The organism is Actinoplanes sp. NPDC051861 (assembly GCF_040681145.1).
Lineage (GTDB): Bacteria > Actinomycetota > Actinomycetes > Mycobacteriales > Micromonosporaceae > Actinoplanes.
Map to the genome: position 1 here is coordinate 643,033 of NZ_JBFAYE010000003.1, position 57,254 is coordinate 700,286.

At 71.4% G+C, this 57,254-nt stretch carries 53 protein-coding genes (2 of these 53 only partly in view); 31 read left to right on the top strand and 22 right to left on the bottom strand.

The genetic code is table 11. The features are described 5' to 3' along the window. From AB0M02_RS13795 to AB0M02_RS13810, 4 genes are all read right to left on the bottom strand, one after another. A protein-coding gene (locus AB0M02_RS13795; RefSeq protein WP_364225831.1) for a hypothetical protein crosses the window boundary here: on the bottom strand, positions 1 to 1,169 show its 5' portion. 13 nt of this gene lie to the left of the window's left edge; the window shows 1,169 of its 1,182 coding nt (coding positions 1–1,169); it begins with the start codon at positions 1,167 to 1,169; its stop codon lies beyond the left edge, outside the window. Then, positions 1,166 to 2,110 (bottom strand): glutamate ABC transporter substrate-binding protein, encoded by a 945-nt coding sequence (locus AB0M02_RS13800; RefSeq protein ID WP_364225834.1) that lies wholly within the window; start codon positions 2,108 to 2,110, stop codon positions 1,166 to 1,168. Before AB0M02_RS13800 ends, AB0M02_RS13795 begins: the two co-directional genes overlap by 4 nt. Then, positions 2,107 to 3,291 (bottom strand): hypothetical protein, encoded by a 1,185-nt coding sequence (locus AB0M02_RS13805; RefSeq protein ID WP_364225836.1) that lies wholly within the window; start codon positions 3,289 to 3,291, stop codon positions 2,107 to 2,109. Before AB0M02_RS13805 ends, AB0M02_RS13800 begins: the two co-directional genes overlap by 4 nt. Positions 3,292 to 3,509: 218 nt before the next feature. Beyond that, positions 3,510 to 5,066, bottom strand: coding sequence for a long-chain fatty acid--CoA ligase (locus AB0M02_RS13810; protein ID WP_364225838.1), 1,557 nt, complete (start codon positions 5,064 to 5,066; stop codon positions 3,510 to 3,512). A gap of 178 nt (positions 5,067 to 5,244) precedes the next feature. Between AB0M02_RS13810 and AB0M02_RS13815 the strand changes: the two genes are divergently transcribed. Then, complete coding sequence (locus AB0M02_RS13815) at positions 5,245 to 6,474, top strand: HDOD domain-containing protein (RefSeq protein ID WP_364225841.1); 1,230 nt, start codon at positions 5,245 to 5,247, stop codon at positions 6,472 to 6,474. 294 nt (positions 6,475 to 6,768) lie between these two features. On the opposite strand, the gene AB0M02_RS13820 is transcribed toward AB0M02_RS13815, so the two are convergent. From AB0M02_RS13820 to fxsT, 4 genes are all read right to left on the bottom strand, one after another. Further along, on the bottom strand, positions 6,769 to 7,059 hold the full coding sequence (locus AB0M02_RS13820) for a hypothetical protein (protein ID WP_364225843.1): 291 nt from the start codon (positions 7,057 to 7,059) through the stop codon (positions 6,769 to 6,771). Positions 7,060 to 7,126: 67 nt separating this feature from the next. Next, positions 7,127 to 9,613: an FtsX-like permease family protein gene (locus AB0M02_RS13825; RefSeq protein ID WP_364225846.1), complete on the bottom strand. Its 2,487-nt coding sequence runs from the start codon at positions 9,611 to 9,613 to the stop codon at positions 7,127 to 7,129. After that, the gene (locus tag AB0M02_RS13830) at positions 9,610 to 10,380 is read right to left on the bottom strand and encodes an ABC transporter ATP-binding protein (RefSeq protein WP_364225849.1); all 771 of its coding nucleotides are present in this window, start codon (positions 10,378 to 10,380) and stop codon (positions 9,610 to 9,612) included. Before AB0M02_RS13830 ends, AB0M02_RS13825 begins: the two co-directional genes overlap by 4 nt. Before the next feature lie 71 nt (positions 10,381 to 10,451). Further along, a complete protein-coding gene (gene fxsT, locus AB0M02_RS13835) occupies positions 10,452 to 12,545 on the bottom strand; it encodes an FxSxx-COOH system tetratricopeptide repeat protein (RefSeq protein ID WP_364225852.1) in 2,094 nt (697 codons plus the stop codon). 85 nt (positions 12,546 to 12,630) lie between these two features. On the opposite strand from fxsT, the gene AB0M02_RS13840 reads away from it, so the two are divergent. Further along, positions 12,631 to 13,854, top strand: coding sequence for a sensor domain-containing protein (locus AB0M02_RS13840; RefSeq protein ID WP_364225855.1), 1,224 nt, complete (start codon positions 12,631 to 12,633; stop codon positions 13,852 to 13,854). Further along, positions 13,851 to 14,504 carry a response regulator transcription factor gene (locus AB0M02_RS13845; protein WP_364225858.1) on the top strand — a complete coding sequence of 218 codons (654 nt, stop codon included), beginning with the start codon at positions 13,851 to 13,853 and terminating at the stop codon, positions 14,502 to 14,504. The genes AB0M02_RS13840 and AB0M02_RS13845 overlap by 4 nt, the downstream gene beginning before the upstream one ends. Before the next feature lie 106 nt (positions 14,505 to 14,610). On the opposite strand, the gene AB0M02_RS13850 is transcribed toward AB0M02_RS13845, so the two are convergent. Then, entirely contained in the window at positions 14,611 to 15,501 is an 891-nt protein-coding gene (locus AB0M02_RS13850; RefSeq protein WP_364225861.1) for a GGDEF domain-containing protein, read from the bottom strand. A 50-nt stretch (positions 15,502 to 15,551) separates the two neighbouring features. Next, complete coding sequence (locus AB0M02_RS13855) at positions 15,552 to 16,169, bottom strand: hypothetical protein (RefSeq protein ID WP_364225864.1); 618 nt, start codon at positions 16,167 to 16,169, stop codon at positions 15,552 to 15,554. 300 nt (positions 16,170 to 16,469) lie between these two features. On the opposite strand from AB0M02_RS13855, the gene AB0M02_RS13860 reads away from it, so the two are divergent. From AB0M02_RS13860 to AB0M02_RS13875, 4 genes are all read left to right on the top strand, one after another. Further along, positions 16,470 to 17,102: a hypothetical protein gene (locus AB0M02_RS13860; protein ID WP_364225867.1), complete on the top strand. Its 633-nt coding sequence runs from the start codon at positions 16,470 to 16,472 to the stop codon at positions 17,100 to 17,102. Continuing rightward, positions 17,099 to 18,259, top strand: coding sequence for a PrsW family intramembrane metalloprotease (locus AB0M02_RS13865; RefSeq protein WP_364225870.1), 1,161 nt, complete (start codon positions 17,099 to 17,101; stop codon positions 18,257 to 18,259). The genes AB0M02_RS13860 and AB0M02_RS13865 overlap by 4 nt, the downstream gene beginning before the upstream one ends. Before the next feature lie 67 nt (positions 18,260 to 18,326). After that, the gene (locus AB0M02_RS13870; RefSeq protein ID WP_364225873.1) at positions 18,327 to 19,307 is read left to right on the top strand and encodes an ATP-binding cassette domain-containing protein; all 981 of its coding nucleotides are present in this window, start codon (positions 18,327 to 18,329) and stop codon (positions 19,305 to 19,307) included. Further along, positions 19,304 to 20,149: an ABC transporter permease gene (locus AB0M02_RS13875; RefSeq protein ID WP_364225875.1), complete on the top strand. Its 846-nt coding sequence runs from the start codon at positions 19,304 to 19,306 to the stop codon at positions 20,147 to 20,149. The genes AB0M02_RS13870 and AB0M02_RS13875 overlap by 4 nt, the downstream gene beginning before the upstream one ends. A gap of 141 nt (positions 20,150 to 20,290) precedes the next feature. On the opposite strand, the gene AB0M02_RS13880 is transcribed toward AB0M02_RS13875, so the two are convergent. From AB0M02_RS13880 to AB0M02_RS13915, 8 genes are all read right to left on the bottom strand, one after another. Then, on the bottom strand, positions 20,291 to 23,401 hold the full coding sequence (locus AB0M02_RS13880; RefSeq protein WP_364225878.1) for a BTAD domain-containing putative transcriptional regulator: 3,111 nt from the start codon (positions 23,399 to 23,401) through the stop codon (positions 20,291 to 20,293). A 27-nt stretch (positions 23,402 to 23,428) separates the two neighbouring features. Beyond that, positions 23,429 to 24,904, bottom strand: a complete 1,476-nt coding sequence (locus tag AB0M02_RS13885; protein ID WP_364225880.1) for a GGDEF domain-containing protein — start codon at positions 24,902 to 24,904, stop codon at positions 23,429 to 23,431. A 207-nt stretch (positions 24,905 to 25,111) separates the two neighbouring features. Continuing rightward, a complete protein-coding gene (locus tag AB0M02_RS13890; RefSeq protein WP_364225882.1) occupies positions 25,112 to 26,560 on the bottom strand; it encodes a GGDEF domain-containing protein in 1,449 nt (482 codons plus the stop codon). A gap of 103 nt (positions 26,561 to 26,663) precedes the next feature. After that, a complete protein-coding gene (locus tag AB0M02_RS13895) occupies positions 26,664 to 28,058 on the bottom strand; it encodes a HAMP domain-containing sensor histidine kinase (protein ID WP_364225885.1) in 1,395 nt (464 codons plus the stop codon). Further along, complete coding sequence (locus tag AB0M02_RS13900; protein ID WP_364225888.1) at positions 28,055 to 28,741, bottom strand: response regulator transcription factor; 687 nt, start codon at positions 28,739 to 28,741, stop codon at positions 28,055 to 28,057. Before AB0M02_RS13900 ends, AB0M02_RS13895 begins: the two co-directional genes overlap by 4 nt. A gap of 29 nt (positions 28,742 to 28,770) precedes the next feature. Continuing rightward, on the bottom strand, positions 28,771 to 29,169 hold the full coding sequence (locus AB0M02_RS13905; RefSeq protein WP_364225890.1) for an FMN-binding protein: 399 nt from the start codon (positions 29,167 to 29,169) through the stop codon (positions 28,771 to 28,773). Continuing rightward, complete coding sequence (locus AB0M02_RS13910) at positions 29,166 to 30,245, bottom strand: oxidoreductase (RefSeq protein WP_364225893.1); 1,080 nt, start codon at positions 30,243 to 30,245, stop codon at positions 29,166 to 29,168. Before AB0M02_RS13910 ends, AB0M02_RS13905 begins: the two co-directional genes overlap by 4 nt. Before the next feature lie 33 nt (positions 30,246 to 30,278). Then, positions 30,279 to 30,542 (bottom strand): hypothetical protein, encoded by a 264-nt coding sequence (locus AB0M02_RS13915; RefSeq protein WP_364225895.1) that lies wholly within the window; start codon positions 30,540 to 30,542, stop codon positions 30,279 to 30,281. A gap of 160 nt (positions 30,543 to 30,702) precedes the next feature. Here AB0M02_RS13915 and AB0M02_RS13920 point away from each other — a divergent pair, with 160 nt between their 5' ends. From AB0M02_RS13920 to AB0M02_RS13945, 6 genes are all read left to right on the top strand, one after another. Next, complete coding sequence (locus AB0M02_RS13920; RefSeq protein ID WP_364225898.1) at positions 30,703 to 31,305, top strand: DUF4956 domain-containing protein; 603 nt, start codon at positions 30,703 to 30,705, stop codon at positions 31,303 to 31,305. After that, entirely contained in the window at positions 31,302 to 32,060 is a 759-nt protein-coding gene (locus tag AB0M02_RS13925; protein WP_364225901.1) for a polyphosphate polymerase domain-containing protein, read from the top strand. The genes AB0M02_RS13920 and AB0M02_RS13925 overlap by 4 nt, the downstream gene beginning before the upstream one ends. After that, a complete protein-coding gene (locus AB0M02_RS13930; RefSeq protein ID WP_364225904.1) occupies positions 32,047 to 33,870 on the top strand; it encodes a carbohydrate-binding domain-containing protein in 1,824 nt (607 codons plus the stop codon). Before AB0M02_RS13925 ends, AB0M02_RS13930 begins: the two co-directional genes overlap by 14 nt. 272 nt (positions 33,871 to 34,142) lie before the next feature. Continuing rightward, a complete protein-coding gene (locus AB0M02_RS13935) occupies positions 34,143 to 35,009 on the top strand; it encodes a helix-turn-helix transcriptional regulator (protein ID WP_364225907.1) in 867 nt (288 codons plus the stop codon). 69 nt (positions 35,010 to 35,078) lie between these two features. Next, complete coding sequence (locus AB0M02_RS13940) at positions 35,079 to 36,035, top strand: phosphodiester glycosidase family protein (protein ID WP_364225909.1); 957 nt, start codon at positions 35,079 to 35,081, stop codon at positions 36,033 to 36,035. Between the two features lie 6 nt (positions 36,036 to 36,041). Further along, positions 36,042 to 37,100, top strand: coding sequence for a glycosyltransferase (locus AB0M02_RS13945; protein WP_364225911.1), 1,059 nt, complete (start codon positions 36,042 to 36,044; stop codon positions 37,098 to 37,100). Here the strand turns inward: AB0M02_RS13945 and AB0M02_RS13950 are convergent. Beyond that, the gene (locus tag AB0M02_RS13950) at positions 37,082 to 37,753 is read right to left on the bottom strand and encodes a GntR family transcriptional regulator (RefSeq protein ID WP_364225914.1); all 672 of its coding nucleotides are present in this window, start codon (positions 37,751 to 37,753) and stop codon (positions 37,082 to 37,084) included. The two genes, AB0M02_RS13945 and AB0M02_RS13950, sit on opposite strands and share 19 nt — an antisense overlap. Positions 37,754 to 37,866: 113 nt before the next feature. Between AB0M02_RS13950 and AB0M02_RS13955 the strand changes: the two genes are divergently transcribed. Beyond that, positions 37,867 to 38,871 (top strand): PrpF domain-containing protein, encoded by a 1,005-nt coding sequence (locus AB0M02_RS13955; RefSeq protein WP_364225917.1) that lies wholly within the window; start codon positions 37,867 to 37,869, stop codon positions 38,869 to 38,871. A gap of 42 nt (positions 38,872 to 38,913) precedes the next feature. Here AB0M02_RS13955 and AB0M02_RS13960 read toward each other — a convergent pair whose 3' ends face one another. Continuing rightward, positions 38,914 to 39,324, bottom strand: a complete 411-nt coding sequence (locus tag AB0M02_RS13960) for a cupin domain-containing protein (protein WP_364225920.1) — start codon at positions 39,322 to 39,324, stop codon at positions 38,914 to 38,916. Positions 39,325 to 39,467: 143 nt separating this feature from the next. Between AB0M02_RS13960 and AB0M02_RS13965 the strand changes: the two genes are divergently transcribed. From AB0M02_RS13965 to AB0M02_RS14020, 12 genes are all read left to right on the top strand, one after another. Continuing rightward, positions 39,468 to 40,040 (top strand): carboxymuconolactone decarboxylase family protein, encoded by a 573-nt coding sequence (locus tag AB0M02_RS13965; protein WP_364225923.1) that lies wholly within the window; start codon positions 39,468 to 39,470, stop codon positions 40,038 to 40,040. Beyond that, positions 40,037 to 41,524, top strand: a complete 1,488-nt coding sequence (locus AB0M02_RS13970) for a sugar ABC transporter ATP-binding protein (protein ID WP_364225926.1) — start codon at positions 40,037 to 40,039, stop codon at positions 41,522 to 41,524. Before AB0M02_RS13965 ends, AB0M02_RS13970 begins: the two co-directional genes overlap by 4 nt. After that, a complete protein-coding gene (locus AB0M02_RS13975; RefSeq protein ID WP_364225929.1) occupies positions 41,521 to 42,495 on the top strand; it encodes an ABC transporter permease in 975 nt (324 codons plus the stop codon). The genes AB0M02_RS13970 and AB0M02_RS13975 overlap by 4 nt, the downstream gene beginning before the upstream one ends. Positions 42,496 to 42,530: 35 nt before the next feature. Continuing rightward, positions 42,531 to 43,466 carry a sugar ABC transporter substrate-binding protein gene (locus AB0M02_RS13980; protein WP_364225932.1) on the top strand — a complete coding sequence of 312 codons (936 nt, stop codon included), beginning with the start codon at positions 42,531 to 42,533 and terminating at the stop codon, positions 43,464 to 43,466. A 25-nt stretch (positions 43,467 to 43,491) separates the two neighbouring features. Next, positions 43,492 to 44,412: a LysR family transcriptional regulator gene (locus AB0M02_RS13985; protein WP_364225935.1), complete on the top strand. Its 921-nt coding sequence runs from the start codon at positions 43,492 to 43,494 to the stop codon at positions 44,410 to 44,412. Positions 44,413 to 44,538: 126 nt separating this feature from the next. Further along, positions 44,539 to 45,420, top strand: coding sequence for a VOC family protein (locus AB0M02_RS13990; protein WP_364225938.1), 882 nt, complete (start codon positions 44,539 to 44,541; stop codon positions 45,418 to 45,420). Beyond that, entirely contained in the window at positions 45,417 to 46,847 is a 1,431-nt protein-coding gene (locus tag AB0M02_RS13995) for an NAD-dependent succinate-semialdehyde dehydrogenase (protein WP_364225941.1), read from the top strand. The genes AB0M02_RS13990 and AB0M02_RS13995 overlap by 4 nt, the downstream gene beginning before the upstream one ends. Position 46,848: 1 nt before the next feature. Further along, on the top strand, positions 46,849 to 47,613 hold the full coding sequence (locus AB0M02_RS14000; RefSeq protein WP_364225944.1) for a fumarylacetoacetate hydrolase family protein: 765 nt from the start codon (positions 46,849 to 46,851) through the stop codon (positions 47,611 to 47,613). Next, entirely contained in the window at positions 47,610 to 47,984 is a 375-nt protein-coding gene (locus AB0M02_RS14005; protein ID WP_364225947.1) for a VOC family protein, read from the top strand. Before AB0M02_RS14000 ends, AB0M02_RS14005 begins: the two co-directional genes overlap by 4 nt. After that, positions 47,984 to 48,763: an alpha/beta hydrolase gene (locus AB0M02_RS14010; protein ID WP_364225950.1), complete on the top strand. Its 780-nt coding sequence runs from the start codon at positions 47,984 to 47,986 to the stop codon at positions 48,761 to 48,763. Before AB0M02_RS14005 ends, AB0M02_RS14010 begins: the two co-directional genes overlap by 1 nt. Then, entirely contained in the window at positions 48,751 to 49,197 is a 447-nt protein-coding gene (locus AB0M02_RS14015; RefSeq protein WP_364225953.1) for a heme-binding protein, read from the top strand. The genes AB0M02_RS14010 and AB0M02_RS14015 overlap by 13 nt, the downstream gene beginning before the upstream one ends. After that, on the top strand, positions 49,190 to 50,164 hold the full coding sequence (locus AB0M02_RS14020; RefSeq protein WP_364225956.1) for a hypothetical protein: 975 nt from the start codon (positions 49,190 to 49,192) through the stop codon (positions 50,162 to 50,164). The genes AB0M02_RS14015 and AB0M02_RS14020 overlap by 8 nt, the downstream gene beginning before the upstream one ends. A 117-nt stretch (positions 50,165 to 50,281) precedes the next feature. On the opposite strand, the gene AB0M02_RS14025 is transcribed toward AB0M02_RS14020, so the two are convergent. Beyond that, positions 50,282 to 50,569, bottom strand: a complete 288-nt coding sequence (locus tag AB0M02_RS14025; RefSeq protein ID WP_364225959.1) for a putative quinol monooxygenase — start codon at positions 50,567 to 50,569, stop codon at positions 50,282 to 50,284. 104 nt (positions 50,570 to 50,673) lie between these two features. Between AB0M02_RS14025 and AB0M02_RS14030 the strand changes: the two genes are divergently transcribed. The 5 genes from AB0M02_RS14030 (at position 50,674) to AB0M02_RS14050 (ending at position 57,123) form a co-directional block, all read left to right on the top strand. Then, positions 50,674 to 52,113, top strand: a complete 1,440-nt coding sequence (locus tag AB0M02_RS14030) for an aldehyde dehydrogenase family protein (RefSeq protein WP_364225962.1) — start codon at positions 50,674 to 50,676, stop codon at positions 52,111 to 52,113. Positions 52,114 to 52,131: 18 nt separating this feature from the next. Next, positions 52,132 to 53,334, top strand: a complete 1,203-nt coding sequence (gene lhgO, locus AB0M02_RS14035; RefSeq protein ID WP_364225965.1) for an L-2-hydroxyglutarate oxidase — start codon at positions 52,132 to 52,134, stop codon at positions 53,332 to 53,334. 120 nt (positions 53,335 to 53,454) lie between these two features. Continuing rightward, the gene (locus tag AB0M02_RS14040) at positions 53,455 to 54,312 is read left to right on the top strand and encodes an amidohydrolase family protein (protein ID WP_364225968.1); all 858 of its coding nucleotides are present in this window, start codon (positions 53,455 to 53,457) and stop codon (positions 54,310 to 54,312) included. Then, positions 54,309 to 55,985 carry a thiamine pyrophosphate-dependent enzyme gene (locus AB0M02_RS14045; RefSeq protein WP_364225971.1) on the top strand — a complete coding sequence of 559 codons (1,677 nt, stop codon included), beginning with the start codon at positions 54,309 to 54,311 and terminating at the stop codon, positions 55,983 to 55,985. The genes AB0M02_RS14040 and AB0M02_RS14045 overlap by 4 nt, the downstream gene beginning before the upstream one ends. A gap of 91 nt (positions 55,986 to 56,076) precedes the next feature. After that, positions 56,077 to 57,123 carry an Ldh family oxidoreductase gene (locus AB0M02_RS14050; RefSeq protein WP_364225974.1) on the top strand — a complete coding sequence of 349 codons (1,047 nt, stop codon included), beginning with the start codon at positions 56,077 to 56,079 and terminating at the stop codon, positions 57,121 to 57,123. Positions 57,124 to 57,157: 34 nt separating this feature from the next. On the opposite strand, the gene AB0M02_RS14055 is transcribed toward AB0M02_RS14050, so the two are convergent. Then, positions 57,158 to 57,254: the end of a pyridoxamine 5'-phosphate oxidase family protein gene (locus tag AB0M02_RS14055; RefSeq protein ID WP_364225977.1), read on the bottom strand. It continues 341 nt past the right edge of the window; 97 of the gene's 438 nt are visible here — the last part of the coding sequence; the start codon falls outside the window, past its right edge; it ends in the stop codon at positions 57,158 to 57,160.

Below are 57,254 nucleotides of genomic sequence, written 5' to 3' on the forward strand. Positions count from 1 at the left end.
CTGGCGGCGATCGTCGCGGACAGAGCATCCTGGTACGTGTTCACGGCGGACCGGGCGGCGGCCAGGTCGCACGGCGCCTCGTAGAGGGCGGCCCGCGCCGCGGCGGCGAGGGGTGTCAGCGCCGGATCCTCGCCGAGGCCACGGCTCAGTGCCTTCGCCCGGTACGCGTCGAGCCGCCCGCGCAGCTCGTTGCGCTCGGCGAGCATCCCGGTGTTGCGGGCGGCCGCGTCCCGCAGCGCGGCCAGGGTCTGCTGGGACTGCCGCTTCCACGCGGACAGGCGCGGGCTGATCAGCGACCAGTGCCCGGCCGCGGCGAGCGCCTCGATCGCGGCGAGATCGGCGTCGGCGTCGTTTGCCCGTACATCTGCGATCTTGTGATTGTGGAAACGCCCGGCCGCCGCCTCGCGTGCTGCCTCAGCGGCACGCCTGGCCGTCGCGATCTCCGCAGCGAGCGTGCGTGCGTCGCGCAGCCTCTGCTCCAGGGAGGCCCGCAGCTCGGCGGCCGAGGTCCGCTCGGCGTCCGCCCGCTCGACCAGCGCGCGCACCCGGGCCAGGACCGACTCGTCGGCGCCGAGCGGATCACCGGCGAGGGTCCCGGTGAACGAGTCCAGCAGACGGTCGGCCTCGTCGAGAAGAGGATCACGCCCGGACGTCATCGTGCGCGCGTGGGCGAGAACGGTCACCGCGTCCGCGGCGGCCGGCAGCAGGCGGCGCCACCGCTCGCCGGCGCGGGTCACCACGTCGACCGCGGTTGCGAACGCGGACTCCATCGCGGCGAGCAACTGGGCGGGGGAGCAGGTGGTGACGACCTGGCCGGCGCCGAGCAGGCCGCGCTGGGCGAGCGGCACGGTGCTGGTGGAGAGCGTGATCGAGGAACCCAGGACCTGGTGCGCGAACTGGGCCCGGTCGTCGTCGCTGAGCCGGCGCCGGTCACGCAGCGCCCGTGCCCGGGCGATCACCTCGCCCAGCTGGCGGTGACCCTGCCAGAGCCGGCTCAGCGCGTCCTCGGCCGCGGTCCACTCGGCGGCGGTGCGGCCGGTGAGCCGTGCGGTGCCGAGTTCCTTGCGATCCGGGTTCTCGTCGAGTTCGACCAGGTTTGTCGCCATTGCGGCGACGGCGCTCTCCAGGCGCGCGAGTTCCGCGTCGGCGGAGGCCAGGGGAACGGTCATCGGTACTGAGCCGCCGGAGGTGTGGGCGGTTTGCCGGCGAGCCACTTGTAGTAGATGGCGGCCCACGTGCCGTCGGCGCGGGCCCGGTCGAGGACCTGGTTGACGAAACGGGTCAGGTCGGGGTGCTTCTTGGAGATCGCGATGGCGTACGGCTCCACGGTGAAGGGCGGGCCGACCACCTTGGCGTACGGGTCCTGCGCGGCCAGGCCGGCCAGGATCGTGTCGTCGGTGGAGACCGCGACGACCTCGTTCTGCTGGAACGCGACCAGGCACTCGCCGAACGTCGGCTTGGCCACCGCGATCGGCTTGCCGGGCTGCTTGGCGATGTTGTCCAGCGAGGTGGAGCCGGCCGCCGCGCACACCGTCTGCCGGTCCAGGTCGTCGATGCTCTTGACGATCGAGTCCTTGGCGACCAGGACCCGCTGGCCGGACACGTAGTAGGTGGTGGAGAAGTCGACCTCCTTCCACCGGGCGCAGTTCGCTGTCATCGTGCTGATCACCAGGTCGACCTTGCCGTCGCGGACCCAGTTGGCGCGCTCGGAGCGCGGGACGACCTTGATCTGCAGCTTCTCCGGGTCGCCGAAGATCGCCTTGGCGATCTCGCGGCCCATGTCCACGTCGAAGCCCTCGATCCGGCCGGTGAGCGGGTTGCGCGAGCTGAAGAGCACGGCGTCCTGGCTGGTGCCGAGCACGAGATGGCCGCTCCTGCGTATCTCGGCCATCCGGCTGCCGGCCGGCAGCGCGCCGGGCGCGGGCAGGGCACCGGACGGGCGCAGGCTGGCCCGCGGGTTGCACGAGGTGTCCGGCGCGGCGGGCGCGGGCGCCGAGGTGGCGCCGTCCGGAAGCACCGGCACGGGTGCCTCCCGCCGCGGTGAGGCGGCGCTGCACGCCGCGGTGCCGAGCAAGGCCAGGACGGCCGTCGCGGCGAGAACGATCCTCATCGGTACTCCTCCAGCCGGGGCCGCAGGCCGATCGCCGCCAGCGCCGCGATGGCCAGGGCCAGCAGCGGCCCCAGGACGGTCAGCGCGGTGAGACCCCACCCGGCGGAGCGGATGTCGGTCTCGAAGACCGCCTTCCGGTCCTTCATGGCGTCGTCCACGGTGGTGGTGAGGACCTGGAACGCCGACGCGGTGTCGGCGCGCACGGCCAGCTCGACCGCGGCGTCGTAGTCGCCGCCGTCGTCCAGCGCGCGGATCTCCCGGTGCCGGTCGACGAACAGCCCGTGCTGGTCGCGCGCCTGCTCCATCAGCCCCTCGACGTCGTCGAGCGCGGGGTCGGCGAAGGAGATCGACTGGCTGATCCGGTCGAAGTCCTCCTCGTACGGCCCGCGGCCGGCGCGGGCGACCAGGGTGAGGGCCTCGTCGGCGCGCTCGCGCAGGATCGTGCCCCGGATGCCGGCGAGCGCGGCGATCGGCGCGGACCCGTCGGCCTCGGCGGACGACAGGTGCCCGCGCTGGTTGGTGAAGACCAGCCAGCCGGCGACCACCAGGACGGCGGTGAGCCCGGTGGCGGCGACGAGCGGGACGTTGAAGGTGCGGCGGGTGGTGCGGCTCAGGTAACGCTGGGCGGCGATCAGCGCGAACACCAGGGCGGTGATCAGGACCAGCAGCAGCATCAGCCACCAGGGGCTGCGCGCGTCCTGGTAGCCGCCGGTGACCTCGCGCTGCGCGAACTGGAGCAGATCCTTGGCCTGCGGCTGCAGGGTCTCCCGGTTGAGCTGCGACGCGGAGGCCATGTACGACGCGCCGACCGGCAAGCCCTGACGGTTGACGGCTCGGGCGGTGGCGACCAGTGCCGCGTACCGCGCGGTGCCGCGGGCCAGCTCCTCGACCGCCTTCGCGGCGTCACTGCCCTCCGGGGTGCGCCGGGCGGCCGAGGTGAGCGCGGTGGTGGCCTGGGCGATCCGCGACTCGTACTGCTGGGTCAGCCGGGCCGGCTCCAGCCCGCCGGCGAGGAACGCCTGCGCGGCCGTGGTGTCCGCGTCGGTCAGGGCCGTGTAGATCGTCTCCGCCTCGATGAGCAGCGGCTGCGCACGGTCGCGCAGGTCGCCGGTGCCGCTCGCGGCCGAGCTCGTGGTCAGCCCGGCGACCAGGCCGGTCAGGATGCTGAGCACGAGCAACATCACCAGAATGATCTGCAGGCGGCCCGGGGAGGTCTGGCGAAGCTGCCCCCATCGGTGCAAGGCGGACATCCGCGGCGGTACGCCCGTCGCGGACCGCTGGGCCATCGCAGTGGTCAAACTTCGCCTCCGTGTCGCGCTCCCGTTGCCCTCCACTGTGCGTCACGCGCGCAAGTGATCAAGCGCCCGGCGGGAGCCGCCGGGCGCCTGCGGGCCGGTCGTCAGCTGAGCTCGCGCTTGAGCAGCTTGCCGGTGGCGGTCATCGGCAGCGACTCCACGACACTCACGATCCGCGGGTACTTGTATCCCGCCATCTGCTCCCTGCCCCACGCCACCAGCTCCTCCTCGGTGGCGGTGGTGCCCGGCTTCAGGATCACGAACGCCTTGATCTCCTCGCCGTGGCTCGGGTGCGGCACGCCGATCACCGCGGCCAGCGAGACCGCCTCGTGGGTCATCAGGACCTCCTCGATCTCCCGCGGGTAGACGTTGAAGCCACCCCGGATGATCATGTCCTTGGCCCGGTCGACGATGTAGTAGAAGCCGTCCTTGTCACGGCGGGCCAGGTCACCGGTACGGAACCAGCCGTCGCGCATCACCTCGGCCGTCGCCTCCGGCCGGTTGTAGTAGCCGCGCATGATGTTGTGCCCGCGGATCGCGATCTCGCCGATCTCGTCGGAGCCCTCGACGGTGTTCCACTCCGGGCCGATCAGCTTCACCTCGACGCCCCAGATCGGGATGCCGATCGAGCCGGGTCGCGGCTCGGCGTCCGGGTCGCTGAACGTGGCCACCGGCGACGTCTCGGACAGGCCGTAGCCCTCCAGGATGGTGACGCCGAAGCGTTCCTTGACCGCCTTGATGATCTCCACCGGGAGGCTGGAGCCGCCGGAGACGGCGACTCGCATGTTGCGGGCGATCCGCTCGACGTCGACCTCGTCCGCCTTCTCCGCGAGCGCGTTCAGTAGTCCCCAGTACATCGTCGGCACGCCGGCGAAGAACGTCACGTTCTCGCTCTGCAGCAGCTGGACCGCGGCGGCGGCGTCGAAGCGGGGCAGCAGCACCAGCGTGGCGGCGGTGGAGAAGCCCGCGTTCATGTTGACCGTGGAGCCGAACGAGTGGAACAGCGGCAGCACGAGCAGGTGGGTGTCGGTGGCCGGCAGCGTACGGAAGAGCCGGTTGCAGGTGAGCGCGTTGAGCACCAGGTTCGAGTGCGACAGCTCGGCGCCCTTGGCCTGGCCGGTCGTGCCGCTGGTGTAGAGGATCACGGCCGGGTCGGTCTCGGCGCGCAGCACGGTCTCGAAGGCCGGAGTCTTGCCGGCGAGGGCGGCGCCCATCGTCTCGGCGCCCTCGATCGGCGACGCGGCGGCCGGGTCCGCGGTGATCAGGAAGAAGTGCTCGGCGTCCGCGGCGTCGTTGAACCCCGCGAACCCCTCGGTGCCCATCGGCAACTCGGGCGTGCCCTCGAAACAGAAGTACGCCTTCGCCTCGGAGTCCTTCAGGTGGTACGCGATCTCGCGGCCCTTGAGCAGCACGTTCAGCGGCACGACGACGGCGCCGGCCTTGAGGATGCCGTAGTAGACGACCGGGAAGTAGGGCAGGTTGGGGCAGGAGAGCGCCACCCTGTCACCGGGCCGGATGCCGCGCGACACGAGCAGGTTCGCCACCTGGTTTGCCGCGGCGTTCACCTGCGCGTACGTGAGCCGCCGCGGGCCGAACACCACGGCGTCGCGCTCCGGGTAGTGGCGGGCGCTGTCCTCCAGCAGTACGGAGAGGTTGAGCATCCGGTGGATCCCCTTCTTGTCTTCGGCTTTTTGTGACGGCCGTCTCATCCCAACATGGCCGGCCGCGACCCGGAACCCTCTGTTCCGGCTTTGTTGCGATGCGGTTTTTTCTCGGCTGATTCGCCGGATTCGTCAAGTCGGCCGCCGGACTGCCGATGGCTGCGACGTGGGAATCCCGGTGTTGGATGCGGTACACGTGGGCCGTCAGCCGATCTTCGACGTGAGCGGAGCGGTCGTGGCGTACGAGCTGCTGTTCCGCGGCCGTATGGACGACGTCGCCTCAGGGCGGCAGGACACGTATGCCACCAGCACCGTGATGGTGAACGCGTTCACCGAGTTCGGTATCGCCGAGGTGGCCGGTAACCGTCCGTGCTTCATCAACCTGACCAGGGAGTTCGTGACCGGCCGCCTGCCGCTGCCGTTCGGGCCCGAGCAGGTCGTGCTGGAGATCCTGGAGACGGTGCACGTCGACGACGAGGTGATCGACGGGATCACCGCGCTGGCCGACGCCGGTTACAAGATCGCCCTGGACGACTTCGTCTGGGGCTCCGGACACGAGCGCCTGCTCGGCCTCGCGTCCTACGTGAAGCTCGACCTGCTCGACGGCGACCTGAGCCGGCTCGACGACATCGTCCGGGCCTGCCGGGAGTATCCCGGCATCGAGCTGGTGGCCGAGCGCCTGGAGACCGCTGAGCAGGTGGCCATCGCCGACCGTTACGGCATGGAACTGCGCCAGGGGTACGCGCTGAGCCGCCCCCAGGTCCTCAGCACGCCCAGCCTCTCGCCGTCCCGCCTGCGCCGCCTCGAACTGGTGGCCGCGCTGATGCACCCGGACGTGCGCCTCGACAAGATCACGACCATCATCGCCAGTGACCCGGCGCTCGCCCTGCGCGTGCTGCGGGTCAGCAACTCGGTGGCCGCCGGCGTGGTCAGCCGGATCTCCTCGGTCCGCCAGGCGATCATGCTGATCGGCCTGAACCACATCCGCCGCTGGGCGACCCTCATGGTGGTCGACGACGTGGCCGAGGCTCCGGAGGAGCAGCTGCTCACGGCGCTGACGCACGCCCGGCTCTGCGAGAACCTGGCGCACCGGTTCAACGCCGACCCCGGTGCCGCCTTCGTGGCCGGCCTGGTCACCGGCATGGCCCGGCTGATGGGCACGACGCCGTCGGTGATGGCGGAGCAGTTGCCGCTGTCGGCGGACGTCGCCGACGCGGTCAATCACGGGACCGGGCGGCTCGGGCGGCTGCTGGAGGCGGTCCGGGCGTACGAGGACGGCGACTGGGGCTCGGGCGATCTGGCCGGGCCGGCACTGGACGCGATGCGCTGGTCGACCCGGACGCTGACCGCCGCACACCGCTTCTCACCGGCGACCACCCGCCCCCGCTTCGGCGCCGCCCGAGCCTGACCCCCCTTGCGTGTGGAGTTGGGGTGCGGAGCGGGGCGCAATTTCACACGTCACGGTGGTGTGGCGTTGCGTGTGGAGTTGGGGTGCGGAGGGGGGCGCAATTTCACACGTCGCGGTGGTGTGGCGTTGCGTGTGGAGTTGGGGTGCGGAGCGGGGCGCAATTTCACACGGTTCGGTGGTGTGGCGTTGCGTGTGGAGTTGGGGTGCGGAGCGGGGCGCAACTTCACACGGCGCGGTGGTGTGGCGTTGCGTGTGGAAATGGGGTGTGGAGCGGGGCGCAACTTCACACGGTGGTTAGAGAAGGTGTTCGCTGTCTGGTTCGTCGACCAGGTGGCGGCCGGACCACCACAGGAGGCCGGTGGTCAGGGCGAGGTTGAGCAGGGCCGCGCCGGCGATCAGCAGGTGGCGGTCGTCGACCAGCACGGCGATCAGTGACCAGGGCAGGCCGAACAGCGCCAGGTAGAGGTCGAGCGGGGCCGGCTCGGACTGAGCCGGCCCCAGCCAGACGAAGACCACCGGTAGGACGAGGATCGCCTGCACGGCGACCAGCGCCCCGAGCCATTTGCGGCGCGCGCTGTTCCCCATGCGACCCCTAAGACCGAGCGATCGCGTCAGCCTAAAGGTTACGAGCAGATAAAGATGCCCCCAGTTTTCAGGGGCGCCGGACCACCGGCAGGGCGGCGGCGAGCACCGCCAGAATCGCGCACGCCGCGGTCACGGCGGTGCCCGCGCCCCACGGGATCACCAGGGCGACCGGCTGCCCGAGCTCGTTCTCCACGGCGGCCCGCATCCCGAACAGGGACCCGCCGGCCACGACCGCGCCGAGCAGCGCGCCGGCCCCGGTCGCGAGCAGCGACTCCGCCGAGACGACCCGCAGCACCTGGCCGGTGCCGGCGCCGGCCAGCCGCATCGCCCGGAACTCCGGCCGGCGCGCGGCGGTGGCCATCAGCAGGGTGTTGGCCACCGCGATGCCGGTGTACCCGGCGGTCAGCCCGATCAGCGCCCACAGGAACAGGTCGACGAGCCGGCCCTCCTCGTCGATCTCGCGCTGCACGAAGTCGCGCACCGCGACGGCCTCGGCGCCGGGGCCGGGCGCGGGGTCGCCGGAGAGGACCACCAGCGAGGTCAGCGCGTCCGGGTCGTGCGCGCGGACCAGGTCGCGGGGCAGCGTGATCGGTGCCTTCGCGTCCGGCTCCACGGCGAGTACCGGCATGTCGGCGGTGGTGCCGTCGGGCCAGCGGAGGGCGATCGTGCCACCGGCCCGCACGCCCAGCTCGTCGGCCGTCTCGGTGTGCAGAACGGCACCCTCCGCGGGGGCGGCGTCGTCGTCGGCGGGCGGGGCCGCGTCGTCGGCGGGCGGGGCCGCGGCGTCGGACGGCGGGACGGCAGCGTCGGAGGGCGGGACGGCGGCGTCGGAGGGTGCGGCGGCGGCGTCGGAGGGCGGAGCGGGGATGTCGGAGGGTGGGGCGGCGCCCTCTGGTGCGCCCGTGACCCCGGCAGCGTGGTAGCCGGTGATTCCGCCGGGATGGCTGACCAGGACGCGGGTGGGGAGTTCGGCGTCGCCGCGCTGGGCGGTGGTGACCTTCTCGCTGAGTCCGGGCGTGCCGTCCGGCACGAGGAGGGTGGTGGCCGGGTACTCGGCGGACTCCTCGATGCCGACCGCGCCCTCGATCGTCGCGATCGTGCCGGTGAGGAGCACGGTCAGGCCCACGGTGGCGAGCACGGGGGCGGCGGTGGCGGCTACCCGGCGTACCCCGGTCAGGGTGCCCTCGCGGACCAGCATCCCGGCCGCGGTGCCGCGCGCCGGCCACGCGATCACCCGGACCAGCGGGATGATCAGAATCGGCGCGAGCAGGGCGGCGGCGCCGATCAGCAGCATCGCGGCGCCCATGCCGGCGGTCGTCTGCGTCTCGAGCGGCATGGCCGGCATGGTGGCGAGCAGGACCACCCCGCCGGCGGTGCCGAGCAGGCCGCCGATCCAGCGGGAAGCGGTCATCGGGCGCGGGTCGGCGGCGGCCTCGCGCAGGGCGTCCAGCGGCGGGACCCGGCTGGCGCGGCGGGCGGCCACGGCGACGCCGCACAGGGCTACGATCACACCGAGTAACGCTGCTCCGACCAGGGCGGCGGGTTGCCAGGTGGCCGTGAACCCGGCCGGCTCCAGACCGGCGCCGACCATCGGTGCGGCCAGCAACGGGGCGGCCGCGGCACCGAGCGGAGCGCCGACCAGCCCGGCTAGCAGGGAAATCAGCGCGGTTTCGGCGTACATTTGCAGTCTCACCTGGCTCGGGGTGGCACCCACCGCGCGCAGAAGTCCCAGCTCGCGCCGTCTCTGCGCCGCGCTCAGCGCGCAGGTCGAGGAGACCACGAAGACGGTGGCGAAGGCACCCAGAGTGACCAACGCGATGAGCAGTTGCGCGCCGATCCAGCGGATGCGGGTCACCCCTTCGGGCTCCAGGCGATTTCGGTCAGCGCCCGCCACGACGTCGCCGGCCGGCCCGGTCAGTGCGCGCGCCGCGTCCGCCACCAGCGCTTCGTCGGCGGTCGAGGTCAATCCGATGATGCGTACGCCGGACGCGCGCTGCATCGCGTCGGCGTCCGCGAGGTAGAACCCGGGACCATCGGCAGTTCCGGTCACCGTCCAGGTCTCGGGTCCTCGCGCGGTGAGGACGTCCAGCCGCTGACCGGGCGCGGCGTTCGCCACCACGACCTCGCCCGCCCTCGCCGGAGCCCGGCCGGCGGTGAGCCGATAGCCGCCCAGCGCCGCCGACGACCAGGCGTGCCCGTCGATCCGCGCCGCCGTCGCATCGCCCGTCGCCCGGCCCCGCTCCAGCCGCTGCACGTAGAACGACGGGTCGGCAACCGCCGCGGTGACGCCCGGGAGCGCGGCCAGGCGCTGGGCGAGATCGGTTGCCTCCGCGGTGGTCCAGGCCCGCCGCTCGTCCTCGCCGTAGTCGTTCGTGCCCACCCGCGGCGACTGGATCAGCACCGGCGCATGGTCGTAGCGGGCCGGCGCCTGCGGCTGTGAACTCAGGTAGAGGGTCGCGGAGACGGCCAGTACGGCCACGCCGAGCGCGACCGCGACGAACGTGCCGGCGAAGCTCGCGAACCGGTGCCGGACCATCGCGTAGGCGGCGCTCATCGGAACGCCGCCCCGGTGCGCGGCGCGACCTGCTCGGTCTGCGCGGTGTGCAGGGCGATGCGCTCGGCGCCGGGGCGGCCGGTCAGCTCGTCGACGACCCGGCCGTCGGCCAGGAACAGGACGCGGTCGGCGTGCGCAGCGGCTATCGGGTCGTGGGTGACCATGACGATGGTCTGGCCGTGGCGGTCCACGGCGGTGCGCAGCAGGCGCAGCACTTCCGCGCCGGACCGCGCGTCCAGTGCACCGGTCGGTTCGTCGGCGAAGAGCACGGCGGGGCGGGTGACGAGGGCGCGGGCGATCGCGACCCGTTGCTGCTGGCCGCCGGACAATTCGGACGGGCGGTGTGCGGCGCGCCCCTCCAGTCCCACCTCGGCCAGCATCGCCTCCACCTGCCCCGGGGCCGGGCGGCGGCGGGCGAGGCGCATCGGCAGGGCTACGTTCTGGGCGGCGGTCAGGGCCGGGACGAGGTTGAACGCCTGGAAGACGAAACCCACGCGGGCGCGGCGCAGCTTTGTCAGGTTGCGCTCGCTCAGCCCGTCCAGGGGTGTGCCGTCGATGATGATCTGGCCGTCGTCGGCCCGGTCGAGGCCGGCGGCGCAGTGCAACAGCGTGGACTTGCCGGATCCGGACGGTCCCATCACGGCGGTGAACGTGCCGGGCTCGAAGCGGGCGTCCACCCGGTCCAGGGCGGTCACGGCGCGCTCGCCGGTGCCATAGCGCCTGGTTACCGCGCGCAGCTCGACGGCGGCCGTCTCTCGATTGGTCATGCCCGCTATTCGTTCATCTCCGCTTTCCGGGCACAGTCACGCGGAGTCGAGGATCGGGGGTATACCCAGCACTACCTCTCTCCGGGCTCCCGCCCCGCCGCCCGGTGGACAGCGGCGAGATTGCGCTGCGTGGTCAGGGTGTTGGGGTGGTCGTCGCCGAACAGCCGCCGCGCGTCGGCCAGCACGCTCTCGAGTGAGGTGATTGCCTCGTCCAGCCGCCCTGCCTCTCGGTAGGCGATCGCAAGGTTGTGTCGCGTGGTCAGGGTGCTCGGGTGGTCGTCGCCGAGCACTCGCTGCGCGTCGGTCAGCACGCTCTCGAGTGCGGTGGTTGCCTCGTCGAGTCGCCCCGCCCTCTGGTAGGCCACAGCAAGTTGGCCTCGCGTGGTCAGCGTGTCGGGGTGGTCCTCGCCGATCAGCCGCCGCCGATCAGCCAGCACACTCTCGAACTCGGCGATCGCCTCGTCCAGCCGACCGGCCTCCCGGTAGACAGCCGCGAGATTGTGTCGTGAATTGAGGGTGCTCGGGTGTTCCCGGCCGAGCAGCCCGCTACGGTCGGCCAGCACACTCTCGGCCTCGGTGATTGCCTCGTCCCGTCGCCCCGCCGCCTCGTAGGCCAAAGCAAGTTGGTTGCGCGTGGTCAGTGTTTCCGGGTGGCCGTCGCCGAGCAGTCGCCGGCGGTCGGCCAGCACACCTTCGAATGCGGCGATTGCCTCGTCCAGCCGCCCCATGTCCCGATAGGCGATCGCAAGATTGTGCCGCGTGATCTGCGTGTCCGGGTGGTCCTTGCCGAACAGCCGCAGGGAGTCGGCCAGGATGCGCTCGCGCTGTTCGATCGCGGCTCTGGTCTGGCCCTGGAACTGTCGGTAGGTGACAGCCCGATTCCCTAACCAAAGGATCTCCGCGATCCGGTGATCGGCCGGCAGGACCGCGGTGAATGCGTCGATGTGGGGCAGCAACGCAGCCCACCGGGGCCACCCCCGCACATTGTTCATCGGATCGGCCGGAATTGCGGCGAGCAGCAGCTTGACCACTCTGTCCTGTGTGGCTTCAGCGGTGCTGGCGTCCTGCTGGCCGTGCCGCGTCGTAGCCTGAACCAGGCGGTGCATGCTCAAGGTTTGTCCGCTGCGGCTGATCATGCTGTAGGAGGCCAGCAGTGCTAACGCCTCATCGAGGTCTACCTGGTCGTCGGCCAATGGGACCAGGACGTCGTGGGGAAGGTCGTCGGGAGCCAGCCAGGCCAGCACGTCCATCACCTGGGCAGCGAGCGCACTCGTCCCGGCTATAGCGGTCATGGTCAGTGTCCATACCGACGCGACAGCCCGGTCGTCCTTTCCGCCGAAGCCGCTTTTGCCCGCCACCCTGGCGAACTGCTCGGACAGCAGGGTGCGGTAGTCGTCGAAACTCAGCCGCTCGTGCTGGCTCACATAGGCGGCGGCCTGCTCCAGCGCCAGCGGCAGGTCTCCCAGATCAGCGGCCAGCCGATCGGCGCCCTCACCATCGGCGGACCTGCCGGTCAACCGGGTCAGCAGCTCCACCGACGCCTCCCGAGGCAGCACACCCAACCGGAACGGCGTCAGACCGAGCATCGCCCACCGGGCCGCACCCAGATCCCGCCGAGTGGTCACCAGGATCTGGCCGTTGCCGCCGACCACGCCGACGAGATCAGCGATGTGGTTGACGTCCTCGACGTTGTCGAGCACCAGCAACCAGCCGGTGTTGGCCTGCAGCCAGCCCATCGCCCAGGCCTGCGCGTCCGCCAGCGTCGCCACCGGATGCAACCGGCCGGTCAGCGCGGCCAGCCCCAACCCCAGATTCTGGGCACTGTCGGCGGTGATCCACCAGACCAGCGAATAGCGCGACAGGAACGTCCGGGCGTAGTGGTTGACCAGCTCACTCTTACCGATCCCGCCGAGTCCGTGAACCGCGCCGGCCTGGCCGACCACGACACCCGCGTCGTCGCCGCCCAGCTGATCCGCCAGCACCCGCAGGTCACGGCCCAGGAACACCGCCGACGCCTGCGGCAGGTTGTGCACCACCGCACCCGCGCCCACGGTCTGCGGCGCCGGTGGGTCCACACCGACGATGTTCTGGACGTTGCCCGATCCGACCTGGACACCCCGCCCACCGGCGGCATCGACCTGATAGCTGTCACCAGAATCAGTCACGGTGATCAACTCCTTGCGCAGCGTCACTGAAGGGTATATCCACCACTACCGACAGCCGTCCCGGCGTCCCGGTAGCGTGCCCGTCATGCCGGTCCGCAACGCCCTGGAGGCGCTCAGCCTGCGGCCGACCGTGTTCCTGCGCTCGGCCTGGCCGTGGCGCTCCCTCGCCTACCTGCTGGGCGGGGTGCTGCTCGGCTCGGCCACCATCCTCGCCGTCGTCGGGCTGCTGCTCGCCGGAACCGTGCTGTCGGTGCTGGTGATCGGATTCGCCGGTTACGTGGCGACCGTCCTCTCCGGCATCGTGGTGGCCCGCGTCGAGCGCCGCCGGCTGCGCCTGGTCGACGAGGAGGAACTGTCCGACCCGCACCAGCCCGTGCCCGGGAAAGGGCTGCGCGCCTGGCTGATGTTCCGGCTGCGGGAGCAGGCGACCTGGCGCGAGCTCGGGTACGCCATGGTCTCGGCCGGCGTGCTGTGCTGGATGGACGCGCTCGTGGTCTTCGGCACGGGATACACCGTGCTGGGCACACTCCTCGCGCCCTTGATCATCGACGACGAGCCGCTGTCGAACACGATCTGGTTCACGCTGGCGGGCATCCCGCTGACCGTCATCCTGGCGTACCCGATCACCGCCTGGGCCGGTGCGCGCGCCGCGATGGCCCGGGCGATCCTGGCGCCCCGCGACGACCGCCTCGTCGAGGTGACCCGGTCGCGGGCCCGGCTCGTCGACGCGTTCGAGGTGGAACGGCGGCGCATCGAGCGCGACCTGCACGACGGCGCGCAGCAACGGCTCGTGGCGCTCAGCATGCAACTCGGGATGGCCCGCCTCGAACTGCCGGCCGGCTCGGCCGCCGCGTCGTCGGTCGCGGCCGCGCACGACCTCGCCAAGCAGGCACTCACCGACCTTCGTGAGCTGATCCGCGGCGTACATCCGAAGGTCTTGACCGACCGCGGCCTGGCGGCGGCCATCGGGGAGGCCGCGTCGACGGCGCCGGTGCCGGTCGACCTGGATCTGCGGCTGCCGGGGCGGCTGTCACCGGCCGTCGAGGTGACGGCGTACTTCGTGGTGACCGAGGCGCTGACCAACGTGGCCAAGCACTCGGGAGCGGACCGGGCGGCGGTCACCGCGTGGACCACGGACCGCGGACGGCTGATCGTGGAAATCCACGACGACGGGATCGGTGGTGCCGATCCGGCGGAGGGGTCGGGGCTGGTCGGGCTCGCGGACCGGGTCGCGGTGCTGGACGGGACGGTGACGCTGTCCAGCCCGGAGGACGGGCCTACGCTCGTGCACGTGGAGATCCCGTTGTGAGTACCTCGCTCCGTGTCGTCATCGCCGAGGACGGTGTGATCGTCCGCGAGGGCGTCGCCGGCATGCTGCGCAAGTTCGGGCACGACGTGGTGGCGGCGGTCGGTGACGCCGACGAGCTCCGGGTGGCCGTGGCGCACTTCAGGCCCGACGTGGTGGTCACCGACGTGCGGATGCCGCCCGGCTTCAGCGACGAGGGCCTGCAGGCCGCGATCGCCCTGCGCGCCGCCGACCCGTCGCTGCCGGTGCTGGTGCTCAGTCAGTACGTCGAGCAGACGTACGCGTCCGAACTGCTCGACTCCGGGCAGGGCGCGGGCGTCGGCTACCTCCTCAAGGACCGGATCGGCGAGGTGACCGAGTTCGTCGACGCGCTGCAGGCGGTCGCCGCGGGCCGGACCGTCGTCGACCCGGAGGTGGTCCGCCAGCTGCTCGGCCGGCGCCGCGATCCGCTGCACCGGCTCACCGCGCGGGAACGGGAGGTGCTCGGGCTGATGGCGGAGGGACGCTCGAACGCGGCCATCGCCCGGGAACTGGTGGTGACCGAGGCGGCGGTCGCCAAGCACATCGGCAGCCTGCTCGCGAAGCTCGACCTGCCACCGGACGCCGACGACCACCGCCGGGTGCGCGCCGTGCTCGCCTATCTCCGCGGCTAACTTGGCACTTTCTGCTGTGAACTCCGCTCGGTTCCGGGGGAGTACTACCTCATGCCGCGGCGTGTGGCGGTCATGATGCCCGGAGCCGTCATGCGCCGCGGCGCCGCTATGCCGCCGTCTCGGCCCGGATCGTGTTGCGCTGGTGGCGCTTCGCCCCGTACATCACCCGGTCCGCCCGTCCCACCAGATCGGACGCGTTCCGCGGCGGCTCGGTGAAGGTGACCGCCCCGATGCTGAAGCCGACCCGCGGTGACCAGGCGGCGGTGCCCTCCAGGAGCTCGTCGTGCAGCCGCCGCAGCCGTTCCAGAGCCTGCTCGCGCCCGGCGCCGGGCAGCAGGACGGCGAACTCGTCACCGCCCAGGCGCGCCACCCGGGCCGCACCCTGCGTGGCGCGGCACAGTACCCGGCCGACCGCGGCGAGGACCTCGTCGCCGGTGGCGTGGCCGTTCGTGTCGTTCATCGCCTTGAACCCGTCGACGTCGACGTAGGCGGCGGTCAGCGGGGCGGCGGTCTGCCGCATCCGGGCGATCTCGTCCTCGGCGGCCTCCCGGAACGCGCGGGCGTTCGGCAGACCGGTCAGCGCGTCGGTGCGCGAGAGTCCACGCTCCTCGGCCAGGCGGTTCGCGAGGTGACCGACGAGCGTGCCGACCAGCCAGAGGACGGCGAAGCGGGCCACCAGGTTCCAGGCGGGGACCATGGCGTACGCGTACGGCTCGTCGCGGCTGAGCCACTCGACCCCGGTCCAGGTCAGCGTGGAGACGGCGGCGACGGCGGTGCTGTGGCGGCCACCGGCGGCCGAGGCGACGAAGACCGGGAGCAGGTAGCCGACGGCGATCGCCACGTCCCGGCCGGTGACCCAGTCGGCCAGGCCGATCAGGGCGAGCAGCGTCGTCGCGGCCAGGGTCAGCTGCCGGGCCGGTAGCCGGCTGAGCCACTCGATCGCGACCGCGAGCAGGGGCTCGGCGGGGCGGCTCGGCGTGGGCTGTCGGATGCGCACCCTGTGGGAATCGGCCGTGCGGCGCCGGACTTTCGGGTTTGCCGCTCCGGTCAGGCCTGGGGGGTTCCGATTCCCACGGCCATGGTCGCGAGCAGACCGGCGGAGACGTCGAAGCGGTCGCGGGGTACGACGAGAAGCTGACCGGCCTTGCCGTCGGTGGAGGTGCGGGGCGCCGGGATGTCGCAGTACGGGGCCAGCTTGGCGACCTGGGAGGCGACCGGCTCCGGGACGTAGAGGCGACCGGCGTGCGCCACCGACCGGCCCCCGGCGAGGCAGCCGCCGACGTGCACCTCGGCGCTCAGATGGACAGCGCGGCCGGGCAGCCAGCCGGGGTGGACGGTGCGGAACTCGGCGTACCCCTCGGCGTCGGTGACCTGCGCGCCGCGCAGAATGGTCTCGCCGGTCGCGTCGCGGTGCCGGACGTCGAGGACGGCGGCGGTGACCGGATCGCCGGTTGCGGCGTCGAGCACCCGCACCCGCAGCATCAGCGGCACACCCGGCCGGTCGCCGGCGATGTCCCGGCGCACCAGCTCCAGCGGCAGGTGGTGCTGACCGGCGGACGACGGGGTGAACAGGCAGGACCACGGGCGCTGAACCGTCTCCGCCCGGCGGGCGCCCGGCAGTCCGGCCAGTGCCTCCCGCCGGCTCGTGATCTCGTCATTGCGCACAGAACACCCCCGCTGTCGATCTCCGGTCAGTTGATCTTCGCAGGGATTAAGGACCTTAATAGCGTTTTTGACAAATTTGTCCGAAGAGCCGGGAACTGCGTTCCTCAGGCCTTGGGCCTTGTGGCGCCGCGTTCTGTAACACCCGGGGAGCAGACTGCGCCGGAGCCTGTCGCCAAGCCGCGCCCCGCCCACCCGGACCGCTCCGGCGGGAGCCGGTCCACAGGCGCTGCGGGCGGGACCGGTCGTTGCCGCGACCCCGCCCGCAGCGTCATCCGCCTCTCTCGCTGCTAGCGTCGGGACGTGTCGGACAGTTGGCGGGTCAACTGGGTGCCGGTCGACCGGCGCCTGCTCGGTATGGACCGGCGGACGCTGCTGCCGGCGTCGCTCGTCGTGCTGCTGTTCGCGGTGGCGGTGTGTATCGTGCCGGCGATCAACGACCGGGTGCGGGTCGACGACCCGATCCGGGCCGCCGACGTCGTGCAGGTCGGCGACGGCGTGCAGTTCACACCGGTCGCCGGTGCGAACCTGCTGACCGGCCTGCGCCAGGGCGAGGCGGGGCCGGCGGGCTACCCGGGCACCGCGGCGGTGACCTACGGCGGTGTCGCGTTGCAGGTGACCGCGGATACGTACCGTGGAACGCCGGCCGAGCTGCTGGCACAGATCGAGAAGACCGACGAGGGGCTGCGGGTGCCGGACGACGCGGGCTTCCACGTCGTCGGCGACCCGGTCACCATCACCAACGAGACCGGGCAGCGGGGCGCCGCCGCGCACTTCGACGGGACGCACGCCGACGGGCTGGTCGCGGCGTACGTCTTCGGAGAGATCGGGGTGGAGATCGAGGTGGCCGGTCCGCAGGCCGTCTCAGGCACGGTGTCCGCCGAGGTCGCCGCCATGATCAAGTCGGTGCGCCCGGTCGGGGGGAGCGGATCGTGACCGCCGGGGACACGCTCGCCGCCCGCGACGCCGCGATCGAGCGGACCGGCTGGGGCAACCCCGTCCACCTGTGGCAGCCGCGCAACGCCTGCTTCTGGGTGTACGTGCTCGGCGTCGGCTACGGCCTCTGGGTCCTGTTCGGGCAGATCAACGCCGGGATCCGGCTCTACGCGCCCGCCCTGGCCGCGAGCGCGGTCATCTTCGCGCTGTACGGCGTGCTGTTCTGGTGGTTCACCGTCCGCATCGACCGCTACTCGCGCCAGCCGCTCCGGCTCGTGGTCGCCGCGTTCGTGTGGGGCGGGGTCGCCGCCGCGTGGGGTGTCGCGCTCTCCGGCAACACCGCGCTGCTCAGCCTGTACCAGAAGCTGTTCGGCCAGTCCTTCCAGATGGCCTGGGGCGCGGGCCTGACCGCACCGTTCTTCGAGGAGCTCGCCAAGGGCTCCGGCGTGCTCCTGCTGCTGTTCCTCGCGCCACGGGTGGTCCGCACCGCCTACGACGGGTTCATCCTCGGTGCGTTCGCCGGGCTCGGCTTCGAGATTCTCGAGGACATCTCGTACGGGCTCAACTCGGCGTCCGCGGAGTTCGGCAGCAACCAGCTGGGCACCAGCCTGAGCACGGTGGGCCTGCGGCTGCTGACCGGCTTCTCGTCGCACATCCTCTACTCGGCGCTCGCCGGCGCCGGCATCGTGTACGTCGTCGGCACCGTGGCACAGCGCCGCCGCACCGGCTTCGGCGTCGCGCTGATCCTTACGGCGATGCTGCTGCACGGCGTGTGGGACGCGAACGTGGGCCTCGCGGGCGGGAGCGAGCGACTCCTGCTGGTGCTGCTGGGCGGTGAGATCCTGCTCAGCCTGACCGTGGTGATCTGGCTGTTCCACTACACGGTCCGGCCGGAGCGTGCGGCCATGCGCGCGGTGATGACGCCCGAGGCCGAGCGGGGCGTGATCACGGAGGAGGAACTGGAAGCGCTCTCCGGCGGCTGGCGGCAGCGGCGGGCCTACCGGCGGGCGGCACGCGGGCGTGCGCATCGCCGGGCCCGGCACCACCGGCTCGAGGCGGCCCACGACCTCGCCGACCAGATCGCCGCCTCCGCCGGCGCCGAGACCGACCGCGTCGCCTTCGCCCGCGACGAACTGTCCCGCCTCTCGCGACCCTGACCAGCAGTGCGCCCGGCGTCAGCGTTCGGTGCGTGCGCCGTCAGCGGAGCCGGGCACGCTGCCGGGCATGACGACGAATTACGCGGTCGTGGCCGAAGGGCTGCGCAAACGCTATCCCGGTAGGGGCGGCACCACCGCCCTCGACGACTTCCACCTGCACGCGCCCGAGGGGACCGTCCACGGCCTGCTCGGCCCGAACGGCGCCGGGAAGACCACAGCCGTACGGGTCCTCAGCACGCTGCTGCGGTTCGACGCCGGCCGGGCGGAGGTGGCCGGCGCCGACGTCGCGCGGGAGCCGGCCGCGGTGCGCGAGCGGATCGGGCTGACCGGGCAGTACGCGGCGGTCGACGAGCTGCTCAGCGGGCGGCAGAACCTGGTCCTGTTCGGGCGCCTGCACCACCTGGGTGCGCGGGCCGCGCGGAAGCGGGCGGACGAGCTGCTGGAGCGGTTCGACCTGGCCGGGGCGGCGGGGAAGTCGGCGGCGGCGTACTCCGGTGGCATGCGGCGGCGGCTCGATCTGGCGGCGAGCCTGATCCGGCGGCCGAGGGTGCTGTTCCTGGACGAGCCCACGACCGGGCTCGACCCGCGCAGCCGGAACCAGGTGTGGGACGCCGTTCGTGACCTGGTCGCGGAGGGGACGACGGTGCTGCTGACGACGCAGTACCTGGAGGAGGCCGACCAACTGGCCGGGCGGATCTCGGTGGTGGACGCGGGCCGCGTGGTCGCCGAGGGCACGCCGGAGGAGCTGAAGGCGGCGATCGGGTCGGACCGGCTCGAGGTGGTGGTGCGGGACGCGGACCGGCTGGCGGACGCGGCCGCCGTCGTGCTCCGGGTAGTGGGCGCGGCACCGGATGTGGACGAGGACCACCGCCGGCTTCGCGTGCCGGTCACGGACCGGGTGGATTCGCTGACTTCCACGGTACGGGCGATGCAGGACGCCGGGATCGTCGTCGCCGACGTCGGAGTCCACCGTCCCACCCTCGACGAGGCGTTCCTGCACCTGACCGGTCACACCGCCGCGCAGGCGGAGAAGGAGGCGGCACGATGACCACGGTTGCCGAGCGCGAGACCCGTACCCCTGAAGCTCTTGGATCGACCCCGCAGCGAGGCCGGGCGGTGGCAGACGGCTGGGTGATGACCGGCCGATATCTGCGTCATGTGATCCGCGCGCCGGAGGAACTGGTCATCTACTTCAGCCTGCCGATCATGTTCGTGCTGGTGTTCGGATACGTGTTCGGCAGCGGCATGCAGGTGCCGGGCGGCGGAGGCTACCGGGAGTTCCTGCTGCCCGGCGTCTTCGTGATGACCATGCTGTACGGGATCGGCGCGACCGCCACCGGCATCGCCACCGACGTCGGCCGGGGCGTCGTGGACCGGTTCCGCTCGATGCCGATGGCCCGGTCGGCGCTGATGACCGGGCGGGCCGCCGCCGATCAGGTACGCGCCCTGCTGGAGACGGCCGCCCTGATCGTCTGCGGCCTCCTCGTCGGGTGGCAGTGGCACCGCGGCATCGGGAACCTGCTGGCGGCGATCGGCCTGCTCCTGCTGCTGCGGCTCGCGCTGAGCTGGGTCGGCATGGTGCTCGGCCTGGTCGCGCCGAACCCGGACACCGTCGCGACGATCGTGTTCCCGCTCGCCTTCCCGCTCAGCGCGGTGTCGAACGTGTTCGTGGCGCCGGAGCTGATGCCGGGCTGGCTGGGCACGATCGCGGCGTGGAACCCGATCTCGGCGACGACGACCGCGATCCGGGAGCTGTTCGGCAACCCCGGCATCGGCGGGGACTCCTGGCCGGCCGAGCACGCGCTGTTCCTCGCGGTCGCCTGGCCGGTGCTGCTGATCGCGATCTTCGCGCCGCTGGCGGTACGCCGGTACCGCAGCCTCGCCCACTGAACACCATTGCGTGTGGAGTTGCGCCCCGCTCCGCACCCCAACTCCACACGCAATGTCGCCGCTTGCGCCCCGCTCCGCACCCCAACTCCACACGCAATGTTCCCGCTTGCGCCCCGCTCTGCACCCCAACTCCACACGCGGTCAGGGCTGGAGGTGGAGGTAGGCGTCGGCGGTCGACAGCGCCGCCCCGCCCGCGACCGCCGCCTCGAAGCCGGAGTCCCCGAGTACGGCACGCGCCCGTGCGGCCACCGCGACGGCCAGGGACGTGCCGGTGAGGGTGGGGCGCAGGCGCAGTGCCAGGACCGTGCCGAGCAGGGTCGCCGCCTCCGCCGCGTCGCCTGCCTCCAGCGACAGAACCGCCAGCCGGTCGATCGCCTCGGCCATCACCTGGAAGCCGAGCATCCCGGAGCGCACGGTGAACACCTGCCGGTAGCGGGCCCGAGCCGCCGGCGGGTCCGAGCGCAGCTCCGCGATCCGCCCGAGGGTCACGAGGATGCCCATGCGGGTGCCGTCCGCGCCGTACCAGCCCGCCGGGCACGCCTCCAGCGCGGCTTCACAGCGGGACTCGGCCAGGCCGAGATCCCCGCGCTGCAGGGCGACCGTGCCGAGCCCCAGGAGTGCGGCGGCCACCAGTTCGGGGGCGCCGCACTCGCGGGCCAGCTCGGCCGCCCGGGTGAAGTCGGCCGCCGCCCCGTCGAGGTCCCCGCTGCTGACCCGGCCCTCGCCCCGGCCGCGGAGCATGTCGGCCACGTCGACCATGGAGCCCAGCTCGTCGGCGAGCCGCAGAGCCTCGTCGGTGGGTGCGATCGCGGCGGCCGGGTCGCCCCGCCACGTGGCCATCTCGGCCACGCCGGAGAGCGCGAGCATCGTGCCCCAGCGGTCACCGATCGCGCGGAACCCCTCCAGCGCCGAGGTGAAGTCGGCCAGCGCCTCCTCCGGGCTGGCGCCGGCGAACAGCAGCATCCACCCGCCGCCGATACCGCCGAGCGCGTCGCTCCACGGGTCGCCGCCGAGGTTTGCGCGCAGCGCGCGGTTGAGAGCGACCACCTCGCCCGGTGCGGCTTCCGGCGGGCCGACCGCCATCGCGGACAGGTAGAGCAGGAACGGCTGGGTGGGCGGCTCGGTCAGCGTGGTCATGAAGGCGGTCCAGCGTTCGGCGGGTGGCTCGGTGCCGCCGAGGGCCGCGGTGAGCACGCTGAGCGCGTACTCCTCGGTCAGGCCCGGCGGCGGCTCCGGGCCGGTCTCCCGCAGCACCTGACCGGTGAGGGCGACGGACTCGGAGCGCAGGCCGCGCAGCCACCAGTAGAAGGAGAGCGCGGAGACCAGCCGCAGCGCCGTGCCCGGATCGCCGGCGGCGGAGGACCGTCGCAGGGCGGCGTGCAGGTTGTCCCGGTCCGCGTCGAGTCGGTCCAGCCAGGTGAGCTGCTCAGCGGTACGCAGCAGCGGATCCGCCGTCCGCGCGAGCGACAGGAACCAGGCCGCGTGCGCCTCCCGCAGGCTGTCCTGCTCGCCGGAGGCGGCCAGCTCGGACGCGCAGAACGCCCGGATCGTCGCCAGCATCCGGAACCGGTCGCCGTCCCGCTCGATGAGCGACTTGCCGACCAGCCCGGCCACGATCTCCACGGTATCCGGGCCGGCGCCGCAGACCGCCTCGACCGCTTCCAGCGACGCACCGCCCGCGAACATCGTGAACCGCCGCGCCAGGACCCGCTCGGGTTCGGTCAGCAGCCCCCAGCTCCAGGCGACCACCGCGTGCAGGGTGCGGTGCCGCGACGAGGCCGTCCGGCTGCCCCGCGACAGCAGGCGGAACCGGTCGTCGAGGCGGGCGGCGACCTCCTCCACCGGCAGCGCGTGCAGGCGGGCGGCGGCCAGCTCCACGGCGAGCGGCAGGCCGTCGAGCATCCGGCAGATCCGCCGGACCGCCTCGGCGTTGGCGCCGGTGAGGGCGAAGCCGGGGGAGACGTCGGCGCCGCGCTCGACGAACAGGCGCACGGCGGGGAACGCGGCCGGGTCGACGGCACCGGACGGCGGCACCGGCAGTCCGGAGACCGGGATCAGCGCCTCACCGGTGATGCCGAGCGGCTCGCGGCTGGTGGCGAGGATCCGCAGGCCGGGCGCGGCGGCGAGGAGGCGGGCGGCGAGCGCGGCGGCCGCGTCGACGACGTGTTCGCAGTTGTCCAGCACCAGCAGCAGGTCACGGCCGGGCAGGGCGGCGACGAGGCGGTCGGCGGCGGCGGGCGGCTCGGCGGCCCGGTCGGTGAGGCCCACGTCGCGCAGGCCGAGCGCGCTGAGCACGGCACCGGGCACGTCGTCGTCCGCGGCGGCGGCCAGCTCGACGAAGCAGGCGTCGCCGTCGGAGCGGGCCGCGGCCTCGGCGGCCAGCCGGGTCTTGCCGGCGCCACCGGGACCGTGCAGGGTGACCAGCCGGGCGGTGCGCAGGGCGGCCACGATCCGGGTCAGCTCCTCGTCGCGGCCGACGAAGCTGGTCAGCTGTGTGGGAACGCCGAGCCGGGAGGGCGGGCGTGCCGTCTCGAGGCGACCGCGCAGCACGGCCGTGTGCACCGAGGTCAGCTCCGGCGACGGGTCGGCGCCCAGCTCCTCGGCGAGGAAGTGGCGCGCGTCCTCGTACGCTGTCAAAGCCTCCGCAGGCCGCCCCGCCGCAGCCAGAGCTCGCATCAGCAGCGCACGCGCCCGCTCCCGCAGCGGATGCGCCGCAACCAGCTCCCGCAGCTCGGTGATCGCGTCACCCGGGTGACCGGCCAGCCGGGCCTCGCAGAGGTCCTCGACCGCGCCCAGCCGCAGCTCGGTGAGCCGGTCCACGTGTGCCGCCGCGAACGGCGCGTCCCGCACGTCGGCGAGGGGCTCACCCCGCCAGAGCGCCACCGCCTCGTCGAGCAGCTTCCCGGCCCGCGCGGTGTCACCGGCCGTCAGCGACCGGCGCCCCTCGGCGGCCAGCGCGGCGAACCGGTGCGCGTCCACGTCGTCCGCCGGCACCGCGAGCCGGTAACCGGCCGGCCCCAGCTCCACCGGCAGCGCCTGGCGCAGCCGCGACACCTGGGACTGGAGTGCGTTCGCGGCGCCCGACGGCGGATGCTCGCCGTAGAGGCCGTCGATCAACCGCTCGGCGCTGACCGGCCGGCCCGCGTCCAGCAGCAGCATCGCCAGCAGCGCGCGCAGCCGGGGCCCGCCGACGGCGACCGGCCGCCCGTCAGTGTGCTCCGCGCGGAGCGGGCCCAGGATGCCGAACCGCATGGCGACGATTGTTACCGGTGCGCTCCATCACGCGGAGAGCAGGGGCTCCACCCTGGACTCCTCGTCGGCTGCCGCGACCCGGTTGCGGCCCGCGTTCTTGGCCGCGTACAGCGCCCGGTCCGCCGCCAGGACCAGCTCGTCGGTGGTGGCGGAGGCCGGCATACCGGCGATGCCCACCGACACGGTGACCTTCGACATCCGGGTCTCGGCGACCGCGATCGGGGCCGAGCTCACCCCGCGGCGGATCCGCTCGGCGATCTCGCGGGCCTGAGCCGGGCCGGTGTTCGGCAGCAGCACGGCGAACTCCTCACCGCCGTACCGGGCCACCACGTCACCGGGCCGGATCAGCTCACCCAGGCGGTGCGTCACCTCGACCAGGACGCGGTCGCCGCCGTTGTGCCCGTACGTGTCGTTGACCTGCTTGAAGTGGTCGATGTCGAGCAGCAGCATGCTCAGCGGCAGGTGGTACCGCGCGGCCCGGGCGCCCTCGTTGCCGAGCGACTCCTCGAAGTACCGGCGGCTGCGCAGCCCGGTCAGCCCGTCGGTGATCGCGGCCAGGCGCTGCGCCCGGACCAGCCCCGTCATCCGGAACAGCACCAGCAGGAAGAGAACGTTGCAGACGATCGCGGCGGCGCTCACGTGCGGCTCACCGGTCCGCGCGTCCAGAATCAGCAGCGACGTCGGCGCGACCATCGCGGCCACCGCGAGCAGCAGCAGCCGGCTGGTGGTGGCGTCCGGCGTCGCGGCGTTCGACGGCTTGATCATCAGCGCGGCCCGGGGGTGCAGCACGGCCCCGGCCATCAGGAAGCTCCCGGCGATCCAGAACACGTCCAGGAAGTTCGCGGCCTGGTAGGTCCCGTTGAGCGACTGCACGCTGTACATCGTGTCGGCGAAGAGCACCATCACCAGGTAGGCGCCGATCAGCCGCAGCGAGGTGGTGCGCGGCCCGGCGCCGAGCATCAGCCGCGCGCCGACCACGATCAGCATCAGGTCACCGAGCGGATAGGCCACCGACACGAACCGCGTCAGGTTGTCCGCGTCGACACCCCAGGTGGGCGCGATGACGAACTCGTACACCACATAGCCCGCGCCGACCGCCACGATCGCCGCGTCGATGGCGCTCGCGCCGTCCCAGCCCGGCGTCCGCCGCCGAATGATCAGCAGCAGCCCGAGCGCCATCAGCGGGTAGCCGACCAGGTAGCAGATGTCCGGGATGCCCGGGTACGGCACGTTGCTGTTGACCAGCGCCTGAAAATAGAAGATCACGTCCCCGGCGACGCTTGCCGTGGCGGACGCCGCCAGCAGCAGCATGATCGTCCGCAGCCCCGGGTTCCGGCGGGCGACGACGAGGGCGCAGGCTGCGAAGGTCAGGTTGGCGCTGGCGTACAGCGCCACCTGGGTGCCGGGCGAGATCCCGAGGTGCACCAGCAGGTAGTAGACACCGATCACGATCGGCGCGGCGGCCACGACCAGATGCCAGGCCTTCACACGACTGCTGCTCATTCCACTCACGGTGCCGCCCGGCCGGTGCGATTCCCCGGCACTCCGGTAGCAATCAGGGTCTTTTCTTTTCTACGCGTGACCGGAGTCCCCGACAGAATCCAAACGGTCCCGCCGCCCCACGCGACCACCTGCCACTCAAGGCCGCCCAAGCGACCGCCGGGACACGGACCCCGGTCACCCGGGCCCCGCCTCCTCGCGGCGGGCAGGTCAGGCGGGGAGGGGGTGGGGGGTGGCGTGGGATATGCGGTTGCGGCCGGTGTTCTTGGCCTCGTAGAGCGCGGCGTCCGCCCGCGCGATCAGCGAGTCGGTGGCCTCGTCGCCGTTCCAGGTGGCCACGCCGGCGGAGAAGGTCTGGCCCAGCGGTGTCGCCTGGAGCATGCGGTCCACGATCTCGTGGGCCTGTGCCGCGGTGGTGCCCGGCATCAGCAGGATGAACTCCTCGCCGCCGTACCGGGCGAGGTGATCCACCGCGCGCACGTTGTCGGCCCATGCCGCTGCCGCCTCCTTGAGGAGCAGATCGCCGGCCGGGTGACCGTAAGCGTCGTTGAACCGCTTGAAGTGGTCGATGTCGATGAGGGCCACGGCGACCGGTGAACCGGTGCGGCGGGCGTTCTCCATCGTGCGGGGGAGTTCGATGTTCCAGGCGCGGCGGTTCGGCAGGCCGGTGAGTTCGTCGGTCACGGCCAGTTCGCGGACGCGCTGTGTCTGCACGTCGAGCTGGGTGACCAGCTGGGACATGCGCGTGACGACGAGCAGGAACAGCACCGCGCAGCCGACGCCGATCGACAGGGTGTCGGCCACCTCGTGGCGGCTGGCCTGCACGATCAGCAGCCCCGGGCCGATCAGCGACGCCGCCGTCAGCAGGACCAGCAGGGTGCGGCTGGGCCGGGCCGGGCGCGGGGCGACGGCACGCGGCAGGGAGCGGACGTCCGGGTGCACCGCGGCCGCCGCGAACAGCAGATATCCGCTGAGGAAGACGTCCGCGAGCAGCGAGTGGGCGAGCGGGCCGGGCTCCCACCCGGCCTGGTTGATCACGGCCCACGCGGTGTCGCCGGCGAGGAACGTCACCAGGGCCGCGCAGATCAGCCGGAACGACACGTTGCGACCGCCGCCGGCCAGCAGCATGCGGATCGTCATGGCGAGCAGCACGACGTCGCCGACCGGGTACGCGACGCTCGCGACGTGCCCGAGCAGCCCGATCGACGGGTCGGAGGCGGCCGGCTTGATCATGAAGATCCACGCGAGCAGGCCCATGCCGGTGGTCAGCGTGGTGGCGTCGACGATGCTCGACCAGTCGCGTTCGGCGGTGCGCCGGCGGATCAGCATCAGCAGGCCGGCCGCGACAGTGGGGTACAGCGAGAGATAGGCCAGGTCCGCCCAGGACGGGAAGCCCGGCTCGCCCTCGACGCGCATCAGGACGTACTCGACGAGGATGCCGCTGGCGTTGCCCGCGACACCGAGGGCGATCAGCCACCAGAAGAGCCGCATCGGCGCCCCGTGGTGCCGTACCGCGGCGACGATCACCGCGGCGGCGTACCAGCCGACCGCCACCTGCCAGACGAGTTGCAGGTCGCTGCCGTCCGGCACGGCCACGAAGCCGGCGAGTGCGAGGACAGCCACGAAGAGATGTGCGCGGGCGAATCTGCTCGTCGGCACGCGTCCTCCAACGCCGATGGAACCCGAAAGGAACCGGACCCTCTCATTGCGGGGTACGCGGGGCGCAGCAGCGGTCCCTGCCGGGTGCAGTCCGGGTGCGGGCTCAGCGCGCCGGGAGCGTGATGGTGACCGTCGTGCCGCCGGACGGCGCCGGGTCGGCCGACACGGTGCCCCCGTGTGAGGTGGCGGTCTGCGCGACGATCGCCAGGCCCAGGCCCGAGCCGGGCATCGAGCGGGCCGCCGTCGCGCGGTAGAAGCGGTCGAACACGTGCGGGAGGTCCTCGGCCGCGATGCCCGGCCCGGCGTCGGTGACGGTGAGCCGGCAGCGGCGGCCGGAGGGGTCGGCGGCGATCCGGGTCGTGACGGTCGCGCCGGCCGGGCTCCACTTGGCCGCGTTGTCCAGCACGTTGACGACCATGCGTTCCAGCTCGCCGGACCGGCCCAGGACCGTGACCTGGTCCAGGTCGGTGTCGAAGGTGAGGCCGGGCGCCCGGATCCGTACCCGGGCGATGGCCGCACCCACCACCTCGGCGAGCTCCACCTCCTCGACCGCCTCCCGGCTGCCCTCCTCGCGGGACAGCTCGACGAGTTCCGTCGTCAGCGTCGCCAGCTCGCCGACCTGCGCGTCCAGGTCCGCGAGCAGTTTGGCGCGCTCCTCCGGTGGCAGCCGGTGGGCGAGTTCGGGTTTGCGCTCGACCTCCAGGAGCAGCTCGACGTTGGTACGGATGCTCGTCAGCGGCGTACGCAACTCGTGCCCCGCGTCCTCGACGAGCGCGCGCTGCGCGTGCCGGGCCGCGTCGATGGCGGTCAGCATGGCGTTGACCGATCGGCCCAGGCGGGCGATCTCGTCGTGCCCGCTGACCTCGATCGGCCGGGTCAGGTCCATCGTGACGGCGACCTTCTCGACGGCACCGGTGAGCCGGTCGACCGGTGCGAGGCCGGCGCGCGAGACGGTGCGGCCGAGCAGCGCGGCGCCGGCGATGCCGGCCGCGCACCCGAACGCCAGGAGCAGCGCGAACAGCGTCAGCACCCGCTCGTCGGGGGAGGGGTCCATGCCGACCTGGACCGCGCCGCCGCCGGCGATCGGCACGGTGAGCATCAGATAGTCGCCGGGCCCGACGGTGACCTGCTCCTGCACCTGCTCGTTCCCAGCCGTGGCGATCCCGGCGGCCGCGGCGGTGACCGGGAGCGGGGTCGCGCTCCCGCCGATCACCGCGCCGGTCGCGTCGAGGATCTGCCAGCACGGGCCGATCTCGCCGGGGTAGTCGTCACCGTGCTCGTAGTCGTCCCGGGTGTTCTGGGTGGCGAGCCACTGGTGCGGGTCGGCCGCGATGGTGCGGGCGTCGGCCATCAGCTCGGCCGACACCTTGCTCTTCTGGATCTCCCGCACGCTGAGGAACGCGCCGGCCGAGACCACCAGCACGGCGGCCGCCACCGCGCCGGTGACCAGCAGGGACAGCCGGGCATGCAGGGTACGGGCGTGCCACCAGCGCCTCACAGCGGCTCCTCGCGCAGCACGAAGCCGACGCCCCGGACGGTGTGCAGCAACCGCGCCTCCCCTTCGGCCTCCAGTTTCCGGCGAAGATACCCGAGGTAGACGTGCAGGCTGTTCGATCCCTCGCCGAAGTCGTACCCCCACACCTGCTCGAACAGCGATGCCCGGGACAGCACCTGGCGCGGGTGGCGCAGGAACGCCTCGAGGATGCCGAACTCGGTACGCGTGAGCCGCAACGGCCGCTCCCCGCGCCACACCTCACGCGTGTCGAGGTTCATGCGCACGTCCGCGAAGTGCAGGAACGTGGCCGACGACGGCGCCGCGAGGGCCGAGCGCCGCAGCAGTGCGCGTACCCGGGCGAGCAGTTCCTGCAGGGCGAACGGCTTGACCAGGTAGTCGTCGGCGCCCGCGTCGAGCCCGGCGACCCGGTCACCGACGCTGGTGCGGGCGGTCAGCATCAGCACCGGCAGGATCATCCCGTCGGCCCGGAGGCGGCGGCACGCCTCCAGCCCGTCCATGCGGGGCATGCTGACGTCGAGGATCAGCGCGTCCGGGTCGCCGTCGCGCACGGCTTCGAGGGCCTGCACGCCGTCACCGGCCGTGTCGACCTGATATCCCTCGAACCGCAGGGTACGCGCGAGCGAGTCCCGCACCGCCGCGTCGTCCTCCACCACCAGGATCCGCATGTGCCCAGCCTGCCAGCGCGCCCGTTCGCTCAGGACAGCCGGGCCGCGTCGAGCGCCGACTGCAGCGACTCGCGGTAGCCGCCACTGGTGTAAGTGGCGCCGGACACCGAGTCGATCTCGGCGCTCTGCGCGGCGAGGGTGGCCTCCACGAGCTGCGGCAGCGCCCGCGCGCTGATCTCGTCGTGGTGCGGGCTGCCGCTCGGGTACACCGGCACCGACACCGCGGTGATCCTGCCGTCGGCGACCGTGATGACGACCTGTACGTCGCCCTCCTGGGTCTGCACGGTGTCACCGGTGTAGGTCTTGGATCCGGCGGGGGTGGCGGATCCGGCCGGGGTAGAAAGAACGGTCGTTCCATCAGGGCGGTAGCTGAACAGCAACACGAGGGCTGCGACCGTGGAGAGCAGCCACAGAGCGATACGTCTCATTCGAGGGCTCCCTTACCAGGCGAAGGATTCGATGTGATGCGCGCCGCGCGTACCCCTGCTGCTTTTGAAGCGGCACTTGCCGCAGCCGCCCACTCGGCCGGACCACAGATGTAGATCCGGGCCTCCGCGATCCGGGGCGCGGCCTGGCGCAGCACCTCGGCGTCACCCTGCGTGGCGAGCTCCGCCGGCAGCCAGCTGGGCCCGTCCGCGCGGTGGCCGGTCACCGGGACCACGTTGACGCCGCGATGTTCGGCATACCACTGCAGCTCGGCGGCGAAGGCGATCTCCTCCTCGCTGCGCACGCGGTAGATCAGCGTCGCCTCGCCGGGGCCGTAGGGCAGCTCGCCGAGCAGCGACAACAGTGGGGTGACGCCGATGCCGCACGCGATCAGCACGACCGGGCCGCCCTCGTAGTGCTCGCCGGTGAGCCTGCCGAACGGCCCCTCGAACAGCACCTTCGTGCCCGGCTCGAGCGTGGCGAGGCGGGAGCTGCCGTCGCCCCGGCTCTTCGCGGTGATCCGCAGCTGGTCGGTGCGCGGGCTCGCGGAGAGTGAGAACGGGTTGGCGCGGGTCCAGCCGGTGCCGTCGAGGAAGCGCCAGGTGAAGAACTGGCCGGCGCGCACGGGCAGCTCACCGAGCCGCTCGCCGGTGAGATACACCGAGGTCAGACCCGGTCCCTCCGGGACAACCCCGCTCACCACCAGGCGGTGCCGGCGGTTCCGGATCAGGGGCAGGCCGATTCGGTACGCGAGGACGGCACCGAGCGCGGCGGCGTAGAGCGTCCACCAGTAGGCGCGGGCCGCGACGCTGCTCGTGAAGTCCGAGCCGGTCCAGATCTGATGGGGCAGCGCGAGCCCTACGCCCAGATACGCGTAGAGGTGCAGCAGGTGCCAGGATTCGTACCGCAGTCTCCGGCGCGCGGCCCGCATCGACGTGACGACGACGGTGAGTATGAGGAGGGTTCCGGCGGTCGCGAGCAGAACACCCGGATATATCGTTATAAGTGACCATAGCTGGGCGAATGCGTTGCCGCCGGCCGCGTACCCGATCGTGATCGTCACGATGTGCGTGACCATCAGCCAGAACGAGCCGAACCCGGTCCAGCGGTGCTAGTGCGCGAGCCGGTCGTGGCCGAAGGCGCGTTCCACGAGCGGGATGCGGGCCATCAGCAGGACCTGCAGGAGCAGCAGGTTCGAGGCGTAGAGGCCGGTCAGCCGGCCGATCCCGGTGATGCCGCCGCTCGGGCCGCCGTTGCTCACCCAGAGCGCCGTCACGATCAGCAGGCTGAGCGAGGCGGCGGTGATCCCCCAGCCGGGGTGCGCTGTTCGGGGCGGCGGGGTGCGGACGTCGGGGGACAGGGCGGTTGTCGTCATGGGCGCAAAGCTGCCTGGCATGCCTAAGAGACAGCCGCAGCCCGGATAAAGGTTCCCTAAGAGACGCGCTCAGACGGCTTCCACACGGCTTGCACAGCAGGCGGACAGCAACGCACCGCTGAATGGGAACAGCTGATGAACGCCGTCTGAAGGATCGAATGTGAACACGTTGCTCGCCGTAGCCGCGGATCTCGTGGCGATAGGTCTCCTGACGTTCGCCGTCTACTTCCCCCGCCACCGCCGGCGCGATCTGCTCGCCGCGTTCCTGGGGGTGAACATCGGGGTCCTGGCGGTGGCGATCGTCCTCGGGTCCACCACGGTCGGCGCGGGGCTCGGGCTGGGGCTGTTCGGCGTCCTGTCGATCATCCGGCTGCGGTCGGACGAGATCGCCCAGCACGAGATCGCGTACTACTTCGCGGCGCTCGCGCTCGGCCTGATCGCCGGGCTGGGCAGCGCTCCCTCCGCGCTGACCGGCGGCTTGATGCTGCTGGTGGTGGCGGCGCTCTACGTGGGCGACCACCCGGGGCTGTTCCGCCGGTACCGCAACCAGCAGATCCGGCTCGATGTCGCGTACACCGACGAGGGCGCGCTGCGCGCCCACTTGGAGACGATGCTCGGCGGCCGGGTGATGGGACTGGTCGTCAAACAGGTCGACCTGGTCAACGACAGCACGCTGGTGGACGTCCGGTACCAGGCGCCGGCCTCCTACCCGGCTTCCTCTCCGGCTTCCTCTCCGGCGCACGCGCGGGTGAGTGCCGGATGAGCCGCTTCCTCCCGATCAGCCTCGAGGAACTCGTCGGGCAGGCGGAACTGCTCACCCGGCTGGACCGCAAGTACCTGATCCCGGCGGCGCGGCTGCCGGACGTACTGGACCGTCTCCCGGCGGATGTCCGGATGTTGGAGATCGGCGGGGAGCGGGCGTTCGCGTACCGATCGGTGTATTTCGACACCGCCGGCCTGGACAGCTATCTGGCGGCCGCGCGCCGCCGCCGGCGCCGCTTCAAGGTCCGGATACGCACCTACCTCGACAGCGGTCTGGACTTCCTCGAGGTCAAGACCCGCGCGGCACGTGGGATGACGGTCAAGGACCGGATTCCGTACGCGGGGGACTACGCCTCGCTCGGCCCGCACGCCGGTCCGGTGCTGGCGGGGTCCGGGATCCCGGCCTGCGACGCGGAGTTCCGGCCGGTGCTGGCCACGTACTACCGGCGCAGCACGTTCTTCGTGCCGGGCACCGGCAGCCGGGTGACCGTCGACTCCGACCTCGCCTGGATGCTGCCGGACGGCTCGACCGTGCTGATGCCCGACTCGGTGATCGTCGAGACGAAGTCGGCTCGGGCCGCGTCGGACGTCGACCGGCTGCTCTGGTCGCTGCACCTGCGGCCCTGCTCCATCTCCAAGTACGCGACCGGGCTGGCGGCTCTGCGGCCCGATCTGCCGGCGAACCGCTGGCACCCCGTTCTGCAGCGCCATTTCACTCGTCCTCTCTCCGGGAGCACCCTTCATGAGACTGCGTAACAAACTCGTCGCCGCCGTCAGCTCCGCGGTCCTCGCGGCCGCTCTGCTCGCGGGCTGCTCGACCGATGCAGCCTCCACGGCGGCGGTGACCTCGGCTGCCGCGACGACCGTCGCCGCCTCCACGGTGGACGGCTCGCAGAGTGCGGCCGACGTGCTCGCCGCGAACAAGACAGCGCACACCAGTACCTCTTCATCCACGTCCGCTTCATCCACGTCCGCTGAGATCACCCTGTCCGGGACCTCGGCCTCGTCCTCCGCGGACGGTGTCACCGTCGACGGGGCGACGGTGACGATCACGAAGGCGGGGACGTACCGGATCAGCGGGACCCTCACCGACGGCCAGATCGTGGTGAACGCACCGGACGCCACGGTCACGCTGATCCTCGACGGCGTGGACATCACCAGCTCCACGACGGCCGCGATCGCCGCCACCGAGGCCGGGCAGCTCGTGATCGAGCTCGCCGACGGGACGACCAGCAGGCTCGCCGACGCGTCCTCGTACGCCGACGACGCCGAGGTCAACGCCGCCCTGTTCAGCGCGGGCGACCTGACGATCACCGGCGGCGGCACCCTCGAGGTGACCGGCAACGGCAACGACGGCATCGCGAGCAAGGACGGCGCGCTGATCCAGTCCGGGACCGTGACCGTGCGGGCCAAGGACGACGGGATCCGCGGCAAGGACTACGTGGTGGTCAACGGCGGCGACATCACGGTCACCGCGGGCGGCGACGGTGTGAAGGCCGACAACGACACGGACGCCGACTCCGGGTACGTGGCGGTGGCCGGCGGGACGCTGGCCGTCACCGCGGGCGGCGACGGCATCGACGCGGTGACCGACATCGTCACCACCGGCGGGGAGATCACGATCGTCTCGGGCGGCGGGCACGGCACCAAGCCGGCCGACGACACCTCGGCCAAGGGCCTCAAGTCCGGGGTGATCACGGTCCTTGCGGGCGGCACCGTGACGGTGGACGCGTCCGACGACGCGGTGCACAGCGACGGCGCGGTCCACTTGTCGGGCGCTTCGGTCGAGGTGGCCAGCGGTGACGACGGCGTGCACGCGGAGGGCCAGCAGATCATCGACGGGGGAAGCCTCAAGGTGACGGCGGCGGTCGAGGGACTGGAAGCCGCGGACTTCGTGCTCAACGCCGGCACGGTCCACGTCGTCTCCAGCGACGACGGGGTCAACGGAGCGGGCGGGTCGTCGTCCTCCTCCGACTCCGGCTCCGGCGCGGCGGGCGGCGGCTTCCCCGGTGGTCCCGGTGGCGGCGGGGACTCGGTGGGCGACTTCTCGGTCACCGTCACCGGCGGCACCCTGGTGATCGACTCCGAGGGCGACGGCCTCGACTCCAACGGCACGGCCACGATCACCGGTGGCACCGTCGTGGTCAACGGACCGCAGCGCGACGGCAACGGCGCGCTCGACGTCAACGGCAGCTTCACGATCAGCGGCGGCGTGCTGCTCGCGGCCGGCAGCGCCGGCATGGTCGTGGCGCCCGGCACCGACTCGGAGCAGGGCTGGCTGTCGGCGACCCTGGACAGCGCGGTCGAGGCGGGCACCACGATCCAGATCGCCGGCAGCGACGGCGAGGTGATCGCCACCTACGTCACCAGCAAGACGGTGCAGAACGTCGTCTACTCGTCCTCCGAGATCAAGAGCGGCTCCCAGTACACGATCCACACCGGCGGCTCCGCCTCCGGTGACAGCACGGGCGGCCTCTCCACATCCGGCGAACTCGGCTCCGCCACGAAGATCGCCACCGTGACCGCCGGCGAGGCCCCCGCGGGCGGCCGCGGCGGCCCACGCTGACCTGGTGTGTGGAGTTCGGCCGCTCTGCGCACCTGAACTCCCCACGCGGGGTTGGGTAGTGGTTGGTGTGTGGAGTTTGGCCGTTCTGCGCACCTCAACTCCACACGCGGGGTTTTGGGCGCCCGATTAATGGTATTTGCAGGTCAGCCCAACGTACGGACATCACTCGGGTAGGTGACTGTTCCGGTTCACCCGTGGGTATGCTGACCTCGACCCGGCTCCGTTGATCCATAGAGGACCGTGACCGGCGCGGGTCCTACCGGGAGGGCCGGGTGACCGACCAGAGGGAGAGCGGCGGGGCAACAGTCCGCCGCCTGCAGCTCGGCGCACACCTGCGCGCCCTCCGCCGAGCCGCCGGCTTCACCCGTGACCAGGCTGGATACCAGATCCGCGCCAGCGAATCCAAGATCAGCCGGATGGAGCTGGGCCGGGTCAGCTTCAAGGAACGCGACGTCGTCGACCTGCTGAAACTGTACGGCGTGGACGACCCCGCCGAGCACACCCGCATCCTCACGATGACCCGCGAGGCGAACGAGCCCAGCTGGTGGCACGCGTACGGTGACGTGCTCGACACCTGGTTCCAGAACTACCTGGACCTGGAGCAGGCAGCCGAGCTGATCCGCACCTACGAGATCCAGTTCGTCCCCGGCCTGCTGCAGACCGACGCGTACGCGCGAGCCGTGATCCGCCTCGGCCACGACAACGCCCCACCCGGCGAGATCGACCGGCGCGCGAGACTGCGGATGGCCCGCAAGCAGGTCCTGGAGCGGCCGGACGCGCCCCGGCTCTGGGCGGTGCTCGACGAGGCGGTGCTGCGCCGGCCGATCGGCGGGCGAGCCGTGCTGCGCGAGCAGATCGAGGCCCTGATCGCGGCGTGCGAGTCGCCCAACGTCCGGCTCCAGATCATGCCGTTCGACTCGGGCGGGCACGCGGCGGCCGGCGGCGCGTTCAGCATCCTGCGGTTCCCGCACGCCAAGCTGCCCGACGTGGTCTACATCGAGCACCTGACCAGCGGTCTCTACCTGGAACGCCGCGAGGAGGTCGACCACTACGCGGCGGCGATCGGGCGCCTGTTCATCGAGGCGGAGAACCCGGCGCGGACTCCGGCCTTCCTGCGCAAGCTGCTCGACGAGCTGTAAGGCCGGGTCCTAGCAACACCCTGGGTCCAGCACAGAGACCGCACAAGATCCGCCGGTTCACTGGCCGTCGTGACCAGTGAAACCACAGATCAGCGACCCGCACGCCGGATCAGCAGGCGCGGACTTCTGGCCGGCGGCCTGGGCCTGCTCGCCACGGCCGGCGGCGCCGGAGGCTGGGCCCTCAACCGGTACGTCGTCGACCACGTCGAGGTGACCGGCGCGTCCGGCCTCACCGCCGCGAACGTGGTCGCCGCCGAGGCCGACTCGGACGGCACCGCAACCGCGACCGGATACACCAGCGACACCGCGAAGATCACGATCGAGACGGTCAGCACCGGGTCCGGCTCGTCGGCGGTGACCTATTTCGTCGCCGACGTCCAGGTCAGCGACGCGACGATCGTCAAGTCGGCGTTCGCGAACGACCAGTTCGGCGAGAACATCATCGCGAACCCGTCCGAGATCGCCGCCTCGGCCGGTGCGGTGCTCGCGATCAACGGCGACTACTACGGTTTCCGGGACACCGGCATCGTGATCCGCAACGGCGTGATGTTCCGCGACGCGGGTGCCCGCCAGGGGCTGGCCTTCTACGCGGACGGCTCGGTGAAGCTGTACGACGAGACCGCCGTCTCCGCCGGCGAACTCCTCGCAGACGGGGTGTGGAACACGCTGTCGTTCGGGCCGGGGCTCGTCGAGGACGGCAAGGCGCTGTCCGGAATTGACCAGGTCGAGGTGGACACCAACTTCGGCAACCACTCGATCCAGGGGAACCAGCCGCGGACGGCGATCGGCATGATCGGCAAGAACCACCTGCTGTTCGTGGTGGCCGACGGGCGCAGCCAGGGATACAGCCGGGGCGTCACGCTGCCGGAGCTCGCGCAGATCTTCGTGGACCGGGGTGCCGAGGTGGCGTACAACCTGGACGGCGGCGGTTCGTCGGCCATGGTGTTCCAGGACAGACTCGTGAACAACCCGCTCGGCAAGGGGCAGGAGCGCGGCACCAGCGACATCCTGTATGTGGCGGGGTGATCGGCGGTGATCGTGCTCATCCCCGCCTACCAGCCGGACTCGCGCCTCGTCGAGCTCGTCGAGCGCCTGCGCGAGCATCGGGTGCTCGTCGTGGACGACGGGAGCGGTCCGGCGTACGCGAAATGGTTCGAAATGGCCCGCACAGCCGGCGCCGAAATCGTCACGCTGGACCACAACCGGGGTAAGGGTTTCGCGCTGCGGACCGGATTCGCGCACGTGGCGTCGCGTTTTCCCGGCGAGGACGTGGTGTGCGCGGACAGCGACGGGCAGCACCGCCCGGAGGACATTTCCGCGGTGGCGGAAAGGGTGCGCGTGTCCCGGGCGGAAATGGTGCTCGGGGTGCGGCGGTTCACCGGGCGGGTACCGGTGCGCAGCCGATTCGGGAACGGTGTGACGCGGGTGTTCTTCAGGCTCGCAACCGGGATGGATGTGACGGACACGCAGACCGGCCTGCGGGGTTATCCGGCGCGGATGCTGCCGTGGTTGGGCGCGGTCACCGGTGACCGATTCGAGTACGAGTTGCGGCTGCTGTTGCGGGCGGCCCGGGAGCGCCTGACGGTCGACGAGGTTCCGATCGCCACCGTCTACCTCGACGGCAACAAGTCCTCCCATTTCCGGATCTTCCGGGATTCGGTGTTGATCTACGGGCCGCTGCTGGCCTTCGCCGGATCGTCGCTGGCCGCGTTCGCGGTGGACGCCGCCCTGCTCGCCGGTCTCGTCACGATCTCCGGCAGCGTGGTGGGGTCGGCGATCGCGGCCCGCCTGGTCAGCGCCACCCTCAACTACACGGTCAACCGGGCGGCGGTGTTCCGCTCCGGCTCCACACACCGCCGCGCGGCCCCGCGCTATGCGGCGCTCGCCGCCGCCAACCTGACCGCGAACATCGTCCTGCTCCAGCTGCTGGCGCCGGCCACCGGCTCACTCGTGGCGGCCAAACTGATCACCGAGGCCGCGCTGTTCCTGACCGGTTTCGCCCTCCAGCGGGCGTTCGTCTTCGGGCGTCGCCGCACCGTACCCGCCCGGTCGGCGCCGCGGGCCGCGGCCCTTCAGGCCGGGCCCATGTAATCAATGGCCTTGAGCGCCTCGATGACGCTGGCGATGTGGTCGCGCATGGCGGTTTCCGCGGCCTTCGGATCGCGGTCGCGAATGGCGGCGATGATGCGCTCGTGCTGGGGGAGTGACGTCTGCGGGCGGCCCGGGACGAGCGAAAGCATGTATTGGTGGCGCACGAGCTGGCCGCGCAGTGTCTCGACGATGCGATCGGCGGTGGAATGGGCGCCGATCCGCCGGACGAGTCCGTGCAGCCGCTGATTCAGGTCGCTGTACCGGCGGTGCTCGCCCGCCTCGACCGCCCGCCGCATGAGGACACCGATCTCGTCGAGCTCGATGGCCTGCTCCCCGGTGACCAGTTCGGCGGCGCGCCCGGCGATCAGGCCCTCGACGACCATCCGGACCTCGGTGATCTCGACCGCCTCGGCCATCGACACCTTGCGCACCTGGGCGCCGCGGTTGCGCTGCACCTCGACCAGGCCCTCGCCGGCCAGGTCCTGCAGGGCGGCGCGCACGGTGAACCGGCTGGCCTCGAGCCGCTCGCAGAGCTGTGCCTCGACGAGGCGCTCGCCCGGCAGGTACTCACCGGTCAGGACGGCGTCGCGCAGCGCGTCCCGGACGCGGGCCGCGGTGCCGGCGGCGCGGGGGCGTCGTTCCTGGTCGGGCATGTGGCCAGTCTGATTTCCTCGTCGCAGGATTGTCAACAATTGTCTGCCGAGCCTATGGTGCCCAGACCGGTTCTGGCGGACATTATTGTCGACAAACTTGCGAGGAGGCGGCGATGGCGGACGGCATCCCGGTCCAGCTGCTGCGCGGCGGCACGTCCAAAGGTGCGTACTTCCTGGCCGGGGACCTGCCGGCGGACACCGCCGAGCGCGACCGGCTGCTGCTGTCGGTGATGGGCTCGCCGGATCCGCGCCAGATCGACGGCATCGGCGGCGGCCATCCGCTGACCAGCAAGGTCGCGGTGGTCGAGCGGTCCGCCGACCCCGGTGCCGATGTCGACTACCTGTTCCTGCAGGTGCGGGTGGACGAGCCGGGGGTGAGCGCCGGCCAGCCGTGCGGCAACATCCTGGCCGGCGTCGGGCCGTTCGCGATCGAGCGCGGCCTGACGCCCGCGGCGGGGGAGACCACGGCGGTCCGCGTGCGCATGGTCAACACCGGGGCGTACGCGACGGTGCACGTGCCGACGCCGGGCGGACGGCCGGAGTACTCGGGTGACACCGTGCTCAGCGGCGTTCCGGGCACGGCGTCGCGGATCCTCGTCGAGTTCCCGGACGTGACGGCGCGGCTGCCGACCGGGCGGGTCGTGGACGACCTCGACGGTGTGCCGGCGACGCTGATCGACGCCGGTCTGCCCGTCATGATCATCGCGGCGGAGGCGCTGGGCGTCACGGGCTACGAGTCGCCCACCCGCCTGGAGTACGACGAGCGGCTGCGCAGCCGAGTGGGTCTCCTGCAGCTGGCCGCCGCGGACCTCACGGGTGCCGGTGGCGTGGTGGCCTGCCTGGTCGCGCCGCCGGTCGCGGGTGGCAGCCTCTGCACCCGGATGTTCGTCGCGCACGGCGTGCACAGCCAGATCGGCGTGCTCGCGGCGGTGACCGTCGCCTCGGCCGTGGCGCTGCCCGGAAGCGTCGCCGCCCGCCCGGCGGCCGGCGCGGTCCGGTCCGGGGTGGTCCGGCTGGAACACCCGACCGGCTTCCTGGACGTGGTCACCGACGGCGACCGATCGCTGGTGGTCAGCACCGCCCGCCTGCTCCTGGACGGCCGGGTGTTCCCGCGCTGACCCGCCGTTGCTCAAGGAGGTACCAGGATGCGCACACTGAGGTCAGTCGTGGCCCATCTGGTCCTGCGGGGACAGGTGTTCCACCGTCACGCCGGTCTCGGTGAACGTCCGGGTCACGTGCCCGGAGGTGTAGACCCAGAGGATCCGCAGCGGCCCGTCGCCGACGTTGCGGAACAGATGCGGGATCGGCGACGGGATGTACGTGGTGTCGTACCGGCCGAGCCGCGTCACCGTCCCCTCGACCAGGACCTCCGCCTCGCCGTCGAGGACCGTCACGTGCTCGTCGCAGTTGTGCGAGTGCAGGGGCGCGCCGGTGCCGGGCGGGTAGACGCTGATCCCGCTGGTGATCCGGTTCTCGCCGCCGGCCGCGGACGCGGTGATCAGCGGCGTGGTGACGATGGCCCCGCCGCGGTCGAGTACGGGAACCTGCGACGACTTGATGATCACGGTCATGGCCCGAGGGTAGGACCGCCGGGCGCACGTCAGATGCAGCCTTACGTTGCGTTCGGCGATCTGTGAGGCCCTAACACCCCGTTGTTACGTTCCTGCGAAACATCCGTCCCGAGTGCTCGGGATCACAAGCTGGAGGGCTGTCGATGAGGCTTCCCGTGATCGACCCGGACGACATGACCCCGCGGCAGCGCGAGGTGGCCGAGCGGATCGCCGGCCGTCGCGGCGCCGTGCGGGGCCCGTTCCGGGTGTGGCTCAACAGCCCGGAACTGTGCGACCGGGTCGAGTCGCTGGGCGCCTTCCTGCGCTTCGAGTCCAGCCTGCCGCTGCGCCTGCGGGAACTGTCCCTGCTGATCGCGGCCCGGCACTTCGACGCCCAGTACTCGTGGAACGCGCACTGGGAGAAGGCGGTCGCCGAGGGGATACCGCTCGAGGCGGTACGGGCGATCGCCGAACGCCGCGAACCGGTCTTCGCCACCGACGAGGACGACGCCTTCTACCGGTTCTGCACCGAGCTGCTGTCGAACCACTTCGTCTCGGCCGATGTCTTCCAGCGGGCCCTCGGGCACTTCGGCCACGAGGGACTCGTCGACGCCGTGGGCTCGCTGGGGAACTTCAGCATGCTGGCGATGTGCCTGAACGCGTTCGAGGTGGACCTGCAGAGCGACCGTGAGCCGCCCTTCCCGGACATCCGTGGCTACGCCCGGGTCGCCGCGTGAACACCCCGGTCCTGCGCGTCCTCGGCGTCTCCAAGAGCTTCGGCGGCGCCGCGGCGCTGAGCGACGTCTCGGCCGACTTCCACCCCGGCGAGGTGCACGCCCTGATGGGGATGAACGGTGCCGGCAAATCGACGCTCGTCCAGATCCTCTCCGGTGCGCTGAACCCGGACGGCGGCCGGCTCGAGGTCGCCGGGCACGCGCAGAACCACCTGACACCGCGGCAGGCCCGCAGGGTCGGCATCTCGACCGTCCCGCAGCGCCGTGAACTGGTGATGAGCCTGACCGTCGCGGAGAACATTCTGCTCGGCGACCTGCCCACCAGCGGGCCGGCGGTGCGCTGGAAGGCGGTCCGCGAGGCCGCGCGGGCCGCACTGGCCGGCCTCGGCATCGCCATCGACGCCGACGCGATCGCCGGTGATCTGACCGTGGCCGAGCAGACCATGGTCGAGGTGGCCCGCGAGGTACGGCGCGGCGGACGCGTGCTGATCCTCGACGAGCCGACCGCCTGCCTCGGCCCGGAGGCCGCGGGCCAGATCCGCGAACTGGTGGTGCGGCTGCGCGAGAGCGGGGTCGCGATCGTCTTCATCTCGCACCACATCTCCGAGGTGCTGCGCCTCGCCGACCGGATCACCGTGCTGCGCGACGGCCGGGTGACCTGGACCGGCCTGGCCAAGGAGACCGACGAGGCCGGCCTGGTCCGCGACATGGTCGGCCGCGACGTGGTGTCCCGGCGCCCGGAACGCCCGGCCCGCTCCCCGGAGATCGGGCTCAGCATCCGGCGGCTCGGCGACGGCCGGTTCCTGGACGGCTTCGACATCGACGTCCGGCGCGGCGAGATCGTCGCCGTGCTCGGGCCCGCCGGCGACGCTCAGTCCCGCCTGTTCGACCTGCTCTCCGGCCGCCGCCGCCCGGACGGTGGCACCGTGACCGTCGCCGGCAAGCCGATCCGTCCCGGCCGGATCGCGCACTCCCTCGCCGGTGGCCTGCGCTGCGTCACCGGCGACCGCCGCCGGCTCGGCCTGATCCCCGGGCTGACCGTCGACGAGAACATCCTGCTCGCGCAGGACCGCCTCGACCGGCGGCGGATGCACAACTGGCGCCTGCTCACCCGCCGGGCCGCGCCGCTGCGCGCCGGTTACCGCGTGGTGTCGCTCGCCGAGAACCCGCCGGTGGAACAGCTCTCCGGCGGAAACCAGCAGAAGGTCCTGCTGGCCAAGTGGCTCGGCACCGGCCCCGCGGCGGTGCTGCTCGAGGACCCGACCAACGGTGTGGACGTCGCCGCGATGGCGGAGATCCACGGCCTCGTCGACGAGCTGGCCGGCCGGGGCGTCGCGGTCCTGCTGGCCTCCTCGTCCGCCGAGGAGGTGATGCGCCTGGCCGACCGCGTCGTGGTGGTACGCGACGGCCGGCGCGTCGCCGAGTACGACGTCGACCTGATCACCCGCGACGAGCTTGTCGCGGCCACCCTGGGAGGAGCGCTGTGACCAGCACCGCGGTAACGAAACCGGCGCCGCCGAGAAGCGCGCGGCTGCGGTCGGTCCCGCACGCCGGGCTGCTCCTGGTACTCGCCGCGATCATCGTCTTCGCCAGTACGCAGACCGACGCGTTCCTCAACTCCAACAACCTTCTCAACGTGATGCGACAGGTCAGCGTCGTGGCCGTGATCGCCGCCGGCCTCACCCTGCTGATGGTCGCCGGCGGCATGGACTTCTCGATGGGCGGCAACGTCGCGGTCACCACGGCGGTCGCCGCGCAGATGCTCTCGCACGGCTACCCGGCCGCCCTGACCGTCGCCGTCTCGATCGGCCTGTCCGTCGCGATCGGCCTGGTCAACGGCGTGGTCGTGACGTTCACCAGGGTGGCGCCGTTCGTAGCGACGCTCGCGACCGCGACCCTGCTCGACGGTGTGGCGCTGCTCGTCATCAACGGCATGAGCATCTCGATCGACGAGCACCTGTCCACACTCGGCAACGGCCGTACGCTCGGCCTGCCCAACCTGATCTTCGTGGCAGCACTCGTGCTCGCGGTGACCGCGTTCGTCATGCGGTACACCACGTTCGGCCGGGACGCGTTCGCGATCGGCGGCAACGAGGACGTGGCCCGCCTCAGCGGCATCAACGTGGTCCGCGACAAACTCGTCCTCTACGGCCTGGCGGGCGCGCTCTCCGGTCTGGCCGGCATCATGCTGCTCTCCCGCCTGGCGGCCAGCAGCCCCGGCACCGGCGGCCTGCAACTGCAGCTCACCGCGGTGGCCGCGGTGGTCATCGGCGGCACCTCACTGGCCGGCGGCCGCGGCACGATCGGCGGCACCATCCTCGGCGTCCTGCTGCTCGGCGTGGTCGCCAACGTGCTCAACCTGCTCCAGATCTCCTCCTACTACCAGCAGATCGCGGTCGGCGCGGTCCTGCTCATCGCGGCGATCTCGAACCTGCTCCAGAGCCGCGGAAAACATTAAGTTCCCTTTTTCTCGTTTTGAGAGGCGATACTGCCATGCCTTCTACCCCTCGCGCGCTTGCCGCCGCCGTCCTTTGCGCGGTCTCCCTGACCGCGTGCGGCTCCTCCGAGACGTCCGGGTCCGACGAGGTCACCCTCGGCTTCGTGAACGGCGCCAACACCGAGTTCCACACCTGCCTGCAGCGCTCGGTCGAGGCCGAGGCCAAGACCGCCGGAGCGAAACTGATCACGGCGAACTCGAAGCAGGACCCGGGCACCGAGCTCAACAACATCGAGGACATGATCTCGCGGTCGGTGGACGCGCTGATCGTGCAGACGGTGAACGTCGACGCTCTGAAGAACGACATCACCAAGGCGAAGAACGCCGGCATCCCGATCTTCCTGACCTCGGTGATCACCCAGGACACCTCGGACATCCTCGGCGCGGTCGTCGTGGACCTCAAGCAGGTCGGGGCCCTCGACGCGGAGTTCATCGCCGAACAGGCCGCCGGCGCACCGGTCGAGGTCGGCATCGTGGCCGGCGCACCGGGCGCGGCCTCCGACCTGATGGTCAACGGCTTCAAGGCCGCCCTGCCGCCCACCGCCACCGTGGTGGCGAACCAGCCCGGCATGTTCAACCGGGCCAAGGCGCAGGACGTCGCCGAGAACATGATCCAGGCGCATCCCGACCTGAAGTACGCGTTCGTCGCGAACGAGGAGATGGCGTTCGGCGCGCTGCAGGCGTTCCAGGCGGCCGGCAAGGACGTCAAGATCGTCACCGTCAACGGCACCGACGAGGGCCTGGCCGCGGTCGGAGACGGGCGGTTCGCGGCGACCGTCGCCAACTCGGCCACGACGACCGGTCAGCTCGCCGTCAAGAACACGCTCGACCTGCTCGACAAGGGCCCGGCCGAGAAGATCACGAACACCCCGATCAAATTGATCACCAAGGACAACCTCGCCGAGGCACCGAAGTACTGCCTCGAGGGCTGAGAAGGAATCGGAGCCGGAGGATCCCATGGATCGCATTCTGGTCATGCGCAGCTTCGTCACGGTCGCGAAGGTGGGCAGTTTCAGCGGCGCGGCGAAGCAGCTCGGCACCTCGGGCTCCCTCATCTCACGGCACGTCGCCGACCTGGAGAAACAACTCGGCGTGCACCTAGTCAACCGGACCGCGCGCTCGGTCAGCCTGACCGAGCCCGGCCTGCGGTACAGCGAGTTCGCCCAGCGGATCCTCGACGAGATCGACGAGGAGGACGCCCGGATCGCCGAGGCGCACGACCGCCCCGAGGGCCCGCTCTCGATCATCTGCCCGAAGTGGATCGGTGGCCTGGACCTCGGCGACGCCATCGCCGAGTTCTCGGTCGCCCATCCCAGGATCGCCGTACGCTACGAACTCGGCGGCATGTCCGACCGCACGTACGACTTCCTGGACAGCGGGTTCGACGTCGCGTTCCACACCCGTGACCTGCGGGACTCCAGCGTGCGGCTGAAACGGATCGCCTCGCTGCCGTTCGTGCTCTGCGCCTCGGGCAAGTACCTCGCCGAGCACGGCGACCTCACCGGCCCGGACGACCTCGGCAACCACGACTGCCTCGTGCACGTGAACGACCCGGTGTGGCGGATCGGGCACGGGCACGCCAGCACCCTCCACAAGATCCGCAACATCGCGTTCCAGTCGAACTCGTACGTGGCACTGCACAAGGCGGCGGTGCACGGGCGGGGGATCGCGCTGCTGCCCACCCGGTCGGCGTACGACGACCTGGTCAACGGGACCCTGCGGGTGCTGCTGCCGGACCTGCCGGTGCCGAGCCGGTCGCTGTACGCCATCTACGGGCCGGCGCCGCAGGTGCCCCGCAAGGTCGAGGTGTTCCTGTCCTATCTGACCAAGTGGTTCGCCGAGAATCCGTTGCCGGTATTCGAACGCCCCGCGCAATGAACGCTTGCGAAATCGTCGGGGTCCCGGCCACGGAAGCGACCATAGGATCGATTTCGGCACCTCCAGAAAGCCTCCAGAAAGCCTCCAGAAAGGTCGGCGGCGGTGGGAATACAAAGGATCGAATCGGTGACGTACACCGTCGGCGACCTCGACACGAACGTGCGTTTCTTCGACGATTTCGGGCTGACTCCGGTCTCCCGGGAGGCGGATCGCGCCGTTTTCGCCACCCGGATCGGGCAGACCCTCGTCCTGGACGCGTCGCCGGCGCCTGATCTGCCGCCGGCGGTGGAGAGCGGGCCGACGATCCGCGAGATCGTCTGGGGTGTCGACACGACGTCCGAGCTGCATCGGCTCGTCTCACGGGTGGACCGGCCCGGTCATGTGTCCGAGGACGGTGTGTTCCACACGGTGGACGAGACCGGCTTCGGCGTCGGCCTCACGCTGGTGGGCGACCCGGGCCTACCACACGACAAACCCAGAAAAGCTAATAAATCCGGACATATCACCAGGGTCAACGAGGCGCTCACCACCGTTGGCCGCGTGCGGCCCATCCGGATCTGCCACGTCGCGCTGAACATCCCGAAGGACGGGCGCGAGGAGGCGGTGGCGTTCTACACCGACCGGCTCGAGTTCATCCCGACCGACGTGGTCAAGCCGATGGGCGTGTTCATGCGGGTCGAGGGCGACGCCGACCAGCACAACTTCCTGCTCTGCCACCGGCCGGACCGGGCCGGAGTCAACCACGTCTCGTACGAGGTGAACGGCTTCGACGACGTCATCGAGGGCGGCAACCACATGATCGCCCAGGGCTGGCAGGAGGCGCGCAAGCTCGGCCGGCACACGGTCGGCTCCAACGTCTTCCGGTTCGTGCACGCGCCGTGCGGCGGGCGGGTCGAACTGGCCGCCGACATGGACCGGGTCGACGACTCCTATGGCACGAGGGTGCACGAGACCGCCCCGCCGCACACCATCTGGACCCTCCGCAGCTCCCGGGAGACGACATCGTGAAATATCCGGACCTGAGGCTCTTCATCGACGGCGAGTGGGTCATGACCGGCCGGTCCGCGCCGGTGCTCGACCCGGCCACCGAGGAGATCCTGGGACACGTGCCTCTCGCCTCGACAGCGGATCTGGACAGGGCGGTGAGAGCCGCGGTCCGCGGATTCGAGGCGTGGCGGAACACCCCGATCGCCGAGCGCACCGCGATCCTGCACCGGGCCGCCGACCTGCTGGCGGAACGGGCGGACCGGGTGGCGACCGTGATGACCTCGGAGCAGGGCAAGCCGTGGAAGGAGGCGCGCGGCGAGGTGCAGCGGGTCGCCGGGGCGCTGCGCTGGGACGCCGAGGACGCGCGCCGGGCGTACGGGCGGATCATCCCGTCGGCCGGCGACACCGTGCTCTCGGTGCGGCACGAGCCGGTCGGCCCGGTCGCCGCGTTCACACCCTGGAACTTCCCGGCCGGGTCACCGATGCGCAAGATGGCCGGCGCCCTCTCGGCCGGCTGCTCGATCGTGATCAAGGCGTCCGAGGAGACCCCGGGCGCGGCCGTCGAGATCGTCCGCTGTTTCGCCGAGGCCGGGGTGCCGGCCGGTGCGCTCAACCTGGTCTTCGGCGAGCCCGCCGAGGTGTCGGAACACCTGATCGCGGCCCCGGAGATCCGCCTGGTCGCGTTCACCGGGTCCGTCCCGGTCGGCAAGCTGCTCGCCGCGCGGGCGGGCGCCGAGATGAAACCGTCCCTCATGGAGCTCGGCGGCCACGCACCGGTCATCGTGTGCGCGGACGCCGACCCGGTGCGGGCCGCGCGCAAGGCCGCCTTCGCCAAGTTCGTCAACGCCGGCCAGGTGTGCACGTCGCCGAGCCGGTTCCTGGTGCACTCGGCCGTTCACGACGAGTTCCTGGACGCGTTCGTCGCGGCCGCCGAGGGGATCGTCGTCGGTGACGGCCGGGACGAGGGCGTCACGATGGGACCGCTCGCCAACCCGCGCCGGTTGAAAGCCATGGAGGAGCTGGTTGCGGACGCGGTCAGCCGGGGAGCGATGGTCGTCACCGGCGGCGAGCGGCTGGACCGGCCCGGGTTCTTCTTCGCGCCGACAGTGCTCACGGACGTGCCGGCGGACGCGCGGGTGATGGTCGAGGAGCCGTTCGGGCCGGTCGCGCCGATCGTGCCGTTCGACGATCTCGACGAGGCGCTGCACGTCGCCAACTCACTGCCGTACGGCCTGGCCGCGTACGGGTTCACCCGCTCCTCGAAGACCGCGGAGAAGCTGATCAGCGGCCTCGAGGCGGGGATCCTGTCGATCAACCACTGTGGTGGGTCGGTGCACGAGGCGCCGTCGGGTGGCGTGAAGCAGAGCGGGTACGGCAAGGAGGGCGGCCCCGAGGGCGTCGAGGCGTACCTGATCACCAAGCGCGTCTCTCACCTGCTGGTGGACTGAAATGCGCTATGTCCGCATCAAGGGACCGCGCTGGGGCGTGGTCGTGGACGGCGAGGTCCTCGTCCTGGACGGAAGCCCGATCACCGGGCAGCCGAAGGAGACCGGCGACCGGATCCCGATCGATCACGTGACATTCCTGCCACCGGTGATCCCGGGAGTCTTCTACGCCGTCGGATTCAACTACCGCGGGCACATCGAGCACCACAACGCCAGGATCCCGGACCGTCCCGAGCCCGGCTATCGCGCGAACAACGCCCTGACCGGGCACCTTTCACCCATTGTCAAACCGGCGGACGTGACCGGGCGATTCGAAGCCGAGGGAGAATTGGTCGCGGTCGTCGGCCGTACGATGAAAAGGGTCTCCCGGCACGAAGCGCAGGCGTCCGTCTTCGGCTGGACCATCGGCAACGATGTCAGCGCCCGTGAATGGCAGCACGCCGACCGCACGTTCTGGCGCAGCAAGAACAGCGACACCTTCAAACCGATGGGTCCCTGGATAGAGACCTCCGTCGACCCCCTCGAACAGACCACCACGGTCCGCGTCGACGGCGAGATCCGCGCCGAGTTCGCCACCGGCGACATGGTCTTCGACCCTTTCGACTATCTCGTCGAGACCTCGAAATATCTCACCCTGCACCCCGGCGACGTCCTCTGGATGGGCGCCGACAGCACCGTCGGAATCGAGCCCGGATCCACCGTGGACATCGAGATCAGCGGGATCGGGACGCTCTCCAACCCGGTCCGGACCGAAAGGCACCCCAGATGAGCAGCAACGCGCCGAAGTACATCCACCACGTGAACTTCCCGACCACCGATCCCGAGCGCACCAAAGAGTGGTACTCGAAGGTCTTCGGGCTCAAGGCGATCACCCCGAAGAGCAACACCAGGGTGGTGCTGATGACCCGCGGGAATTTCGACCTGCATTTCACGCCGGTCGAGGAGATGGACCGGATGGCGCCCTATCACTTCGCCATCGAGGTCGAGGACTGGGACGGATTCCTGGAGCACCTGAAAGAGCTCGGCATCCGGCACACCCGGCCGATCGAGCGCCCGGAGAACCAGTCGAAGTTCTGCTACATCCACGACCCCGACCACACCATGATCGAGCTCGTCTACCACGGAAAGCGGCCCGCCTGATGCCGATCGCTGCCTCCGCCGACGGTGCGGACATCTATTACGAGCGGCACGGCGCGGGCCCGGTGATCCTCTTCGTGCACGGCTCCGGCGGACATCACGCCGCCTGGTGGCAGCAGGTCGCCGCGCTGCGCGACCGGTTCACCGTGGTCACCGTGGACCTGCGCGGCTTCGGCAAGTCGGACTCGTCGATGCCCGAGTTCGACGGGCAGGACTTCCCCGGCGACCTGATCGCCGTCCTGGAGGCCGAGGACCTGCGCGACGTGCTGCTGGTCGGCCAGTCGATCGGGGCGGTCGCCGCACTGCGGGCCGCGCTGAACCGGCCGGACCGGGTCAGCGGGGTCGCGCTCGGGCACTCGCTCGGCGGCCTGGACCATCCCGAGCTGAGCGAACTCGTCGCGACCGACCGGGCGGAAGCGGTCAAACTGCCGGTCCTCGATCGTCTGCTCAGCAAGAGCTTCCAGACGTCGCAACCGGCGCTCACGTTCCTCTTCCAGCAGATGGGCACGTTCAACGTCGCCAAGATGGCCGACCTGCGCAACCTGTCGGCCAACGGCCCGAGCATCGACGAGATCGTCTCCTCGGGTGTTCAGGTCTGGTTCCTCGCCGGTGAGACCGACGCGGTGCTCAGCCTCGCCACCGTCCGCCGGGCACACGAGCTCGTCAAGGGCTCGCACCTGGAGGTTGTGCCGGGCGCACCGCACTCGATGTACTGGGAGGCGCCCGGGGACTACAACGCCGCGATCGTCAAGATTCGGGAGGCACTCCGATGCCCAAGCTGACCCTGACCGAGGCCGAGACGATCCTGACCGGCACCCTCGAGCGCGGCGAGCGACTGGGCAAGGCGCTCAGCGTCGCGGTCGTCGACGCCGGCGGCCACCTGATCGCGGTGAAGCGCTCCGACGGCGCGCGGGCGCTGACCCCGAGCATCGCGATCGCGAAGGCGTACAGCGCGGCGATCATGGAGCGGCCGACCAACATGCTCTACGACTGGGCGCAGAGCAACCCGGGCTTCTTCGCCCAGCTCTCGCAGATGGCCACACACCCGATCGTGGCCACCGAGGGCGGCGTGACGATCAAGCGGGACGGCGAGATCCTGGGCGGCCTCGGTGTCTCCGGCGGCACGCCCGCCGAGGACCAGCAGGCCTGCGAGGAGGTGCTGAAGGAACTCGGCTACGAGCTGGTGTTCTCGGCGTGGGGGAAGAATCGTGGCTGACACTTTCAAGTTCCGCATCGACCACCACGGCAGCCTGGTCCGCCCGCCCGAGCTGCTGGCCGCGCGGGCCGCCCACGCCGCCGACCTGCGCGAGATCGAGGACGCGGCGATCGCCGAGGCGGTCCGCAGGCAGCGCAAACTAAGCCTGACCGTGGTCACCGACGGTGAGTTCCGGCGAGCGGACTTCCGCAGCGTGATCCTCGACGCGGTGCACGGATTCGACGGCGGCTCGCTGAAGGCCACCCGGACGCTGGTCGCCGACGACGTGGCCGGGCTCGCCGCGCTGACGCAGATCCCGGCCAAGGCCACACTGCCGTCACCCGCGTTCCTCGCGAGCCGCCTCTGGGTGCCGGGCGGGCCCTGGGGAAGCGCGCGCGAGCTCGGCGAAGCCTTCGCCAGGATCATCCGGGACGAGATCGAGGCGGTCATCTCACGCGGCGTGCGGCTCATTCAGATCGACAATCATGCGTACGCTGAAAAGCTCACCGGCCGCGACACGGGCGCCCTGGATCTCGCCGCCGCTCTGGCCGTCGACGCGATGGCGGTGAGCGTCGCGGACAAGCCGTTCAACGTGCGGATCGGGTTCTGCCCCGCGACCGGCGTGACCGGCGACGTCGACCCGGCGGTGGCGGAGCGGCTCTTCACCGCGATCCCGGTGGACCGCTGGGTGCTGCCCTACGACACCGGCGCGCCCGCCGAGACCGCGCTGCTGCGGGCGGTCCCGGCCGATCGCGACGTCTGCCTGGGCATCGTCTCGCCGCTGACTCCGCTGCTGGAGGACGTCGAGACGGTGATGACCAGGATGGACGTGGTGGGCTCGGTGCGCGACCTCGAGGACGTCGCGGTCAGCCCGAGCGCCGGGTTCTCCGACGTGGCCGGCCGCGCCACGATCAGCGCCGAGGACCAGTGGCGCAAGCTCACCCACGTGGAGACGTTCGCCCGCATGTGCTGGGGCAACGAGCTCTAACACCCTTCTTGCGTGGTGAGTTCGGGTTTGTATGAGGGCCGTACTCCACACGCGGGGTGTGAGTGCTTGTTGCGTGTGGAGTTGGGGTGCGTATCGGGGCCGTACTCCACACGCGGGTCAGAGGACTTCGGTGAACGACACCCGCCGGTCGATCAGGCGGGGGCGGACCGTGCCGAGGATGTGCTCGGCGAAGTGGTCGCTGGCGGCGTGCGCGTCGAACCCCGCCCGGTCGGCGTAGACCTCGTAGAGGACGAACGCGGCGGGGTCCTCGGCGTCCACGTGCACCACGTACTCGAGGTTGCCCGGCTCGTCGCGGGTGTGCTCGCGCATCGTCAGCAGCGCGGCCCGGACGAGCCCGGCGTCCTCGGGGGCGCAGCGGTAGTGGGCGATGACGGCAAAGGCCACGGTGTCCTCCGGAGAGTCGCTTCGGATCTGCCGGCGAATTCCACCAGGGAACGCGGTGCGCCGGGCGCAAACAATGCTTTCCCCTATCGTCATGAGGAGCAGCGATGTCCGTTCGTACCGTCGAGACGCTGGCAGGCGGGCGCTGGGTGGGTGCGCCGGAGTGGGTCGACGTGTTCGACCCCACCGACGTCCGGGAGCCGTTCGTGCGGGTCCCGGCGCTCACCGCCGAGCAGGTCACCGGCATCTACGAGGCGGCTCAGGCGGGTTTCGCGGTGTGGCGGGCCACCTCCGCGATCGAGCGCTCGAAGATTCTCGCGAAGGCCGCGGTGCTCCTGCGGGTACGCGCCGCGGAAATCGCCGGGGCGGTCGTCGCCGAGAACGGCAAGACCCTCGCTGAGGCGCGGGTCGAGGCGGAGAAGGCGGCCGACTTCTTCGAGTACTACGCGGGGATCGGCCGGCAGGAGTACGGGTCGCTGATTCATGACGCGCGGCCGGGTACCCGTACCGGATTCCAGCGGGAACCTCTCGGCGTGGTCCTGGCCGTCGCACCCTGGAACGACCCGCTGATCACCCCGGCCCGCAAGCTGGCGCCGGCGCTCGCGGCCGGCAACGCCGTGGTGCTCAAACCCGCCACCGAGACGCCCACCTCGGCCCTGCACCTGGCCCGCGCCCTGCACGACGCCGGCGTGCCGGCGGGCGTGATCAACGTCGTCACCGGCCGAACCGCGGAGATATCCGGCGCGCTGCTGGACGATCCGCGGATCGCCGCGGTCACGTTCACCGGCGGCAACGAGGTGGGCGAGGCGCTGCGGGTGCGGCTGGCCGCCCGCGGGGTCCGGTTCCAGTCGGAGATGGGCGGCAAGAACGCCTCCGTCGTCCTGGCCGGCGCCGACCTGGAGAAGGCCGCCACCGCCGTGGTCGCCGCGTCGTTCGGCCAGGCCGGGCAGCGCTGCACGGCGACCAGCCGGCTGCTGGTCGAACGGTCCGTGCACGACGAGTTCCTCGGCCTGCTGCGCGAGCGGGTCGCCGGCCTGCGGGTCGGCGCGGGCCGGGACGCGGACACCGACGTCGGCCCGCTCGTCAGCCCGGCGCACCGCGACGGCGTGCTCGCCGCGATCGCCGCCGCGGCCAAGCAGGGCGCGGCGGTCGAGGGCGGCGAGGAGGTGGCCGGGCACGGCTGCTGGGTCACCCCGGCGATCGTGGCCGGCGTCACCCCGGACATGGACCTGTGGCGCGACGAGGTGTTCGGCCCGGTCCTCGCGGTCCGCGCCGTCGACGGCCTCGACGAGGCCATCGCCGCCGTCAACGACTCCCGGTACGGGCTGGCCGCGGCGGTCTTCACGGACAGCCTGTCGGCGGCACACCGCTTCCTCGCGGAGGTGGACTGCGGCCAGATCGCCGTCAACACCACGACGTCCGGATGGGACGTGCACCAGCCGTTCGGTGGTTTCCGCGACTCCGGGTCCCCCTTCAAGGAGCAAGGCGCCGAGGCACTGCGGTTCTATACCAAGGTCAAAACTTTTGCCATGCACTTCGGTGGCTGATCAGGGGAGGCAACACTCGTGGCGGACCAGACCGTCGGAATCGTCGGGGCCGGCATCGTCGGCCTGGCTGTCGGCCGGGAGATCACACTTCGCCGGCCGGGCACCCGGGTCGTCGTCCTCGAGAAGGAGGACGAGGTGGCGCTGCACCAGACCGGCCACAACTCGGGCGTCGTGCACGCGGGCATCTACTACACCCCGGGCAGTCTGAAGGCCGAGCTGTGCACCCGGGGACGGCTGCTGCTGCGGGAGTACTGCGCGGAGCGGGGGATCGCGTACGACGAGTGCGGCAAGCTCGTGGTCGCCGTCCGCGAGGACGAACTGGGGCGCCTCGACAACCTGGAGTCGCGGGCGCGGGAGAACGGTGTGCCGGGGCTGCGCCGGGTGGACCCGGCCGGGATCCGGGAGATCGAGCCGCACGCGGCCGGGCTGGCGGCGCTGCACTCACCGGAGACGGCGATCACCGACTTCCCGGGCGTGGCCCGGGCGTTCGCCGAGGACATCCGGGCGGGCGGGGGAGAGGTGCGCACCGGATTCCCGGTGAACCGGATCTCCCGCGCCGGCTCGGGCGGGCGGATCCGCGTGGTGTCGGGTGATCGTGACGTCGTCGTGGATCAGCTGATCGTCTGCGCCGGTATCCAGAGCGACAGGGTCGCCAAGCTGGCCGGCGACGCGGCGGCACCCCGGATCATCCCGTTCCGTGGCGAGTACATGCGGGTCAAGCCGCCGAAGGCGGACCTGGTTCGCGGCATGATCTACCCGGTGCCGGACCCCCGCTACCCGTTCCTCGGCGTCCATTTCACCCGCCGGGTCACCGGTGTCGTCGAGGTCGGCCCGAACGCGGTGCTCGCGACCGCCCGCGAGGGCTACCGGCGGACGAACTTCTCGATCCCGGACCTGCTCGGCATCGCGGCCTGGCCGGGCACCTGGCACATGGCGCGCAAGCACTGGCGTACCGGCGTCAAGGAGGTGCGCGGGTCGCTGTCCAAGAGCCGCTACATGGCCGAGGCGATGCGGTACGTCCCGGAGATCGGCGCGGCCGACGTCGAGCGGGCCGGCGCGGGCGTGCGTGCCCAGGCCCTGGACCGCGACGGCGCCCTCGTCGACGACTTCCGCATCCACCGGCTCGGCCCGGTCACCGCCGTACGAAACGCGCCCTCACCTGCGGCGACGTCCTCCCTGGCGATCGCCGAGTACGTGGTCGGCGAGGTCTTCGGGAAGTAGTCGGCGAGCACGTCGTTCATGCAACAACCGATTGCGCGGCGCGGACTCCGCAGGGCCGGAAATCCCACATAGCTTCATGGCATCGGCTGGCACGACAGCCGGAACAGGAAGGGAACGCATATGTTCGTCGTCGACTCCCAGGTGCACATCTGGAAGGAAGAGACTCCGGACCGGCCCTGGGTCCCGGGCGCTCGCGAGCGTATCCGGCTGAACGGGCACCGCGAGGACCCGTTCAGCTACGAGGAGTGCCTGGCCATGATGGACGAGGCCGGCGTCAACCGGGCGCTGATCCTCCCGCCGTCCTGGGAGGGCGACCGCATCGACTACGCGATCGAGGCGTGTGAGGCGTTCCCCGACCGCTTCGGCATCATGGCCCGCATTCCACAGAACAAACCCGAGGAGGGTACGGCGATGCTGCGCGACTTCGCGCAGAACCCGTACGTGAAGGGCACCCGCCTCACCTTCCACCGTCCGATCGACCGGAACTGGATGATCGACGGCACGAACGACTGGTACTGGCCGATCGCCGAGGAACTGAACATCCCGACCATGGTGCACGCCCCGGTCTGGAAGGCGGAGCTGGGCCAGATCGCCGAGCGGCACCCCGACTTGAAGATCATCATCGACCACATGGGGATCATGGCCCGGTGCGTCGACGACGCGATCGGCTACTGGGTGCAGGAGACCGCCGACCTGCACCGGCACCCGAACATCTACGTGAAGGTGTCGGCGCTCCCGGGCTACTCCACGCAGCCGTTCCCCAACCTCAACATCGAGAAGTACGTGCGCGAGATGGTCGACAAGATGGGTCCGCGCCGCTGCTTCTGGGGCACCGACATCACCCGGCTGATGGGGCACGGGCTGAGCTACGTGGAGACCATCGAGCAGTTCACCAAGCACTACGACTTCACCGCGGAGGAGCTCGATTGGATCATGGGCCGGGGCATCTGCGAGGTCCTGGACTGGCCGATCGCATGATCACCGATGGTGGCGACGCGGTCGTCAGTGCGTTCAACGCGGCCGGGGCGGACTACATCTTCTCCTCGCCGGGGTCGGAATGGGCCCCGGTGTGGGAGTCGCTGGCCCGCCGGCACCGTGACGGGCTGCCCTGCCCGAACTACCTCGACCTGACCCACGAGACCGTCGCGGTCGGCATGGCCACCGGGTACGGCCTGATCACCCGCCGGGCACAGGGTGTGCTGCTGCACGCCGGGCCGGGCCTGCTGCAGGGCTCGATGGCCGTGCACGGCGCGCTGCTGGCCGGCGTGCCGATGGTGGTGGCCTCCTCCGAGTCGGTCACCTACGGCGACGGGCCGGGCCCGGACCCGGGCGGCCAGTGGTACCGCAATCTCTCGGTGGTCGGCGGCCCGCACGCGATGGCCGCGACGTTCGTGAAGTGGTCCAACCAGGCGGCGAGCGTGCACACGCTGCCGACCATGGTCACCCGCGGCGCGGAGCTGGCGTCGCGGGCGCCCGCCGGGCCGGTCTACCTCAACATTCCCCTCGAGGTCCTGCTCGAGGGGTGGGACGGCCCCGACCCGAAGCCCCTGGCCCGGCCGGGCACGTCGGTCAGCGCGGCCGAGGACATGCAGGCCGTCCTGGAACTGCTCGCCGCCGCCGAGAACCCGGTGATCATCACAGAGACGGCCGGGCGGGAGGCCGACGGGCTGGCCGCGCTGGTCGAGTTCGCCGAGGCGCTGCGGATCCCGGTCGTCGAGCCCGCCTCGGCGGTCTGCGTGAACTTCCCCCGCGACCACGACCTGCACGCCGGCGGCGAGATCGAGCCGTTCGTCGACACCGCCGACGTGATCGTTCTGCTGAACTGCCGCGCGCCGTTCTACCCGCCGAGCCGCCGGCCGGCCCGCGCGAAGATCGTCGTGATCGACGAGGTGCCGCAGCGGCCGCACATCGCCTACCAGGTGCTCAACGCCGACCACTACCTGGAGGGCGGCGTGCCCGGCACGCTCCGCGAACTCGCTGTCCGCGCCGCGGAGCAGGGCCTGGTGACCCGGGTCGCCGACCGGTCCCGGCACCTCGCTGAGGTGACGGCGGTGGCGGCCGCGGAGACGAGGGCCGCCGAGTCGGAGCGGATCGACCCGGTGCTGGTCGCCTCCGCACTGCGCGAACTGCTGGCCGGCGAGGACTCGGTGGTGGTCGACGAGACCATCACGCACAGCCGGGTGGTTCAGCGTCACCTGCGCCGTACCGCGCCGGACTCGTACTTCTACGTCCAGGGCGGTCTGGGCCAGGGCCTCGCGGTGGCACTCGGCGTGAAGCTGGCCGCGCCGGACAAGCCGGTGGTGTTCACCGTCGGCGACGGCGCGTTCCTCTACAACCCGATCATCCAGTCACTGCAGGCGGCGAAGGCCAACGGCCTGCCCCTCCTCATCGTGATCTTCAACAACGCTGAGTACCGGTCGATGAAGATGAACCACCTGCGGTTCTATCCGCAGGGCGCCGCCGTGCAGACCGGCGAGTTCCTCGGCAACGACCTCAGCGACCAGCCCGACCTGGCCGCACTCGCCTCGCCCTTCGACATGCACGGCGAGACCGTCGAGCGGACCGCCGAGCTGGCGCCGGCGCTGGACCGGGCACTCAAATCCGTCCGCGGCGGCACCACCGCGATCGTCAACGTCCGCGTCACGCGCTGAGCAGCCCTCTCGCCTTCCCGTCCCGCGCCCGTCGCGTCACGCCCTTCCCGTCGCGCGCCCGTCGCGTCATGCCTTGATCATCTGGAGCCACATGTCCAAGATCCTGATTCCCGCGGATGACCTGCGCGCCTTCACCACCGCGCTGTTCACCGCGGCCGGCGTCACCGAGGACCACGCCGCCACCATCTCCGCCGTCCTGACCTGGGCCGGCCTGCGCGGGGTCGACTCGCACGGCACCTCGCGCGTACCCCGATACCTCGAACTGCTCGACTCGGGCGAGGCCAACCGCGACCCGGTGCTGGCGTTCAGCTCGACCAGCCCGGCGGTCGCGGTACTGGACGCCGACCGGGCACCCGGACCCGTGGCCCTGACCGCCGCCGCCGACGAGGCGATCAGCCGGGCCTCCGCGAGCGGCATCGGGGCAGTAGGCGTACGCCGTACCGTCCACACCGGCGCCATCGGCTACTACACCTCCCGGATCGCCGACGCCGGCCTGATCGGCATCGCCTTCGTAGCCGGAATGCCCAACATGGCATACCCCGGCGTCAAGGGCGCCGCCGTAGCAACCAGCCCGCTCTCCATCGCCGTCCCGGCAACCGGCCACCCACCCGCCCTGCTGGACATGGCCACCGCCGGCATCGCCCTCGGCAAGATCGCTCAGTTCCGCAACGCCGGCCGCCCCCTCCCCGAGGGCACCGCCGCCACCGCCGACGGCACCCCCACCACCGACCCGAACCTGGCCAGGATGCCGCTCCCGCTGGGCGGCGCCAAAGGCGCCGGCATGTCCCTGGTCTTCGAACTGCTGACCAGCGTCCTGCTGGGCGCCCCCATCCTCAGCTCCTTCCACAGCGACGACCCGGACGGCCGGGCCCACCGCCAGAACGCCCTGCTCCTGGCCCTGAACCCCGCCGCGTTCGGCAACGCGGCAGACTTCGCCCCAGCCGTGGCCACCACCCTCGAAACCCTCAAGTCCCTACCCCCGGCCACCGACGACGCCGACATCCGCTACCCCGGCGAGAGCAGCGCGTCAATCGCCACCAGGCGCACCGCCGACGGCATCCCGGTGACCCCCAAACTCTGGGCCGAACTGCGGATCGCCGCCGAGAAGCTGGGCGTGCCGTTGCCGGCAACCACCTGAGACAAACCGCCCGGCCCGCGCCGGGCCGGGCGGTTCACGCCGCTTTCGTGTAGTCGCGGGTGAGCCAGTGCTCCGGGCGGATGCGAATCGCACACATGCGCGCGGTCGCGTCCCGTGTCGCCTCGACGTAG

Coding starts and splice junctions, on each gene's coding strand:
- AB0M02_RS13800 (WP_364225834.1), bottom strand. CDS start 2,110: ATGAGGATCGTTCTCGCCGCGACGGCCGTCCTGGCCTTGCTCGGCACC.
- AB0M02_RS13805 (WP_364225836.1), bottom strand. CDS start 3,291: ATGTTGCTCGTGCTCAGCATCCTGACCGGCCTGGTCGCCGGGCTGACC.
- AB0M02_RS13810 (WP_364225838.1), bottom strand. CDS start 5,066: ATGCTCAACCTCTCCGTACTGCTGGAGGACAGCGCCCGCCACTACCCG.
- AB0M02_RS13820 (WP_364225843.1), bottom strand. CDS start 7,059: ATGGGGAACAGCGCGCGCCGCAAATGGCTCGGGGCGCTGGTCGCCGTG.
- AB0M02_RS13825 (WP_364225846.1), bottom strand. CDS start 9,613: ATGAGCGCCGCCTACGCGATGGTCCGGCACCGGTTCGCGAGCTTCGCC.
- AB0M02_RS13830 (WP_364225849.1), bottom strand. CDS start 10,380: ATGACCAATCGAGAGACGGCCGCCGTCGAGCTGCGCGCGGTAACCAGG.
- AB0M02_RS13840 (WP_364225855.1), top strand. CDS start 12,631: ATGCCGGTCCGCAACGCCCTGGAGGCGCTCAGCCTGCGGCCGACCGTG.
- AB0M02_RS13870 (WP_364225873.1), top strand. CDS start 18,327: ATGACGACGAATTACGCGGTCGTGGCCGAAGGGCTGCGCAAACGCTAT.
- AB0M02_RS13875 (WP_364225875.1), top strand. CDS start 19,304: ATGACCACGGTTGCCGAGCGCGAGACCCGTACCCCTGAAGCTCTTGGA.
- AB0M02_RS13880 (WP_364225878.1), bottom strand. CDS start 23,401: ATGCGGTTCGGCATCCTGGGCCCGCTCCGCGCGGAGCACACTGACGGG.
- AB0M02_RS13885 (WP_364225880.1), bottom strand. CDS start 24,904: ATGAGCAGCAGTCGTGTGAAGGCCTGGCATCTGGTCGTGGCCGCCGCG.
- AB0M02_RS13900 (WP_364225888.1), bottom strand. CDS start 28,741: ATGCGGATCCTGGTGGTGGAGGACGACGCGGCGGTGCGGGACTCGCTC.
- AB0M02_RS13905 (WP_364225890.1), bottom strand. CDS start 29,169: ATGAGACGTATCGCTCTGTGGCTGCTCTCCACGGTCGCAGCCCTCGTG.
- AB0M02_RS13910 (WP_364225893.1), bottom strand. CDS start 30,245: ATGGTCACGCACATCGTGACGATCACGATCGGGTACGCGGCCGGCGGC.
- AB0M02_RS13915 (WP_364225895.1), bottom strand. CDS start 30,542: ATGACGACAACCGCCCTGTCCCCCGACGTCCGCACCCCGCCGCCCCGA.
- AB0M02_RS13925 (WP_364225901.1), top strand. CDS start 31,302: ATGAGCCGCTTCCTCCCGATCAGCCTCGAGGAACTCGTCGGGCAGGCG.
- AB0M02_RS13930 (WP_364225904.1), top strand. CDS start 32,047: ATGAGACTGCGTAACAAACTCGTCGCCGCCGTCAGCTCCGCGGTCCTC.
- AB0M02_RS13950 (WP_364225914.1), bottom strand. CDS start 37,753: ATGCCCGACCAGGAACGACGCCCCCGCGCCGCCGGCACCGCGGCCCGC.
- AB0M02_RS13955 (WP_364225917.1), top strand. CDS start 37,867: ATGGCGGACGGCATCCCGGTCCAGCTGCTGCGCGGCGGCACGTCCAAA.
- AB0M02_RS13960 (WP_364225920.1), bottom strand. CDS start 39,324: ATGACCGTGATCATCAAGTCGTCGCAGGTTCCCGTACTCGACCGCGGC.
- AB0M02_RS13965 (WP_364225923.1), top strand. CDS start 39,468: ATGAGGCTTCCCGTGATCGACCCGGACGACATGACCCCGCGGCAGCGC.
- AB0M02_RS13980 (WP_364225932.1), top strand. CDS start 42,531: ATGCCTTCTACCCCTCGCGCGCTTGCCGCCGCCGTCCTTTGCGCGGTC.
- AB0M02_RS13985 (WP_364225935.1), top strand. CDS start 43,492: ATGGATCGCATTCTGGTCATGCGCAGCTTCGTCACGGTCGCGAAGGTG.
- AB0M02_RS14000 (WP_364225944.1), top strand. CDS start 46,849: ATGCGCTATGTCCGCATCAAGGGACCGCGCTGGGGCGTGGTCGTGGAC.
- AB0M02_RS14005 (WP_364225947.1), top strand. CDS start 47,610: ATGAGCAGCAACGCGCCGAAGTACATCCACCACGTGAACTTCCCGACC.
- AB0M02_RS14010 (WP_364225950.1), top strand. CDS start 47,984: ATGCCGATCGCTGCCTCCGCCGACGGTGCGGACATCTATTACGAGCGG.
- AB0M02_RS14015 (WP_364225953.1), top strand. CDS start 48,751: ATGCCCAAGCTGACCCTGACCGAGGCCGAGACGATCCTGACCGGCACC.
- AB0M02_RS14030 (WP_364225962.1), top strand. CDS start 50,674: ATGTCCGTTCGTACCGTCGAGACGCTGGCAGGCGGGCGCTGGGTGGGT.
- AB0M02_RS14040 (WP_364225968.1), top strand. CDS start 53,455: ATGTTCGTCGTCGACTCCCAGGTGCACATCTGGAAGGAAGAGACTCCG.
- AB0M02_RS14045 (WP_364225971.1), top strand. CDS start 54,309: ATGATCACCGATGGTGGCGACGCGGTCGTCAGTGCGTTCAACGCGGCC.
- AB0M02_RS14050 (WP_364225974.1), top strand. CDS start 56,077: ATGTCCAAGATCCTGATTCCCGCGGATGACCTGCGCGCCTTCACCACC.